Here is a 57,671-nt window from a genome sequence, read left to right on the forward strand (position 1 = left end):
CTCGCGAAGATCATTGGAAAGAGGTCGGGTCATCAGATGCTGGCCTCCACTCCAGCCAGCATCTTGAATCACAAAACCGACAAATCGGGAATCCCCTTCGATTCCATCAAGTCGTGAACCGCTCTAGGTGTTTGTTCTCCCGACACCCCCAAGATACCTTAAAGGCAAACCGGCGGCATCGGAGTCCGGTGTGCGCATGGTATTTTGACGAGACAACCATCTGCGCTACCTCGATAATAGGACAACCGCCGAAACAGCGGCCCGGAACGAGGTTTGCGGAAGATGACGTTGTTGATTTCAAACGCAGGCCGACTGTCAGCGCTGCTTGCCCTGTCCCTTGCGGCAGGCTGCTCATCGCTGGGCAGCACGGTCAACCCGGCGAAATATGACAGCATGTCATGCACCGAGCTCAACAATGCCGTTGGCGATATCGCACGCGACATCTCACAGACCGCCATCACCCGCGGCAAGGTCGCCAACACCAGCGTTCCGAAGTGGCTGCTCGTCGGCGCTCGCGTGAAGAGCGCAGTCGCCAATCGTGAGACAGCCAGGATCGAAAAGCTGAAGCAACAACAAGACGCGATTATCGCTATACGCGCCAGCAGGTGTTCGACGTCGTCGAGATAGCTGAGCTGCGTGGTTTCGCCCGACAAGTCAGATCAAGCGCGCCGGCGTATCCCTTCAGTCCTCGTCAACCAGCTGATCGACCGGTACGTCGAGTGCGCGCGATAGCCGTAGCCATAGTCCGACATCGCCACCTCGCTTGCCGTTCTCGATCGCCGACAGCATGTTTTGTGAAATGCCGACTTCCGCCGCCAGGGCCGTCTGAGTCTTGCTCCTCTTCCCCCGCCAGAAGGCAAGCGGCGATGCGGCATTGGCAAAGGCGAGCGCCTCATCGGCGGTGAAGCCAGGAGCCTCGCCGGCCCGATAGCTCGCCACCTCACGGGCACGCGCAGCCCGATCCTGCAGCGCATCGAGTTCTGCGCGCGGCAAGACCGCCATTTCGTCGCCCTTGGGTGTGGTGAAGTAGTGGATACTCATTGCCACGTCCTACTCGTAGATGGAGCCGCGCGGGCCGATCCTGCTGACGATGATCTCATCGTCCGACTGGGTGAAGATGATGCGGTAGTCTCCGACACGCAGCCGCATTTCATCTGAACCAACCAGTTTCTTGACGTTGTTGGCCATGGCTTCCGGCGTCTCGGCATAGACCGCGATCTTGTCGACTATGCGAGCGGCATCAGCCTTGTGCTTGCGCAGCGATTTGATTGCGGCAGCCAGGTAGACAACCCGCCTCACGGATCAATATCTCACATTGCAATAACTAGATCAACAAATAAATCTCATACTGAGATATCTTTGAATCTCAAGCACTCAACCTGAAGCGCGTGACATCGATCGCCGCGTTCATCAGCGTCTGCGTGTAGGCGGCCTGCGGATTGCTGAAGATCTCTTCGGTCGGGCCTTCCTCGACGATCTTGCCCTGTTTCATGACGATGATGTAGTCGGCCATGGCGCGTACGACCGCGAGGTCGTGGCTGATGAAGAGGTAGGACAGTTCGTGGTCGGCCTGCAGCTTGCGCAGCAGCTCGACGATCTGCTTCTGCACCGAGCGGTCGAGTGCGGAGGTCGGCTCGTCCAGCACCACCACTTTCGGTTTCAGGATCATGGCGCGGGCAATGGCGATGCGTTGGCGCTGGCCGCCGGAGAATTCGTGCGGATAGCGGTTGCGCGCATTGGGGTCGAGGCCGACCTCGAGCAGTGCCTCCACGGCGCGCTGGTCGCGCTGCTTGCCGGACAAGGAGGGCTCATGAACCAGAAGCCCTTCGGTGATGACCTGGCCGACGGTCATGCGCGGCGACAGCGAGCCGAACGGGTCCTGGAAGACCAGCTGCAATTCGCGCCTGAGCGGCCGCATCGCCTGGCGGTCGGCGGTTGAAATATCACGGTCGCCGAAGCGGATGACGCCGTCGCTCGGCAACAACCTCAGCAGTGCGCGGCCGAGCGTCGATTTTCCCGAGCCGGATTCGCCAACGATGCCGATCGTCTGGTTGCGTTTCAGCCGGATCGAAATGTGGTCGACGGCGCGTAGCAGCAGCGGCTCGCTGGCGAGGAAGCCGCCGCCGATCTTGAACGTCACCTCGACGTTCCTGCCTTCGAGCAGCACCGGCGCATTTGCCGACGGTGGCGCCTTGGTGCCGGTCGGTTCGGCGGCCAGAAGCATTTTCGTATAGGCATGCTGCGGATTGGCAAACAGCGCTTCGGCCTCGCCTTCCTCGACCACCTCACCATAGCGCATGACATAGACGCGGTCGGCAAAGCGCCGGACGATGCCGAGGTCGTGGGTGATGAAGACGATGGCCATGCCGAGCTTGCGCTGCAGTTCGGCGAGCAGCACCAGGATCTGTGCCTGGATGGTGACATCGAGCGCCGTCGTCGGTTCATCGGCGATCAAAATGTCGGGGTCGTTGGCGAGCGCCATGGCGATCATGACGCGCTGGCGCTGGCCGCCCGACATTTCGTGCGGATAGGATTTCATCCGCCGCTCGGGATCGGGGATATGCACCAGCCTGAGCAGCTTGAGCGCCTCCTCGCGCGCCGCGGCCGCGTTCAGCCCGCGGTGCTTGCGGATCGGCTCCATCAGCTGGTTGCCGATCGAATAAAGCGGATCGAGCGAGGTCATCGGCTCCTGGAAGATCATGCTGATCTTGGCGCCGCGGACCTTGTTGAGATCGGCCTTGCTCATGGTCAAAAGGTTGCGGCCGCGATAGTCCACATGGCCCGTCGCCTCGCCGTTGGACGCCAGCAGGCTCATCGCCGCCATCATCGTCTGGCTCTTGCCGGAGCCGGACTCGCCGACCACGGCAACCGTCTCGCCCGCATTGACGTGGATGTTGATGCCCTTGACCGCTTCGACGGCGCCGTCGAGCGTGCGGAAGCGGACGCGAAGGTCCTTGACGCTGAGGATCGTTTCGGGAGTTGCCATATCAACGGTTCCCATCTTTATCGATCCCCATCTTTATCGATCTCTCGGGTCGAGCGCATCGCGCAGGCCGTCGCCGACGAAATTCAGCGCGAACAGCGTGGAGACGAGGAAGAAGGCGGGGAACAGGAGCAGCCAGTTGGCGGTGCCGATGTTCTTGGCGCCGACCGAGATCAGCACGCCCCAGCTGGTCATCGGCTCCTGGACGCCAAGGCCGAGGAAGGACAGGAAGCTTTCCAGGATGATGACCTGCGGCACCAGCAGCGTCATGTAGATCACCACTGGTCCGAGCAGATTGGGGATGACATGGCGCAGCAGAATGCCGCGCTGGCCGACACCCATGGCTTCGGCCGCCTGGACATATTCCTGGCGGCGGATCGACAGCGCCTGGCCGCGCACGATGCGCGCCATGTCGAGCCACAGTACCGCCCCCACCGCCAGGAACATCAGCACGAAGTTGCGGCCGAAGAACACCACCAGCATGATGACGAAGAAGATGAAGGGCAAGGAATAGAGCACGTCGACGATGCGCATCATCACCTCGTCGATCTTGCCGCCGGAAAAGCCGGCCGCCGCCCCGTAGAGCACGCCGATGACGACGGCGACAACGCCGGCAAGCAGGCCGATGGCCAGCGAAATGCGCCCTGCCATCAGCGTGCGGGACAATAGGTCGCGGCCGGTATTGTCGGTGCCGAACAGGAAATATTGCTGCTTGACCGACGCCGTCATCGTCAATTCGAGCCCGTCGGCCGACTTGCTCTCTATCTTGGTATCGTCGAAGGCATCGGAGCGGTCGAGATAGCGGATGTTGCGATCGTCGATCGGTTTGGTCGAGGTGACGGTGACAGTGACGCGACTGCCGTCCAGTTTCCACTCCTTGATGTCGACGCGCATGCGCTTGATGGCATCCTTGAGCGCCGTCTCGATCATGTCGGGCTTCGGATAGGCAGAAAAGCTTGGTGGCGTGCGCACGTAGTCGGCGTAGATGGTGGTGTATTGATGCGGCACGAACCAGGGGCCGAAGATGCTGATGACGCCAATGAAGACCAGATAATAGAGGCTGAACATGGCGGCGCGGTTGGCTTTGAGGCGCGCCCATGCGTCTCCCCAGAGCGAGCGGCCGACGACGGCCGGCGGAGCGGCGGTGGCTGCGATATCAGTCATAGCGCACCCTCAGTCATAGCGCACCCTTGGGTCGACGACCGCGTACATGACGTCGACGATCAGGTTGAAGACGATGGTGAAGAGCGCGATCACCACCACGGTTCCCATCACCAGCGTGTAATCGCGGTTGAGCGCGGCATCGACGAAATAGCGGCCGACACCGGGAATGGAGAAAATGGTCTCGACGATGACCGAACCGGTGAGCAGCGCCGCAGCTGCCGGACCGGTGAAGGAAACGATCGGCAGGATGGCGCCGCGCAGCGCGTGCTTGACCACCACCGACCAGTCGGAAAGGCCGAGCGCACGCGCCGTTCGGATATGATGCGAACGCAAGCTCTCGATCATCGACCCGCGCATCAGGCGGGCAACGATGGCGATCTGCGGCAAAGCCAGCGTCAGCACCGGGCCGATCTTGTTGATCAATGCGCCATCACCCCAGCCGCCGATCGGCAACAGCTTCCAGGTCAATCCGAACAGCAGCTGAATCACAGGAGCGATGACGAAGGTGGGGATGGTGCTGCCGGCGGTCGCCAACGCAATCACCGTATAATCGCCAAGCTTGTTCTGGTTGAGCGCGGCGATGGTGCCGAGCACCGAACCAAGCAGCAGCGCCAGGATCAGCGCCGAGGTGCCGAGCTGGACTGAAATCGGCAAGCCCTTGGCGAACAGTTCGGTGACGGTGAAGTCAGGCAAATTGTAGCTCGGTCCGAAATTGCCGCGCAAAAGATTGCCGAGATAGTGGGCATATTGAAGCCAGAGCGGATCGTTGAGGCCGAACTGAGCTTCTAGATTGGCCCTGATCTCGGGACTGAGGCCCCGCTCCTGATTGAATGGGCCGCCCGGTGCGACTCGTATCAGGAAGAACGCCATGGTCACGATGACGAATAGCGTCGGTATGGCGGTCAAAAGCCGCCGGAAGATATATCGCAGCATCGGCGCCCCGCTTCGGCCAGAGCGACACTACGTCCCTACGGACGCATTGCCACGCTCCGGCGCCAAATCTTCGCACCGGGCTTGCCGAAAATCGACCACGACTTTCGGACCGATGCGATGACCGACCGGCCCGCCGCGCCCGGATGAGGCGCGGCGGTCCAGTCAGCGATGATTCAGTCCTTGGAGACGAAGCGGGACGGATGGATGTCCATCACATTGTCATCGAAGCCATGCAGCTTCGAGGAAACGATGTCGTGGAAGCTGTAGTAGAGAAGCGGAATGTTGCCGACGTCGTCGACAAGGATGCGCTCGGCCTCGGTGAGGTCCTTCATGCGCTCTTCTGGCTTGCCACCGGCAGCCGCGGCCTTGTCCATGGCCGCTTCATATGCCGGGCTGACGTAGCTCGAATAGTTGTTTCCGCTGGCCTTGCGTGTGATGCCGAGGAAGGTCTCGGGATCCTTGTAGTCGGCGATCCAGGCGGCACGCGCCACGTCGTAGTTGCCCTTCTGCTCAAGGAAGGAGTAGTGGGTCTTGGTATCGGTGTTGAGCAGCGTGATCTCGACGCCAAGCGGCTTCAACTGTTCCTGGATGGCAACCGCGGTGTTCTTGTGGTTCTCCGAGGTGTTGTAGCGGATTTCCATCTTCAGCGGATGCTCGGGCGTATAGCCGAGCTTCTCAAGTATCTTCTTGGCGGCGTCCTCGCGGTCGATCTGCGGCATGTCGGCGTATTTGGCCATTGCCGGCGTGTAGCCCGCGATGCCCGGAGGCACCATCGAATAGCCAGGCAGCATCGAGTTCTGCCAGACTTTCTCGGCGAGGAAGTCGCGATCGATCGCCATCGAGATGGCGTTGCGCAGTTCGACATTGTCCCACGGCGCCTTGTCGGTCTTGATCGCGTAATAGTAGGTGCCGAGATACGGTCCGACACGGACCTGATCGCCGAACTTGGTCTTGAGGTCAGCGAGCTGTTCGGTCGGCAGGTCGCCGTAGCTGTCGAGTTCGCCGGCCTCGAAGCGCTTCATCGCCGATGAGCGGTCTTCGGTCGGGATATAGTTGACGACGTCCATCTTGACGGTCGCGGCGTCCCAGAATTTCGGATTCTTGACCAGCTTCATGTGGTCGTTGGGAATCCACTCGGCCAGTGTATAGGCGCCGTTGGAAACGAGATTGCCCGCCTTGATCCAGTCGGCGCCGAGTTTGTCGATCGAGGCCTTGTTGACCGGATAGGTGGCCTGGTGGGTCAGCATCTCGAGGAAGTATGGCGTCGGCGCCTTCAGCGTCACTTCCAGCGTGTTGGCGTCGATCGCCTTGACGCCCATGTCCTCGGGCTTGCCTTTCTTGGTGTTGACTTCCTCGGCGTTCTTCACGGGATAGAGCATGGAAGCGTATTCGGCGGCGGTCGCCGGATCCTCCAGCCGACGGAAGGAGTAGACGAAATCGTCCGCCGTCACCGGGCTGCCATCCGACCACAAGCCGTCCTTGCGCAGCTTGAAGGTGTAGACGGTGCCGTCGTCGGATACGGTCCAGCTTTCGGCGGCGCCCGGAATGAGGTTCGTCTTCTGATCGTGCATGACCAGTCCCTGGAACAGGTCGCGTATGATATCGGCTTCGTAGACGGTCGAGGTCTTGTGCGGATCGACTGTCTCCGCTTCGGCGGCGCTGCCTCTGTTATAGACAGTCTCGGCAAGGGCCGGCGTGAGGAATGTGCCTGCAGCAAAGGTCATGGTCGTGGCGACCAGCGTCGCCTTCAGCATGTTTTTCAGCATGAAGTCTCTCCCTGTGGCGCTGCCCATCGGCTACGCCTTACGAGTGTTAACGCCCCGGGACCGATTTCTGGCCCCTTTGAGCGCGCCGCCGGTTCCCGTTCCGGCGGCTGGTGGCAGGAGACTAGACAGACGGAAATATTATTTCAACCGCCCGCTGCTTGACGTTGAGTGAGCAGTCTTGCGCTAAAATAGGAGCAGCTAAAATGAACATGCCTTTCAACTGGCTGCATCTTGCGGTTGCTTTATCGGTTTTCTGTTTTTGCAAGCGGAGTTTGGCATGCTCGGCAGTATGCTGCAGAACCAAAAACTCCCCCCTTCGTGGTGTCGTTTCCGGACGAACGCCTCGGGGACCTCGGCGATCGAATTTGCCATGCTGGCGCCGTTGTTCATCCTGCTTCTGCTCGGAATGGTTGCATATGGCATCTATTTCGGCGCCAGCCACTCGGTCCAGCAAATCGCGGCGGATGCGGCGCGAACCGCGATTGCGGGGCTGAACGCCACTGAACGCAAGACTCTGGTGACCAACTTCATCAACAACGATGTCAACGGTTATCCCTTCGTCGATGCCACGAAACTGACGGTCGATGCCAAGGACAGTGTCGCCGATGGCAGCCAGTTCGTGGTCTCGGTCAGCTACGACGCACGGAATTTGCCGATCTGGAATCTGTTTCCCAATCTGTCGATGCCGGGCATGACCATTCAACGTCAATCGACGATCCGGGTCGGGGGCATCTGATGCGTAGTGCCGTTGCTGGAATGTGGCAGATATGCCGGCGGCTGCTGCGCGAGAAGCGGGCCAATTTCGCTGTCATGACGGCGCTTAGCGCGCCCGTCGCGCTGGTGCTGACGGCGTTCGCCGTCGACCAGGGTGCGCTGTTCAACGAGCGCCGCGCAGCGCAGTCGATCGTCGACCTGGCGGCGATCACTGCCGCGGCCAATCTCGCCAACGTCGAAACGGCGGTGCTGACGACGCTGAAGGACAATGGCATCAGCTCGGTTGCCGTGCAGAAAGACGGGAAAAACGTCGCGCCGACAGCCACCAAGGCGGTGGTCCAGATTGTGCCGGGGCGCTACACCGGCTTGAGTTCGATCGCCGCCGGCAGCCGGTTCGAGGCAGGCAAGCTGCCCTACAATGCCGTGCAAGTGTTCCTGAAGAAGCAGGGCACGCTCTATTTCGGCACCTCGCTCATGGCCCCGCCGGTCATCGGCACGATGGCCACCGCAAACGCCCAGGCGCAGGCAAGCTTTTCGGTCGGCTCGAGGCTGCTCAGCGTCAATGGCGGCCTGCTCAACGCGCTCCTCAACGGGCTGGTGGGCGGCAACATCTCGCTCAGCGTGATGGACTATAATTCCCTGATCGCGGCCGACATCAACGTCCTTTCCTTTGTCGACGCGCTCGCGGTTCAGTTGCACATGACCGGGGTGTCCTATTCGGATGTGCTGGCTTCAAAGGCGAGCATCGGCCAGATCGCAACCGCCATGGCCAATGTCCCGGGGTTGGGCAACACGGCCAAGCTGGCCTTGCAGTCGGTGGCCTCGAAGGCCACCAGCACGGTCCAGATTCCACTCAGCCACCTTGTCGACCTCGGCTCGGTCGGCCGTCTGGGCCTCGGGCAAAAGCCGTCGGGCCTGGGTGTCGATACCAGCGCCATGGGAATGCTGACGGCCGCAGCCTCCCTTGCCAACGGCACCAACCAGGCCCAGCTCGACCTGGGCCTCACCGTGCCTGGCCTCACCGCCACGACGCTCAACGTTGCCATTGGCGAGCCGATGCAATCCTCGCCATGGCTGGCTGTCGGCGAGGCCGGTACCGTGGTGCGCACCGCGCAGACACGCATCAAGCTTCTGGCGTCGGTCACTGTCGGCAACAGCAATATCGGCGGCGGCACCACCCTGCTCTCCGTTACCTTGCCGCTGCATATCGAAATCGCCTATGCGGAGGCCAAGCTGACGGACATAAGCTGTCCGACGGGCCGTCCCGAGAGCATCAAGGTCACCATCGCCACGCGCCCCGGTGTCGTCGAGGCGCATCTCGCGGCCAGCAGTGCCGACGGTAATCCCGGCGCCTTCGCCGATTTCACCAAACCGCAATCCTTCTACAACACCGAAATCGCTGCGGTGAGGCTGCTGCTCGTCCCGCTCTTGTCGGTGAAGGGCTCTGCGGCGTTTGCGATGACCAACATGAACTCGACGGACCTCGTCTTCAACTACGGCGACATCACCGCCAAGACGATCAAGACCGTCTCAACGCAGAACCTGACGCAGTCGCTGACCACGTCGCTGGTCAAGAATCTGTCGCTGACAGCCAACGTGCTGAGCCTGCCGATCAACCTCAGCGCCCTGCTTGGAACGGTGAAGCCGGCGGTGGTGGCGCTGCTGAACAGCGTGACGGCGCCCGTCGACACGCTGGTCTACAATGTGCTTGCGGCGCTCGGTGTGAGCGTCGGCCAGGCCGATGTCCGGGTCACCGGCGCGACCTGCGGCCGCTCCGTTCTGGTGCAATAAAGCCCGACCTGTCGGTTAGCCGGCTCGTCCGACAAAGCTGCCCAGCGCCGGCAGCGACAGCCCCTCCTCCTGTAGGACCGCACCGCCACCCGGAGCTATCGTCACGACGGGCCCGAAATCCGGCGGCAGTGGCCAGTCGGCCGGCTCGTCGGCGAAATTGAAGACGCAGAGCAATGTCTCGCCTTCGCCCTGCCTGATGAAGGCAAGGACATCGCCCTCGGTTTCGAGAAAGCGGATCGAACCCTTGACCAGAGCCGGATGCGCCTTGCGCAAGGCCAGCATCGCCCGGTAGCCGGCAAGCACGGAATTTTCGTCGCCATTCTGGATGTCGACCGCTTGGGCGCGGTGGCTGGCCGGCACCGGCAACCAAGGTTTTGCCGGGGAAAAACCGGCATTGTCGGCGCCCGCCTCCCAAACCATGGGCGTGCGGCAACCGTCCCTGCCCTTGACCCCCGGCCAGAAACGGATGCCGACAGGATCGCGCAGATCCTCGAAGGTCAGCTCCGCCTCTTCCAGCCCAAGCTCTTCGCCCTGGTAGAGGCAGATCGAGCCGCGCAGGCAGGAGAGCAGCGCGATCGCGAATGCCGCCACCGCATTTGGATCGCCGCCCGGTCGCGTCCAGCGGCTGACATGGCGCACGACATCGTGGTTGGAGAACGCCCAGCACACCCAACCGTCGACAACGGCTGCCTCGAAGGCCTCGACGCAGCCGCGCACATGGGCGGGCGAGAATTGTGCCCCAAGCAGGTCGAAAGTGTAGCACATGTTGAGCTTGTCGCCGCCGGAGGTGTAGGCGGCGAGCGTCTGCAGCGAGCGGCCTTCGTCGCCGACTTCGCCGACACTGGCGCGGCCGCCATACTCGTCGAGCAAAGAGCGAAAGCGTCGGAGGAAATCGAGGTTCTCCGGTTGCGTCTTGTCGAACAGATGCTCCTGGAAGAGATAGGTGTTGGTTTCGCCATTGGTGCCGGCGACACTCGACGCCAAAGGCGGATTGCTGCGCAGCCAGCGATCATGGACATAGTAGTTGACCGTATCCAGGCGGAAGCCATCGACGCCGCGTTCGAGCCAGAACCGCACTGTCTCCAGCAGCGCATCTTGAACCTCCGGATTGTGGAAATTGAGATCCGGCTGCGAAGCGAGGAAATTGTGCATGTAATATTGCCGGCGGGTCGCATCCCACTCCCAGGCCGGGCCGCCGAAGACCGACAGCCAGTTGTTGGGAGCGTTGCCGTCGGGTTTGGTGTCGGCCCAGACGTACCAGTCAGCCTTGGGGTTGTCGCGGCTGGTACGGCTTTCGACGAACCATTCGTGCTTGTCGGAGGAGTGCGACAGCACCTGGTCGATGATCACCTTCAGGCCGAGCCGGTGCGCCTCGGCCACCAGCGCGTCGAAATCATCGAGCGTGCCGAACATCGGATCGACCGCTTGATAGTCCGAGACGTCGTAACCCATATCGGCCATTGGCGACTTGAAGAAGGGCGACAGCCAGACGGCGTCGACGCCCAGCGAGGCGACGTGCGCCAGCCGCGATGTGATGCCTGAGAGATCGCCGCTGCCGTCGCCGGTCGTGTCCTGGAACGAGCGCGGATAGATCTGGTAGATGACGCAGCCGCGCCAGCAGTCGACGCTCTGTTCAGGCCCCTGCTCGGTATTGCCGTCGGCCATTATTTGCTCTTCCTCGCGCGGTCCTTCGGGATCCGGCGTTCGATCATGAAACTGACACTTCGGCCGGACAGCGGGCGCGCAAGGTCGATCGCCTGCGTTTCGACAGCCGGCTGCCATTGGAACCCTTCCCGTACGGGCAGGGTGAAGACGCATTGACGGCGGTCGCCGTTGACGATGACGGCAAGGCGGCCTCCTTCCGTATCGCCGAGCAGCATGATGAGGCGATGGCGCGCGGCATCGTTCCAGTCGGCTTCGCCAAGCGGCGCGCCGGTCTCGGTCAACCAGGCGACATCGGGCACATCCGAACCGGCCGGCGGCTCCCCGGTGAGGAAGCGCGGGTCGGCAAGCGCTGAAACCGCGCGGCGGAGTGCCGCGAGCGCCGACACATGGGCTTCCAGCGCGAGATCGCGCCCGGCCCAGTCGAGCCAGGTGATGGCGTTGTCCTGCGCATAGGCGTTGTTGTTGCCCTTTTGCGTGCGGCCGAATTCGTCGCCCGCCGTCAGCATGATCGTGCCGCGCGAAGCAAACAAGGTGGTGAGCAGCGCGCGGCGGTCACCGGAACGGGCCTCAGCAATCGCCTTGTCGGAGGTCTCGCCCTCGACGCCATTGTTCCAGGACAGGTTCTCACTGTGGCCGTCGCGGTTCTTCTCGCCATTGGCCTGGTTGTGCTTGGCCTCATAGGCGACGATGTCGGCCAAGGTCATGCCGTCATGCGCGGCGATGAAATTCACCGTCCGGCTGGTGCTGAGCCCTTCTTTGGCGAAGATATCGGACGAGCCGGCGAGCCGTGTGGCCAGCGCACCGACGGCGCCAGCATCGCCGCGCCAGAAGCGCCTGACATCGTCACGGTAGCGGTCGTTCCATTCCAGATATGGCGGGCGGAAATTGCCGAGCTGGTAGCCGTTCGGACCGATGTCCCAGGGCTCGGCGATCAGCACCCTGTCGGCAAGGATGGGATCGCCAGCGATGGCTTGAAGCAAGGGCGCTTCCGGATCGAAAACGCCATCGACGCGGCCGAGAACCGGCGCCAGGTCGAAGCGGAAACCGTCGACGCCGGCATGGCGGGCGAAATGGCGAAGCGTGTCGAGCACCATCTCCCGAACGATAGGATGATCACAAGCGACCGTGTTGCCGGTGCCGGTGTCATTGACCAGCCGGTTGTCGGCTTCATGTCTGTAATAGGCCTGGTTGTCCAGCCCGCGCAGCGACAGCGTCGGGCCGAGTCGGTCGCTCTCGCCGGTGTGGTTGAAGACGAGATCGAGGATGATGCCGATACCAGCTTTGCGCAGCGCCGCCACCGTATCGCGCAATTCGGCGAGGCCACCGGGCGCCAGGCGCGGGTCAAGCGCCATGAAGGTGACGGGGTTGTAGCCCCAGGCATTGCTTAGGCCGAGCGGCGGCAGATGGCGCTCATCGATCCATGCCGTCACCGGCATCAGTTCGACGGCGGAGACACCGATCTTTTTCAAATGTTCGATGATGGCCGGATGGGCAAGGGCCGCAATGGTGCCGCGCTGGGCTTCCGGCACGTCCGGATGCAGCTTGGTGAAGGAGCGGACATTGAGTTCGTAGATCAGGCCGCCGGGCTGAAACAGCGACGGCTTGGCCGGCATCGGCTTCGGCAAAACCCGCGCAATGGTCTTCGGCATCAGAGCCGCGGTGTCGGCGCCTTCGTTGCGCCGTGCCGCAAGCCGCCAGTGGTGGGCATAGGGCCGGTCGATCTCGACGGCGTAGGGATCGGTGAGCAGCTTGTCGGGATCGAACCACAGCCCGCGCTCGGGCGCATAGTCGCCGTCGGCGCGAAAACCGTAGCGGGTGCCGGCAGCGAGGCCGGCGACGAACAGCGCATGCACGCCTTCGCCTTCCGGCTGGAGCTCAAGCCGGTCGATTTCGCGCGCGCCGGTTTCGTCGAAGATCGACACCCAGAGGCGTCGCGCCGACGACGACCATGCGGCGAAGCGGATGCCATCGCGGGTGGTAGTGGAGCCGAGTTGGGTCATGCAGTCTCCCCCTTCTCCCCTTGTGGGAGAAGGTGTCGCCGAAGGCGACGGATGAGGGGTGCTCCAGCTTGGCACCGACTGCGATCCGTCCAACACCCCTCAACCGTCTCGGCGCTGCGCGCCGATCCACCTTCTCCCACAAGGGGAGAAGGGAAAGCGCGCGCAGCCACTCTCAAGTAATCACGCTCGGCTTGTTGCGGCCGGTGTGGCTCTTGATCCCTGCAATATCATCGGCAGCCGCGATCAGGTCGGCAAGCGCCTCCTGCGTATCGAGATCGTGCCTCGCTCTGTCAGGCTCGTAGCGCTCGATATAGACGCGAAGCGTCGCGCCCGACGTGCCGGTGCCGGACAAACGAAACACGACGCGCGAGCCGCCTTCGAACAGGATACGGATGCCCTGGTTCTTGCTCACCGAACCGTCGACCGGATCGTGGTAGGCGAAGTCGTCGGCATTGGCGATCTTCAGGCCGCGCACGCTGGTGCCGGGCAGCGAAGCGAGCTTGGCGCGCAACTCGTCGACCAGAGCATTGGCGCGGTCGGTCTCGACCTCTTCATAATCATGGCGCGAATAGTAGTTGCGGCCGTAGGTCGCCCAATGTTCGGTGACCACCTGTTTGGCGCTTTCGCCGCGCACGGCCAGGATGTTGAGCCACAACAGCACCGCCCACAGCCCGTCCTTTTCGCGGACATGGTTGGAGCCGGTGCCGGCGCTTTCCTCGCCGCAGATCGTTGCCATGCCGGCATCGAGCAGATTGCCGAAGAACTTCCAGCCGGTTGGCGTCTCGTAGATGCCGATGCCGAGCTTTTCGGCGACACGGTCCGCCGCGCCGCTGGTCGGCATCGACCGGGCGATGCCTTTGAGGCCGTCCTTGTAGCCCGGCGCCAGCTGCGCATTGGCGGCGAGCATCGCCACCGAATCCGACGGGGTGACGAAAATGCCCTTGCCGATGATCAGATTGCGGTCGCCGTCGCCGTCGGAAGCGGCGCCGAAATCAGGCGCATCCGGTCCCATCATCTCGTCATAAAGGTGCTTGGCATGGACCAGGTTCGGATCGGGGTGATGGCCGCCGAAATCCGGCAGCGGCTTGTAGTTGCGGCACGTCCCGTTTTCCGCGCCAAGCCGGCGTTCGAGGATCTCCTTGGCATAGGGTCCGGTGACGGCATGCATGGCATCAAAACGCATGCGAAAGCCGTATTTGAAATTGGCGCGAATGGCGTCGAAGTCGAACAGGCTTTCCATCAGCTCGGCATAGTCGGTGACCGGATCGATCACCTCGACCGCCATGCCGCCGGCAGTCACGGTGCCGATCTTGTCGATGTCGATCTGGTCGATCTCGGCGATCTTGAAAGTCGAAATCGTCTTGGTCTTTTCGAAGATCGCGTCGGTCAGTTTTTCCGGCGCCGGGCCTCCATTGCCGGCATTGTACTTGATGCCGAAATCCTCATGCGGGCCGCCCGGATTGTGGCTGGCCGACAGGATGATGCCGCCGAAGGTCTTGTATTTGCGGATGACATGCGAGGCAGCCGGCGTCGACAATATACCACCCTGCCCGACCATCACCTTGCCGAAGCCGTTGGCCGCAGCCATGGCGATCGCCTTCTGGATGACTTCGCGGTTGTAGAAGCGGCCGTCGCCACCGATCACCAGCGTCTTGCCCTTGAAGCCGTCCAGCGCGTCGAAAATCGACTGGATGAAGTTCTCGGCATAGTGCTCCTGCTGGAAGACAGGCACCTTCTTGCGCAGGCCGGAGGTGCCGGGTTTCTGGTCAAGATAGGGTTTGGTGGGGACGGTCCGGATCATGCTTCAGGCAACCCTTTTCGAAAGCAACAGGCGGTAGAGTTCAACGTATTTGTCGGCGCTCTTGTCCCAGGAGACATCGGCCTTCATGCCCTGGCGCTGTATCTGTTCCCAGACGGCGGGATTTGAATGCGCGTCGACCAGCCGGCGGATGGCGTGCAGCATGGCGCCGCCATTGTTGGGCGCGAACTGGAAGCCGGTGGCGACACCTGCCGAGATCGCTGCCTCATTGGCGTCGATGATGGTGTCGGCAAGGCCGCCGGTACGGGCAACAACCGGCACGCAGCCATAGCGCAGGCCGTAGAGCTGGGTCAGCCCGCAAGGCTCGAAGCGCGAGGGGATGACGATGGCGTCGCAGCCACCCTGCATGGTGTGGGAAAGCCCCTCGTCATAGCCGACGACGACGCCGATGCGGCCGCGATGGCGGGCGGCGGCGGCAAGCAGCGCGCCTTCCAGCCCGGCATCGCCCGAGCCGAGGATCGCCAGCCGAGCGCCGGTGGCGACGACGCCGTCGACCACCGCCGCCAGTATGTCCATGCCCTTTTGCCAGGTCAGCCGGCTGATGACGCAGACGATCGGGCTGTCGTCGCGTTCGAGGCTGAAGCGATCCTCGACAACCGCCCGGTTGGGAAGGCGAGCCTTGAGCGTCTGCGCGGAATAGGCCGACACCAGATGCTTGTCGGTCTCTGGGTTCCAGATGTCGGTGTCGATGCCGTTGACGATGCCGTAGAGGTCCGAGGATCGCATGTTGATCAGGCCGTCGAGGCCCATGCCGAATTCCGGTGAGCGGATTTCCTGCGCATAGGTCGGGCTCACCGTGGTGATCGCCCAGGCCGCCTGCAGGCCGGCCTTGAGGAAGCCGACGCCGCCATAATATTCGACGCCATCGAGCGCCATCGCCACCGCCGGCAGGCCAAGCTCGCCAAAAATGCCGGCGCCGAACTGGCCCTGGAAGGCAAGGTTGTGCACGGTGATCAGCGACGGCACGCCGACCGCCTTGCCGTAACGCATATAGGCGAGCGTCATTGCCGACTGCCAGTCATGGGCGTGCACCAGATCCGGCTGGTAGCCTGATATGGCGCCGCCGGCGATGTCGCCGCCGACCTGGCTCAACGCCGCGAAGCGCCGCCAATTGTCGGGCCAGTCGGCGCCGGCCGCATTACCGTATGGCCCGCCGGGCCGGTCGTAGAGATGCGGCGCGTCGAGCACGAACAGATCGAGCCCGGCAATCTGCACGGCATGGACCGAAGCCTTGCCGCCCTGCAGCAGCGGGTACTGGTAGACGGCCTTCTTTTTCTTGAAGGCGCCCATCACCTGCGGAAAGCCCGGGATGAGCGTGCGCATGGTCACGCCTTTGGCGGCCAGTGCGATCGGCAGTGCGCCGGTCACGTCGGCAAGTCCGCCGGTCTTGATCAGCGGGAAGATTTCGGGCGTGACCGACAGAACCTGCATGCGTCTATCGTCCCTGTCTAACTCTTTGTTTTTCGCAATTCCCAAGGGAAAGCGCTACGCGCTTTTCCCGGGAAAACCGTTTCATACTTTTCCTGGAATTGCTTCACAGCTTCAGCTTGTCGATCATGTCCTGCGTGACCAGGCAGATGCCCTTTTCCGAGACGCGGAAACGTTTGGCGTCAAGGACGGGGTCTTCGCCAACCACCAGCCCTTCCGGTATCCTTACACCGTGGTCGATGACGACACGCTTCAACTTTGCGTTCCGGCCGACATGAACGTCGGGCAGCATGACGACTTCTTCCAGCGTCGAATAGGAGTTGATGCGCGCGCCGGTGAAGATCAGGCTGCGCTTCAGCGACGCGCCTGAGACGATGCAGTCGCCCGACACCAGCGAGGAGACGGCCGAACCGCGGCGGCCATCCTCGTCATGCACGAACTTTGCCGGCGGCTTCAATTCGGCATAGGTCCAGATCGGCCAGTCGCGGTCGTAGAGGTCGAGTTCGGGAGTAATATCGGTCAAGTCGATATTGGCTTCCCAATAGGCGTCGACGGTGCCGACATCGCGCCAATAGGCCTCGTTCTCGGCGGTCGAGCGCACGCAGGATTTGGCGAAGCGATGCGCGATCGCCTTACCGTGCTGGACGATGTAGGGGATGATGTCCTTGCCGAAGTCGCGGCTGGAACCTGGCTCGGCGGCATCGCGGCGCAGCTGTTCCATCAGGAACTTGGTCTTGAAGACATAAATGCCCATCGAGGCCAGCGCGAATTCCGGCTTGTCGGGAATGCCGGGCGGATCGGCGGGCTTTTCGACGAAGGCGATGATGTTGTCCTTACCGTCGACATGCATGACGCCGAAGCCGGTCGCTTCCATGCGCGGCACTTCGAGGCAGCCGACGGTGACATCGGCATTGGCATCGACGTGCTGACGCAGCATCAGCTCATAGTCCATCTTGTAGATGTGGTCGCCGGCAAGGATCACCATATATTCGGGGCCATAGGCCTCGATGATATCGATGTTCTGGTAGACGGCGTCGGCCGTGCCTTCATACCACTGCGTTTCCGAGACACGCTGGCTGGCCGGCAGGATATCAAAACTTTCGTTTCGCTCGGGGCGCAGGAAGTTCCAGCCGCGCTGCAGGTGGCGGATCAGCGAATGCGCCTTGTACTGGGTGGCGACACCGAGGCGGCGAATGCCGGAGTTGAGCGCATTGGACAGCGCGAAATCGATGATGCGCGTCTTGCCGCCGAAATAGACGGCCGGCTTGGCGCGGCGGTCGGTCAACTCCTTGAGCCGGCTGCCGCGGCCGCCGGCCAGCACATAGGCCATGGCATCGCGCGCCAGCGGCTGGGTTCTCTTCAAGTCTGCCATTTTTACCCTCCCAAATTACCAGTCTGGAGCATCGCTCAGTCCGCAACGAGTTGACGGACCTAGTCCGCAACGAGTTCAAGCATGATCGTCGACAGCGGCGGCAAAAGCATCGTCGCCGAAATGCCTCCTCCTTCCGCCCTGGCTTCGACCACGCCGCCATTACCCTTGCCCGAACCACCATAGTCCGAAGCGTCGGTGTTGATGATTTCGCGCCATTTGCCGACCTTGGGCAATGGCACGCGATAATTGTCGCGCGGCACCGGCGTGAAATTGGAAATGACGGCGATCGGGTTGCCGTCGGGCGCGCTGCGCAGCCAGGCGAAGACCGAGTTTTCCTTGTCGTCGACGATCAGCCAGGAAAAGCCGTCCGGCTCGCAGTCGCGCGCATGGAGCGCCGGGCGCGAGCGGTAGAGATAGTTGAGGTCGCGCACCGTGTGCCAGACGCCGCGATGCGGGCGGAAGTCGAGCAAGTTCCAGTCGAGCGCGCGCGCCTCGCTCCACTCGCGGCGCTGGGCGAATTCCTGGCCCATGAACAGCAGCTTCTTGCCGGGATAGCCCCACATGAAGGCGTAGAAGGCGCGCAGTGTCGCGAATTTCTGCCAGTCGTCGCCGGCCATCTTGCCGAGCAGCGTGCCTTTGCCGTGCACGACTTCGTCATGGGACAGCGGCAGCACGAAATTCTCGGAAAAGGCGTAGGTCAGGCCGAAGGTCAGGTCGTTGTGGTGGTGCTTGCGGAAGATCGGCTCCTTGGCGAAATACTCCAGCGTGTCGTGCATGAAGCCCATGTTCCACTTGAAGCCGAAGCCCAGTCCGCCTTCATGAACCGGTGCCGAGACCTTCGGCCATGAGGTCGATTCCTCGGCGATGGTCATGACGCCGGGATGATGGCCGTAGAGCTCCTTGTTCATCTTCTGCAGGAAGGAGACCGCCTCGAGGTTTTCGCGGCCGCCCTTCTCATTGGGGATCCATTCGCCGGCCTTGCGCGAATAATCGAGGTAGAGCATCGAGGCGACTGCATCGACGCGCAAACCGTCGACATGGTATTTCTCGGCCCAGAACAGCGCATTGTTGACCAGGAAGGACACCACCTCGCGGCGGCCGAAATTGTAGATCGCGGTGTTCCAGTCGGGGTGGAAACCCTTGCGCGGGTCGGCATGCTCATAGAGCGCTGTGCCGTCGAAATTGGCCAGGCCATGCGCGTCGACCGGGAAGTGCGCCGGCACCCAATCGAGGATGACGCCGACGCCGGCGCGGTGCGCGCCGTCGACGAAACGGGCAAAACCCTCGGGATCGCCGAAGCGCGCCGAGGGAGCATAAAGTCCGGTTGTCTGATAACCCCATGACGGGTCATAGGGATGTTCGGAGATCGGCAGGAATTCGATGTGGGTGAAGCCGGTTTCGACCGCATAGGGGATCAGCTGGTCGGCAAGCTCGTCCCATGACAGGAAGCTGCCGTCATCGTGCTGTTGCCACGACCCGGCATGGACCTCGTAGATCGAGATGGCTTCACGCCGAGGGTCTGCCTTGCGCCAGTAACTGCGATGCGCCTCGTCGCCCCATTCATGCGCCGGCGGCACCGCCGTCACCGAAGCGGTGGCCGGGCGCAGTTCGGATTTGAAGGCGAACGGATCGGCCTTGAGCGGCAGGCGCACGCCATCGGGGGCGATGATCTCGTATTTGTAGGGGTGGCCGGCGCCGATATCGGGAATGAACAGTTCCCAGATGCCGGTGTCGCGGCGGTCGCGCATTGTGTGCCGGCGGCCGTCCCATTCGTTGAAATCGCCGACCACCGAGACGCGGCGCGCATTGGGCGCCCAGACGGCGAAATGCACGCCGGAGGCGCCTTCATGGTCGATGAGATGGGCGCCGAGCTTGTCGAACAGCCTGAGGTGCGACCCTTGCGCGATGTAATAGTCGTCCATCGGGCCGAGCACCGGGCCGAAGGAATAGGGATCGGTCAGCCACCAGTCGCCGCCGGCATTTTTGGCGTGATAGCGCAGCGGCTGGCGTTTTTTGATCGACAGTTTGCCTTCAAAGAAACCGGCATCGTCGCGGCGTGAGAGTTCGCCGGCGTTCTTGCCGGTCAGCGTATAGGCGGTGACGAATTCGGCGTTGGGCACGAAGCAGCGGGCAACCAGGCCCTTGCCGGCATCATGCACGCCCAGGATTGCAAAAGGATCGCCATGCGTGCCGGCAACAATCGCCGCGACATCGCCGGTTGAGGCCAGCCCGTCCGGCCCGCTTGTCGCAGCGGTCACGCGTGGTTTCCTCATCAGGTAGCGTCCCTCCCAGGGATCTATTTTGTTTTGTTCATGTCGTGATCCCAAAACCGCTACGCACTTTTGGGCGACATTCACGAGGCCACATTGTTCGTGGCCTCATGCAATCATATCAGGCGGGCACGTTCCAGATTTCTTTCGCATATTGGCGGATTGTGCGATCGGAAGAGAACCAGCCGACGCGGGCGACGTTGCGGATTGCGCGTGCGTACCAGTCGGGACTGTTGCGCCAGACGGCGTCGACATCGCGCTGGGCGGCGGCATAGGCGTCAAAATCCGCCGCAACCATGAACCAGTCGGTGTTGTAGAGACCGTCGATCAGTTCGCGGTAGCGATCCGGCTGGTCGGGCGAGAACACGCCCGATGAGACGGCGGCGACAGCCTGCGCCAGTTCCGGCGATCCTTCGATGACGGCGCGCGGGTTGTAGCCATTGCTGCGCCGCTCGGCGACTTCGGCGGTGGTCAGGCCGAAGATGAAGATGTTGTCGTCGCCGACGCACTCCTTGATCTCGACATTGGCGCCGTCGAGCGTGCCGATGGTCAAGGCGCCATTCAGCGCGAACTTCATGTTGCCGGTGCCCGACGCTTCCATGCCGGCGGTCGAGATCTGCTCCGACAGGTCCGCGGCCGGCATCAGCACCTCGGCCAGGCTGACATTGTAGTTCGGTACGAACACCACTTTCAGCAGGCCGCGAACCGACGGGTCGCTGTTGATGACCTTGGCGACGTCGTTGGCCAGTTTGATGATCAGCTTGGCGTTGTGATAGCTGGGCGCCGCCTTGCCGCCGAAGAATTTGACGCGCGGCATCCAGTCCAGCTCGGGATGCGAGCGTATCTGGTCGTAGAGGGCGATGGCTTCCAGGATGTTGAGCAACTGGCGCTTGTATTCGTGGATGCGCTTGACCTGGATGTCGAACAGCGCCGACGGATCGACCCTGATGCCAAGCCGGTCGGCGACGAGATTGGCGAGCTTGACCTTGTTGGAGCGCTTGACGGCGGCGAACTTGTCGCGGAAGGCAGCGTCGCCGGCAAAGGCCTCAAGCCCCTTGATGGCGTCGATATCGTCAAGGAAGCGGTCGCCGATCGCTTCACGGGTGAGCGCGGTGAGGCCTGGATTGCACTGGATCAGCCAGCGCCGCGGCGTGATGCCGTTGGTCTTGTTGTTGATGCGGTCGGGGTAGAGCTTGTGGAGATCGGCAAACACCGTTTCCTTCATCAGCTCGGTATGCAGCGCCGACACGCCATTGATCGAGTGCGAACCGACGAAGGCGAGGTTGCCCATGCGCACGCGGCGGTCGCCGGCTTCCTGGATCAGCGAGATGCGGCTGATCTGCTCGCCCGAGAACTGGTTGGTGGCGCGTGCCTCGAGCAGCACCTGCGCATTGATGGCGTAGACGATCTGCATGTGGCGCGGCAGAAGCCGCTCGAACAGCGGCACCGGCCAGCTTTCCAACGCCTCTGGCAGCAGCGTGTGGTTGGTGTAGCCGAAGGTGCGCTTGGTGATGTCCCAGGCCTGGTCGAAATCCATGCCGTGGATGTCCATCAGCAGACGCAACAGCTCCGGCACGGCAATCGCCGGATGGGTGTCGTTGAGATGGATCGCCGCTTTGTCCGGCAGCGACACGAGATCGCCATACTGGCTGAGATGGCGCTGGAGGATGTCCTGGAGCGAGGCAGTGGAGAAGAAGTATTCCTGCCGGAGCCGCAGTTCCTGGCCGGCCTTGTGGGAATCGGCGGGATAGAGCACGCGCGACAGCGCATCGGCCTTGTTGCTTTCGGCCAGCGCGCCGATGTGGTCGCCGGCGTTGAACTTGTCGAGCAGGATCGGATCGATCGGCATGCCGGACCATAGCCGCAGCGTGTTGACGCGGTTGGCGCGCCAGCCGACCACCGGCGTGTCGTAGGCGACTGCCTGGACATGTTCGGTCGGCTTCCAGACGTGACGTTCGAGCCGTCCATCCTTGGAGGTGATCGATTCCACCGAACCGCCGAAGCCGACCTCGAAGGCGCGTTCGCGGCGTTCGAACTCCCAGGGATTGCCGTGGTCGAGCCAGGTTTCGGGCAGTTCGACCTGCCAGCCGTCATGGATTTCCTGGCGGAACATGCCGTTGGCGTAGCGGATGCCGTAGCCATGCGCCGGAATGTCGACGGTCGCCATGCTTTCCATGAAACAGGCGGCGAGCCGGCCGAGGCCGCCATTGCCGAGCGCCGCATCCGGTTCGAGCCCGGCGATGAGGTCGAGGTCGACGCCCAGCGACTTCAGCGCCTCGCGCATATTGTCCATCAGGCCGAGATTGGAGAAGGCGTCGCGCATCAGCCGGCCGATGAGGAATTCGAGCGACAGATAATAGACGCGCTTTTCCTGCTGGGCGTAGGCCTCCTGCGTCGCCTGCATCCAGTGATCGACGATGCGGTCGCGCACGACCTTGATCGAGGCGGTCAGCCAATCATATTGCGTAGCGACGTTGGTGCCCTTGCCGACCCTGTATTTGAGGGCCGACAGCACCTCGTGGGCAAGCGTCTTGGGATCGGGGATTTCGAGAACAGGGGCTTTGGCTGTCATTGTTCGCGTCATACTGCCTCTCGTGATCGTGCTGCGATCATACCGGCTTTCGCTGTCAGTCCCAGCCCATCCTAGTGCATTGCAACATACATTCAATCGATTTAGATCGGATAGCCGCCGGTTCCCCTGCGGCAATTTATCCGCTGCAAGGGATCAAGCTGCCAGTGCCGCCTCCGGCGGAACCTTGGCTCCAGTCATGAAAGCCACGGCATCGGACATCGTATATTGCTTGGGATCGATGACGGCGAGGCGACGCCCCAGCCGATGGATATGGATGCGGTCGGCGACTTCGAAGACATGCGGCATGTTGTGCGAGATCAGCACGATCGGCAGGCCGCGCCTCTTGACGTCGAGCATCAATTCCAGCACGCGGCGGCTCTCCTTGACGCCGAGGGCGGCGGTCGGCTCGTCCATGATCACCACACGGCTGCCGAAGGCGGCTGCGCGCGCCACAGCCACGCCCTGGCGCTGGCCGCCCGACAGCGTTTCCACCGACTGGTTGATGTTCTGGATGGTCATCAGCCCGAGCTCGGTGAGCTTGTCGCGGGCGATCCGCTGCATCGCCGAACGGTCGAGCCTGCGCAGCCACTGCCCGACAAAACCCGGTTTGCGCAACTCGCGACCAAGAAACATGTTGTCCGCAATCGACAATGCCGGCGACAGAGCGAGGTTCTGGTAGACCGTCTCGATCCCGGCCAGGCGCGCCTCGATCGGCGAGCGGAAATGGACCACTTTGCCGTTGAGCTCGATGGTGCCGGAATCTGGGATGACGGCGCCGCACAGCGCCTTGACCAGCGTCGACTTGCCGGCGCCGTTATCACCGATGACAGCGAGGATTTCGCCCGGCATCAGGTCGAAATCGGCATTGTCGAGCGCCACCACCCTGCCGTAACGCTTGTTAAGCGCCCTGGCCTGCAGAACCGGAGTGCCGCTCATGCCGAAATCCTCCTGATCCACTGGTCGATGGTGACGGCAACGATGATCAGCACGCCCACGGCGAAATCCTGCCACAGCAGTTCGAGGCCAGAAAGCGCGAGCCCGTTGCGGAAGACGCCGACGATCAAGGCGCCGATCAGCGTTCCGACGATCGAGCCGCGGCCGCCGAACAGTGAGGTGCCACCGATCACGACAGCGGTGATGGAGTCGAGATTGGCGGTCTGGCCGGCCTGCGGGCTTACGCCGCCGATGCGCCCGATCAGCACCCAGGCGGCGATCGCGCAGATGAAACCGGCAAGCCCGTACACGGCGATCAGGGTCCGGTTGGTGTTGATACCGGCCAGCCTTGCTGCATCCGGATCGTCACCAGTGGCATAAATGTGCCGCCCCAAGGCCGTTCTGTTCAGCACGTACCAGATGATGAACGCCAGGATCAGCATGACCAGCGACCCGTAGGTCAGCACCCAGCCTTTCAGAAACATCCAGTCGAGCCCAAGCGTTTTTGAGAAGAAATCATATGGTTTGAAGATCGTACCTGTCCATTGCAGGAAGGGCGCCGACGCCTCCATGTCCTGCTGGCGAATGGTTTCGCTCTGGGAATACCAGACGTTCAGCGCGCCAAAAATGCTCCAGGTGCCAAGCGTGACAATGAAGGGCGGCAGGCGCAGCATCGTCACGATAAGACCGTTGATGACGCCGCACGCCGTGCCGCAGAGCAGCCCGAGCGGAAAGGCGATCAACACGGGGACGCCATAGACCACCGCAGTCCGCCCCATCACCACCGAGCAGAGGATCATGATGGCGCCGACGGACAGGTCGATACCGGCGGTAAGGATGATCAGCGTCTGGGCCACACCGAGCACGGCGATGATCGTCACCTGCTGCAGCACCAGCGAGAAGTTGAACGGGGCAAAGAACTTGCTCGGCGCCGCGATCGAGAAGATGACCACACCCAGCAGCAGAACGATAAACGGAATGGATGTGGGAAACTGGTGAAGGAAAGCCTGGACGCGGCGGATCACGCCGGCATCCGATTCATCAAAACTGGCCAAGGCTTCCGTGGCGCCTTGCAGCCCGCGTTCGGCAGTGGCCGAACCCGCGGTATCATCACTCATCAGGCAATCCTCCCCGACGCCTCACCGTCAGGGGGCGCCAGCAGCGCCCCCTTCGGTGTGGACAATAGTATTGGTTTAACGATGTTGAAAGACACTCAACCCCAGCAGAGCTTCAGGCCTTCCTCGACCGAGATCGACGTCACACCTTCAGCCGGCTTGGCTGTGATGAGCTGCGCGCCGGTGTCGAGGAAACCCATCTTCGGATCGATATCGGGAATCTTGCCGGAGACGATCGCGTCCAGCGCCATGGCCGCCATCTTCAGCGGATATTGCTGGCTGGTTGCGCCGATTACGCCTGCCTCAACATTCTTCACGCCGGGGCAGCCGCCGTCGATCGAAACGATCATCACGCTGCCATCATCCTTGCCCACTGCCTTCAGCGCTTCCCAAGCGCCGGCGGCGGCCGGCTCATTGATCGTGTACACCACATTCACGTCCGGGCACTTCTGCAGCGCATTCTCCATCGCGGTGCGGCCTTTTTCCTGGTCGCCCTGGCTGATTTCGTGATCGCAGATGCGCTTGTCGTCTTCGTCGCCGTATTTGTTCGGATCCTTCACGTCGATACCGAAGCCCTGCATGAAGCCCTGGTCACGCAGAAAGTCGACAGTCGGCTGGTTGGTCGCGAGATCGAGGAAGACGATCTTGGCGTCTGCCGCCTTGTCGCCCAGCGTCTTGGCGGCCCACTGACCGATCAGCATGCCGGCCTTGCGGTTGTCGGTTGCAAAGGTCGCGTCGGCTGCGTCCATCGGATCGAGCGGTGTATCGAGCACGATCACCTTGAGACCTGCATCGCGCGCCTTCTTGATGGTCGGCACGATCGCCTTCGAGTCGCTCGGCACGATGGCAAAGCCCTTGGCGCCGGCCGAGATCAGGTTCTCGATCGCCGCCACCTGGCCGTCATTGTCGCCATCGAACTTGCCGGCGGCGGTGATCAGCGTAACGCCAAGTTCCTTGGCCTTGGCCTGAGCGCCCTCGCGCATCTTGACAAAGAACGGATTGGTTTCGGTCTTGGTGATCAGGCCGACGGTATCGGCCGCATATGAGGCGCTTGCCATAGCGCCATAAAAGGCAAGGCCGGCAAAAGCCGCCTTCATGATAGTCCATTTACCCATGACTTCCTCCCAGTAGAACCACCTTCAGCGCCGGCCAACCGGCGCCTGGCGCCCACTGAAGTTCTCCCAGTGTGGACGCAACGTCAAATGACACCAGCGAGAGGCGCCTGTCAATAATTAAATCACTCTTATTTATTATTGACAGTATTGCGTCGTTCACACATTCTGCCGCAAAAGCAGCGAGAATAAACCAAGGGAAGGAACAAGGGTGGAGACCGGCATTGCGAGGCACGGTTCGCCCGAGGCGGCCGCCAGCCGTCTCCACCGTGGCACCAACCAGAGCGGCATGCGCGACCACAATGAGCGGCTGGTGCTGTCGCTGGTGCGCCAGCATGGCAGCCTAGCCAAATCAGACATTGCGCGCATGACCGGGCTTTCGGCGCAGACCGTCTCGGTTATCATGCGCGAACTGGAGGAAGACAGCCTGCTGCTGCGCCAGGCGCCGTTGCGCGGCAAGATCGGCCAGCCTTCCATCCCGATGGCGCTCAACCCCGAAGGCGCCTTCTTCATCGGCCTCAAGATCGGCCGCCGCAGTGCCGAACTGGTGCTGATCGATTTCCTTGGGCATGTGCGCTCGATGCTGCAGCACTCCTATCGTTATCCGGCGCCGCGCGAGACGGTGGAGTTCGTCACCGAAGGCATGAAGACGATGCGCGCCGAACTGACACCGGCGCAGGACAAGCGCATTGCCGGGCTCGGCATCGCCATGCCGTTCGAACTGTGGAACTGGGTGGACACCGCCGGTGCGCCGCGCGACATCATGGACGAGTGGCGCCATCGCGACATCCGCGCCGACATCCAGTCGCAATGCGAATTCCCGGTTTATCTGCAGAACGACGCGACGTCAGCCTGCGGCGCCGAACTGGTGTTCGGCCAGACCGGCGGCGCGCGTGACTTCGTCTATTTCTATATCGGCGCCTTTGCCGGCGGCGGCATCGTGCTCAACGGCCGACTGTTTGGTGGACCAACGGGCAATGCCGGGGCGCTGGGCTCGATGCCGGTGCCGGGGCCGGACGGCAAGCCGACGCAGCTCATCGACGTCGCCTCGATCGCCATGCTGGAAAAGGCGCTTAACGCACGCGGCGTCGAGGCTTCGCATCTGTGGACGTCGCCTGAGGATTGGGGCGAGATCGGCCACGAGCTCGACGACTGGATCACCAATGCCGCTCGGGCGCTCGCCTACGCCATTGTCGCGGCGTCCTCGGTGATCGATTTCGAGGCGGCGGTCATCGACGGCTGGATGCCGCTCGCGGTGCGGCGCCGGCTCGTGGATGCGATCAAAGAGGCCATCAGTTCGATCGATGGCGAAGGCCTGAAGCTGCCGCTGGTGCGTGAAGGCACGGTCGGTATCCATGCCCGCGCGCTCGGCGGCGCCAGCCTGCCGCTGTCCGAACGCTTCCTCATCGGTTCGACCACGATTTCCAGGAGCACCTGAATGCTGATCGGTATTCCGTCGCTGCTCGGTCCGGAGCTTCTGGCGACCTTGCGCGCCATGGGCCATGGCGACGAGATCGCGCTTGTCGACGGCAACTACCCGGCCGAGGAGCAGGCAAACCGACTGGTGCGGGCCGACGGTCATCATCTCATGCCGGTGCTCGACGCCATATTGAGCGTGCTGCCGGTGGACGACTTTGTGCCGGAAGCGCTGTTTCGTGCCTCGGTCAGGGGCGATCCCTCGGTTGCCGATCCGGTCCACCGTGAAATCGAGGCGATCTGCACCAGGCGCGCGCCGGGCCGCAAGGTGGTTGCGCTGGCCGGCGCCGACTTCTATGCACGCGTCCGGTCGGCGTATGCGATCGTCGCGACCAGCGAACCGAGGCTCTATGCCAACATCATCATCCGCAAAGGCGTGATCTATCCGCCGGAAAGCCCGAAATCATGATCCTCTGCTGCGGCGAAGCCCTGATCGACATGCTGCCGCGCACCACCACGCAGGGCGAGCCGGCCTTTGCGCCCTATGTCGGCGGCGCGGTGTTCAACACGGCGATCGCGCTTGGCCGCCTCGGCGCGCCGGCCGGCTTCTTTTCCGGCCTGTCGTCGGATCTGTTCGGCGGCCAGTTCCGCGAGGCGCTGGGCGCAAGCAAGGTCAGTTCCACCTATGCCCACACCTCCCCTCGACCCACCACGCTCGCGTTCGTACGGCTGACCAACGGCCAGGCGACCTACACTTTCTATGACGAGAACACCGCCGGGCGCATGCTGACGACAGAGGATCTGCCGGAACTCGGCGCCGAGATCGAAGCCATGCTGTTCGGCGCCATCAGCCTGATTTCGGATCCGGCGGGCGCGGCTTACGAGGAATTCATGAAGCGCGAGCACCAGCGCCGCGTCATGATGCTCGATCCCAACATCCGGCCGAACTTCATCCCCGACAAGGCCAAGCATCTCCGCCGCATCCGCTCGATGATGGCGATGGCCGATATCGTCAAACTGTCGGATGAGGATCTGCACTGGTTCGGCGAGGCCGGCTCGCATGAGGACGTCATCCGCAACTGGCTGGACCGCGGGCCAAAGCTGATCGTCGTCACCCATGGCAGCGAAGGCGCCGTCGGCTACAGCCGCGAGCATAAGGTCACAGTGATGCCGCAGAAGGTGGAGGTGGTCGACACGGTCGGCGCCGGCGACACTTTCAATGCCGGCATTCTTGCCTCGTTGCACGAACAGGGTCTGCTCACCAAGGCTGATATCGGCGGCCTTTCCGAGGACGCAATCCGCCAGGCGCTGGCGCTCGGCGCCAAGGCGGCGGCAGTGACCGTGTCGCGGGCCGGCGCCAATCCGCCCTGGCGGCATGAAATCGCCTGATCGACGCGCCTTCCGGCCAGTAGCCGCCACGAGAGCCGATCACTTTATGTTTCCGCGAGCCGGAAAGGCGCGATAAATTAGCCGCGTCACGTCCCGGAAAGCCCGGATTTCCGGCATCTTGCTGCAGTGCGGCAAAAACCTGTGGTAACAGGCTGCGACACCTCGGCCACCGGCCGCCTGGCCCGGCCGGCTTTCTCGACCGGCCCAACTCTGGTACCAGCGGGCCGGTTAAGTTGTTGTTTCTGCGCGTATCGTTATCTCCCGGACCGCGCGCATTACCGTTTTGAGGCCGACATGCAGTTCATCGATCTTGGCGCGCAGCGCGAACGTATCCGCGACCGGCTGAAGGCCGCCATCGACAATGTCGTCGAGGAAGGCCGCTACATCCTCGGGCCGCAGGTCACCGAATTCGAAAACAAGCTCGCCGCCTATATCGGCACCAAGCATGTCGTGGCCTGTGCCAACGGCACCGACGCGCTGCTTTTGCCGCTGTTTGCCGCCGGCATCGGTCCGGGCGACGCGGTGTTCGTGCCGAGCTTCACCTTCGCCGCAACGGCGGAAGTGGTGGCGTTGGCAAAGGCCGAACCGGTGTTCGTCGATGTCGACGCCGAGACCTACAACATCGATATCGCCAGCCTCGAGGCGGCGATCGCGATGATCAAGAAGGAAGGCCGGCTGAAGCCGAAGGCGATCATTCCGGTCGATTTGTTCGGGCTCGCCGCCGACTACGAGGCGATCATGGCAATTGCCAAGCGCGAAGGGCTGCTGGTGATCGAGGATGCGGCGCAGTCTATCGGCGGCTCGGCTGACGGCAAGATGTGCGGCGCCTTCGGCCATGTCGGCTCGACCAGCTTCTATCCGGCGAAGCCTCTGGGCTGCTACGGCGATGGCGGCGCCATGTTCACCAATGACGACGCTCTGGCCGACCAGCTTCGCTCGTTTGCCTTCCACGGCAAGGGCGAGACGCAGTACGACAATGTCCGCGTCGGCATCAATTCACGCCTCGACACGATCCAGGCGGCGATCCTGATCGAGAAGCTCGCCATCCTCGAAGACGAGATGGTCGCCCGCCAGGTGGTTGCAGACCGTTACGCAGCGGGCCTCGGCGACATCGTCAAGGCGTCGCGCAATCTGGGCGGTGGCCGCTCGGCCTGGGCGCAGTATGCCATCGAGACGCCGAAGCGCGACGGCTTGCGGGCGCATCTGACCGAAAAGAAGATCCCGTCGGTGATCTACTATGTGAAGCCGCTGCACGAGCAGGTCGCTTACAAGAACTATCCGCGCACGCCGACGGGCCTTACGGTTTCGGAAGAGCTGCCGAAGCGGATCCTGTGCCTGCCGATGCATCCCTATCTCAGCGAAGCCGACCAGGACCGCATCATCGAAACGATCCGCAATTATATTGGGTCGAACTCGGCGCACGTGGCGGCGGCTTAACACTGCAGGGTCAGCGCGAAGCACCCCCCTCTGCCCTGCCGGGCATCTCCCCCTCAAGGGGGGAGATTGGCAGCTTCTTGCACCTCGCTCATTCCTGCGACGAAGATTGGCGAAAGCCGAGATGACATCCAATCTCCCCCCTTGAGGGGGAGATGTCCGGCAGGACAGAGGGGGGCCGTGAAGGATCTCAGCCCCGGCAGGCTTCAAGCCGCTTCCGCCGCTTTCCCGCTGGCAATAAAATGCGGGTTGGCGAAATCTTCGTCGTCGCTCTGCTTGCGCTTGCCATAGGCCAGCGGCTCACCGTCCAGCGTGCGCGTCATGCCGCCGGCGGCGCGCAACACGGCGTCACCGGCAGCCGTGTCCCATTCCATGGTGCGGCCGAAGCGCGGGTAGATGTCGGCTTCGGCGGCGGCGAGCAGGCAGAACTTCAGCGATGAGCCGACCGAGACGATCTCGGCGGCGCCTAGGTCCCTGATGAAGGCTTCGGTCTCCGGCGTGTTGTGCGAGCGGCTGGCAACGACGGCCAGCGGCGTCACCGCCGTCCTGACCGAAATCCGCCGGCGGCCGACAATGCGGAAATCGTCGTCGACTTCGATTGCTTCCGCCCTGCCCGGCCGTCCCGAAAAGAAGCGACCGCTGCAGGGTGCGAAGACGACGCCGACTTCCGGCACGCCGTGGCGGATGAGCGCGATGTTGACGGTGAAATCAGTCCTGCGGTTGACGAACTCCTTGGTGCCGTCGAGCGGATCGATCAGGAAGAAGGCGCCATCGAGATCGGGCGGCACGATGCCGGCGGCGACCTCTTCCTCGGCGACGCAGGGGATGTCGGGAAAGGCCGTACGCAGGCCGGCAAGGATGATCGTCTCGCTCTCGCGGTCGGCTTCCGTCACCGGCGAGGAGTCTGACTTGCTGTCGACCGCGCAGCCGACCTTGAAGACTCGCATCACCTCGCGCCCGGCTTCGAGCGCCAGGCGCTCGAACAGGCCAAGCATCACCTCGTCGTCAGATGCCGCCGCCGGCTTCGTATTGGTCTTCAGCAATGTCGCGCTCGTTCAGCCAGTGTTCCAGAGCCTCTACCATCTCCTCAGCCGTCTTGCCGAGTGTCTTAAGATGGATTTCCGGTTTTTCCGGGGCTTCATACGGTGAATCGACGCCGGTGAAGTTTTTGATCTCGCCATTCAGCGCCCGCGCGTAAAGGCCTTTGGGGTCGCGCCTTGCGCATTCTTCGAACGGTGTATCGACGAACACTTCGACGAATTCACCGTCGGCCATCAACTCCCTGGCCATGCGCCGCTCGGCGCTGAACGGCGAGATGAAGGAGACAATGACGATCAGCCCGGCATCGGCCATCAGCTTGGCGACTTCGGCGACGCGGCGGATGTTTTCGACGCGGTCTGCATCGGTGAAGCCGAGATCGCGGTTGAGGCCGTGGCGGACATTGTCGCCATCCAGAATGTAGGTGTGGCGCCCGGAGGCGAACAGCTTCTTCTCGAGCAGGTTGGCGATGGTCGACTTGCCCGAGCCGGAAAGCCCGGTGAACCAGAACACGGCCGGGCGCTGGCCCTTCAGGTCGGAGCGGCCGCGCTTGCCGACATCGAGCGACTGCCAGTGGATGTTTTCGGCGCGACGCAGCGTATGCAGGATCATGCCAGCGCCGACGGTGGCGTTGGTGATGCGGTCGATCAGGATGAAGGCGCCGGTGGTGCGGTTGTCGGCGAAGGTGTCGAAGGCGATCGGCGCCCGGGTCGAGATGTTGCAAATGCCGACTTCGTTCATGTCGAGCGACTTTGCCGCCTCGCGGGCGAAATCGTTGACGTTGACGCGGTATTTCAGGTCGGTGACCGTTGCGCTCGTCTGGTCGGTCTCGGTGCGCAGGATGTAGGAGCGGCCCGGCAACAGCGCTGCCTCGTCGAACCAGACGATGTTGGCGGCGAACTGATCGGCGACCTGCGGCCGTGCCGCAGGCGACACCAGCATGTTGCCTCTGGAGACCTCGACCTCGTCATCGAGCACAAGGGTGATGGCCTGGCCGGCGACGGCCTGGGTGAGATCGCCGCCGTGCGCGACGATGCGCTTTACCCGCGAGGCCTTGCCGGATTTGGCGACGACCACCTCGTCGCCCTGCGCGACCTGGCCGGAGGCGATCGTGCCGGCAAAGCCGCGGAAGTCGAGATTGGGCCGGTTGACATACTGCACCGGAAACCGGAACGGCAGTTCGACCGCGGCCTCGTCAACCGAGACGGTTTCGAGATGCTCGATCAGAGTCGGGCCTGAATACCACGCCGTCTTGTCGGAGCGGCTGGTGACATTGTCGCCGTAGCGGGCCGACATCGGGATCGGGGCGATCGTCTGGAAGCCGAGCTCGTGCGAGAACTGGCGGTAATCCTCGACGATGCGGTCGAACACCGCCTGGTCGAAATCGACGAGGTCGATCTTGTTGACGGCAAGCACGATGTGGCGAATGCCGAGCAGCGAGGCGATGATCGAATGGCGCCTGGTCTGGCGCAGCACGCCCTGGCGCGCATCGATCAGCACGATGGCGAGATCGGCGGTCGAAGCGCCGGTCGCCATGTTGCGGGTGTATTGTTCGTGGCCAGGTGTGTCGGCGACGATGAATTTGCGCTTTGGCGTGGCAAAGAAGCGATAGGCGACGTCGATGGTGATGCCCTGCTCGCGCTCGGCCTCGAGGCCGTCGACCAAAAGCGCGAAGTCGATGTCGTCGCCGGTGGTGCCGTGCTTGCGGGAATCGCGTTCGAGTGCCGCGAGCTGATCCTCGAAGATCTGCTTGGTGTCGGACAGAAGGCGGCCGATCAGCGTCGACTTGCCGTCGTCGACCGAGCCACAGGTGAGGAAGCGCAGCAGCGACTTCTTCTCCTGCGCCGCCATGTATTCACGGATGCCATCGGTGGGGGCGAGGCTCTTGGCCAGGATGTGGCGCATGCTCAGAAATACCCCTCGCGCTTCTTTTTTTCCATGGAGCCGGCTTCATCACGGTCGATGAGGCGGCCCTGGCGCTCGGAGGTGCGCGCCGTCAGCATCTCGCCGACAATGGCTTCGAGTGTGTCGGCGTCGGATTCAATGGCGCCGGTCAGCGGATAGCAGCCGAGCGTGCGGAAGCGCACCAGGCGGCTCTCCACCGTCTCTCCGGGGCGCAATTGCATGCGGTCGTCATCCTTCATGATCAGCATGCCGTCGCGTTCGACTACCGGCCGCTCCTTGGCGAAGTAGAGCGGAACGATCGGGATGTTTTCCTGCAGAATGTATTGCCAGATGTCGAGCTCGGTCCAGTTCGACAGCGGAAAGACGCGGATCGATTCACCCGGCGCGATGCGGGTGTTGAAGATCTTCCACATTTCCGGCCGCTGGTTCTTCGGGTCCCAGACATGCTGGGCGTTGCGGAAGGAAAAGATGCGCTCCTTGGCGCGCGACTTCTCCTCATCGCGCCGCGCACCGCCAAAGGCGGCGTCAAAGCCGTATTTGTCGAGCGCCTGGCGCAGCGCCACCGTCTTCATCACATGGGTGTGGGTGTTCGAGCCGTGGTCGAAGGGGTTGATGCCGTCGCGCACACCGTCTTCGTTGACGTGGACCAGGAGGTCGAAGCCGAGTTTCTGCGCCATCTGGTCGCGAAAGGCGATCATCTCGCGGAACTTCCAGGTGGTGTCGACATGCAGGAAGGGGAAAGGCGGCTTGGCCGGGTAAAAGGCCTTCATCGCCAGATGCATCAGCACGGAGGAATCCTTGCCGACGGAATAGAGCATCACCGGCTTGGAGAAGGAGGCAGCAACCTCACGGAAGATGTGGATGGATTCGGCCTCGAGCCGCTGCAGGTGCGTAAGTGCAATGTTCATGGACTGTGAGCGTTCTCTCGTGCCATCCAGACCTTGCATCAGATGGATCGGGCGTCCTTCTCAGCCACCCGGTTCAAGCTTCTCTGCTGGACATTATTTGGTTCGTGCCGGCGTTTTAGCAGATCGCCACCTGATATAACAACGCTGGAAAGGCCGGCGGCTAGGCCGATCGGGAACGAATTTTCCATGAAAAACCCAAAATCCGGAAAATCCTGCCCAGTGTGCCGATAGCCCTCGAAGGCCGGGAAAAATCTTGCCTGAACCCAGGGAAAGCGGCCGGTCCGGTGGATACTTCCGCTGTGCGATGCGGCCACGCCACCGATTTCGACGGCTGCAAGATCGCGCCGCACTATCGAAAACCGGACCCAGCCGCTATACCGGCTCCTGAACCCGCGCCGGGCGGAATGCTGCAAAAGCCCCGCCAAAACACCGTCCGTCGCCAAGCGACCCCAGCGCATTGTGAACCAGAGCATTGACCCCGATTTCCACCATCAAGCAGCACGTCTCGCCCGCACGGATCAACATCACCTTCTCCATCCTCTGCTTCTTTTGCCCGCCTGTGCTGGGATCGACGGTCAGCTTTGTGTTCAATGGCGGCGGCCTGTGGTCGGTGTTTCTGCTTGCGCTGAAAAGACGGCGTTTCAACATCGACCGGCCGATGGTCGCGATGACGGTGGCGATCTATGCCTATTGCGCAGCCAGCGTCCTCGCCTCCATCGTCAACAATTCGATCGCCAGGGATGCGCCGCATCTGGCAGGGCTGATCACCTTCCTGTTTTTCCCCGTCTCATACGCGACGTGGAGCATTACCGAGAAAACCACGCTGACGCGCATCGTCGTGCTGGCGAGCGCCGCCGCTTGTTTTGGCGCCCTGCTGCTGGCGATCATGCAATATTACTGGCTGGGCATGCGGGCCGAAGGCGGCGCCGGCAATGCGATCGTGTTCGCGACCGTCGCCTGTCTCAGCGTGATGATGTGCCTGGCAGGCGCCCTGGCGGGCATCGAAAAGAACAAGGCCCTGCTCGCCTGCGCCACACTGGCCGGTGCGGTCGCCATTCTCTATTCGGGGTCGCGGATCATCTGGCTGGCGATGCTGGTGGCCGGCATCGCCGTCCTGCTGATCAACCGTCGCAAGCTCAACAACAGAAACGCCATTCGCCTTTTGCTGATTGCGGGCGCGACCGGCATCGTCATCGCTGTCGTCGGCCTCCCCATCATTTCCGAGCGCGCGGCCTTCCTGTTCAGCGACTGGGATGCGCTCGCCACGAAGGGTGACCACACAACCGCGCTCGGCTTGCGCGCAGCACTTTGGCAGATCGGCCTCCGCGCCTTCCTTGACATGCCGATTTTCGGTCACGGCATTGCTGCAAGCCGTGACCTGATAAAGGATGGATTCCACAATCAGTTCAACATGCCGTCCGTGGGCTTCAGCCATTTCCACAATGGCTTCCTCACCGCATTGGTGCAGGCGGGGCTGCTTGGCGCCATAGCCTTGGCGGCTATTTTCGTCGTTGCCGCAAGAAATGCGGCCGTCGTGCTGCGCACCAGCACCGATACGATCGAGCGGTTTGGCGCCACGATGATTGTCGTTACCGTGATCACCTATCTCATCGGCGGCCTGACCGGCATCCTGGTCGGCCACGACATCCTCGATTCGACGTTGATGGTGTTCCTTGTGTCCGGGACCTATCTTGCATCGGGCCGGCAACAGGCGTTGCCGGAACCGGCCTCGACGCCGCAGGCAAGCCAGCCGTGAAAGTGCTGGTCACAGGCGCGACGGGTTTCATCGGCAGGCAGGTCGTCAACCAGCTTGGCGAAGCCGGGTTCGAAGTACGCATGGCATCGCGTCGCCCACAACAGGTCGATCCCGCGAGCGATGCCGTGCTGTTGCCGGACTTCGACGCGCCGGCCCAGGCATTCCAGGCGCTGATGCGAGATGTCACCCATGTCGTCCACTGTGCGGCTCTCAACAATGACCGCAAGGCAAGCGAGGCCGACTTCCTGGCCGCCAACGCGACACTGACCGCACAGCTGGCGCACGCGGCCGCCTGGCGGACAAGCGGGCGTTTCATCTATCTGTCATCGATCCGGGCGGTTGCCGGTCCCCGTTTCAGCGGAATGATCAGCGAGGTGACACCCCCTGCCCCGCAATGCGCCTATGGGCGCTCGAAACGCGAAGGCGAGATCAGGACGCTGGAAGCCTATGCGTCCAGGCCCACCGACGCCACGGCGCTGCGCCTGCCGCCGGTTTATGGCGAAGGCATGAAGGGAAACCTGGCGACGCTGATGCGTCTGGCCGACACCACGATCCCGCTGCCAGTTTCCGCCTTGCCCGGCGTGCGTTCGCTGATGTCGTCCGAAACCGCGGCGGCGACGGTGCTGCACCTGCTGCATCGTTCGCAGCCGCTTGCCCCCGTCTATGTCGCCTGCGACGCCCCCCCTCTACCGATCGGCGCGATCATCGGTGCTTTCCGGCGGGGTTTCGGGCGGCCACGAAGGCTGTTTGCCATCCCCGCCAGCCTGCTGCGGGCTGCTGCGACCGCGCTCGGCAAAGGCAGTTTGTGGGAGAACATGACGGCGACGCAGATATGCGATCCGTCCCTGCTGGTTTCCGAAGGCTGGGTGCCGCAAGCCGACGCGCTGGAGCGTCTGGTCGAAACAGCACGGCGCAGCCGGTCGGGCGCAGCTTAGCCCTGCCAGCCTAGAAAATCGTGCCTGTGAGAATGCGGATATCGAGGCCGATCGAGGCCGTCCTCAGATATTCGGCATCGGTCTCAGCGCAGAGCTTCGGATCCGACATGTCGATGCCTTTCATCTGCGCAAGCCCGGTAATGCCCGGAAGCGCCGCAAGCACACCCAATTGCCTGCGGCGTTCGATCAATTCCGTTTGGGTGGGCAGGCACGGCCGTGGCCCGACCAGGCTCATCTCGCCCACCAGCACATTCCACAGCTGCGGCAGCTCGTCGATCTTGAATTTTCGCAACACCGCGCCGGCGGCAGTGACGGAATTTGCCGGCGCCTGATGCGAGGGCAGAGACGGCGTTCCGACAACCATCGTTCGCAGCTTATGGCAGGCAAACAGCACGCCATTCTGGCCGACCCGGGTTTGCGAAAACAATGCGGGTCCAGGCGACGATAGCCTGATTGCCAGCATGGCAAGCAGGATAAAAGGCGACGCCAACGGCAAGAGAACCGCCGCCACGACGAGGTCGAAAGCTCGCTTGGGTCCCCTCATGGCCATCCCAGCATGCTCTAGATCCGCCGCCAGATGAAGGCCAGATAGAGCCCAAGCGTACCAGCCAGCGTCTGCCGGTAGACGCCGCTTTTCCGGAGAAGACGCAGGCGTCGCAAGACGCCGCCCTTGCGCGCCCTGATGAACAGGCCGAGGCAAGCGGCGGCATCCTTGGTGAGGATGTCGCGGTTGACAGCCAAACCGCTCAGATTGTGATCGGTCCAGACGGCGAACTCGCCCTTGAACAGACGTCCCAGCCGCGACAGCCGTGCCTTCCACGACACGTTGGCGCCGACCAGGTTTGCCTCATGCTGGCGGTAGCGCACCAGCGGCCGCGGGTCATAGCGGACAATGCCGCCTGCAGCGGTGACGATCAGATAGGTCCACCAGTCATGGCTGACGAACTCGGTCCTTGCCGATGCCTTTGCCAGCAGTTTTCGCGCCGCGCGGTTGATCATCATGGTGTTGCCGCCGGCAATGCTTTGCACAAGCGCATTGCGAAACGACGGCGGCTTTAGGAACAGCGGCGAATACCCTTGCGCCGCGCCGGTTTCGGACATGGTCGCGGTCCTCGAGCAAAACAGCAGCGGTGTTTCGGCATCGTGCGCCTGCATCCAGGCAATAGCGCTCTCCAGCCTGTCCGGCTCCCAGATGTCGTCCTGGTCGCAGAAGGCGTAGTAGTCGGCATCGATGCGCGGATCGATGATCATCGAGCGGAAGTTGGCGGCAAAGCCCTGGCGAGGGCCGTCCGACAGGGTCAACCGACCCTTGGACCAGCGGCTCTGCCAGGCGCCGATGATGGCAGAAGTGCCATCCGTCGAGCCGTCGTCGGAGACCCAGAGGTCGACAAGAGGATACGACTGCGCAAGCAGCGATGCGAGCTGCTCGTCAAGGAAAGTCGCGCCATCCTTCGTGCCCAGCAGCACGGCCACGCGCTGATCTTGTCTGCTCACTGGTTCAGAATCATCTGCAAACGCCTGGGACCGGCCATCGGATTGGTTTCAATAGCCAATAGCGCTCGATCAGGACAGGCTTTTTGTTTCCGCAATTCCTCAGGGAAAGCGCTGCGCGCTTTTCCCGGGAAAACCGCTCACACTTTTCCTGGAATTGCTTTAGCCCGCTTGTCCGACTGTTTTCGCAACGGTTTCCCGGCGTGCTTCACCTTGAGGCTTGTCCGCCTGATGAAGTCCGGCCATGACGGCGAGCGCGGCGGCCTTGTCCTGATCTCGCATGGCCGCCTGCAGCGATGTCAGCGCGGCCTGGACCTTGGGCCATCCCACGACATCGGTTCTGAGGCCAAAGATCTTGGGGATATCGAGCGCGACAATCTCCTCATTGCCGCCATGCAGCACCTCGTGAAGCTTCTCGCCCGGCCTGATCCCGGTGAACCGGATCGGAATGTCGGTGTAGGGGCTTTTGCCGGCCATGCGGATCATGGTTTCGGCGACTTCGAGGATCGGCACCGGCTTGCCCATGTCGAGCATGTAGATGGCGTAATCGTCCTTGCCCTGGCGCCGCTCGGCATCGGCCGCCGACATGATGACGAGGTCGACGGCTTCGGCCACCGTCATGAAGTAGCGGGTCATGCGGCGATCGGTGATGGTAACCGGACCGCCGGCCTCGATCTGCGCCTGGAAGATGGTGGCGACCGAGCCGTTGGAGCCGAAGACATTGCCGAACCGCACGGCGATGAACTTGGTGCCGGAGCGACGGCCATTGGGTTCGGTGGTGTGCGTTTCGTGCAGCGAAGAGACGATCTGCTCGGCGGCGCGTTTTGTCATGCCGAGCACCGAGGTCGGATCGACCGCCTTGTCGCTGGAAATCAGCAGGAACTGCGGCACGCCGCATTTGGCGGCAACCTCGGCGCAGACGAGGGTACCCAGAATGTTGGTCTGGATCGCCGATTCCCAGTTTTCCTCGAGCAGCGGCACATGTTTGAGCGCGGCGGCGTGGAAGATGATGTCGGGCTTGAAATCGCTGACGACGCGGGTGATCTGGCGCCGGTCGGTGACATCGACGATGCGGCTCTTGAGCCGGTCATGATCCTTCTCGTCGACCTGCTGGTCGAGCTGGAAAATCCCGAACTCCGAGATATCGGCGACCAGAACCGCCTCGGCGCCGAGTTCCAGCGACCGCTTGACCAGGATGCGGCCGATTGAGCCGGCGCCGCCGGTCACCAGGACGCGTTTGCCGCCGACGAAGCCGCCGATCCGCTCAATATCAGAAGGAACCGTGGAGCGACGAAGGATGGTTTCCATCTCGACGGCGTCGAGGACCAGCTTACCGCCCTGCCCGAGCTCCGAGACGCCGGAGAACTGGACGACGGCGATGCCGCTGTGGCGGGCGACACGGACCAGCTCCGAATACTCCTCGATCTCGCGTTCGGTGCCATTGCCAAAAATCAGCATGTCGAGGCTTTTGGTGCCTCTTGCATACTCTTCGAGGACCTCGACCAGGCGGGGCCGCACGCCCACCACCGGGACGCCCTGGATCTGCGTGCCCAGCGGCGCGCCGTTCTCGATGGCCATGATGCCGGCGATGGAATATTCGGCCGGCTGGGCCGTGCGCGTGAACCGGATGATAACGTCTGCTTCGCCGAGCCTGCCGACGAACAGCGCCTGCTTGATCGCCACGTTGTTTGCGTTGCGACTCAGGATGCGCCAGCTCGCGCCATCGCGCAGGAAGCGGTAGTAAAGCCGGGGCGCCGATATGATGGTGAAGGAGACGAGGAAAAAGACGATGAACTGGCGCTCGTTGAGCCCGGTCACCGGCTGAAACGATCGAACCGCCAGCGAGACGACATAGAGCGTGACGGTCAGGATCGCGCAGCTCTTCAGGATGTTGAAGAAGTCCGGCGTGGAGGCGAAACGCCACACGGTGTTGTAGAGGCCGCAATAGCGAAACAGGAGATGGCCTAGCACGACGATGAGCGTCCAGCAGGCGAGACCCGGATAAGACAGCGGATCGAACGACAGCCTCGACTGCGACAAAACAAGACTGAACGCCACCGCAACCAGGACCATGACAAGATCCTGGACCATGATGATGGCGCGCCGCATCTTCGGCCGAAGTCCGGACACGACTTCTACATAGGATGTCATTGGGTAGTACTGAACTCCAGGCGCAAGGACATGGACACTAACGTGGCACGAGAGCGACGGAAACCCGTCACCGATCACCAGTTTAGAATGCCAATCCCCAGCCCCGCCGCTTTGTATCGCATAGCGTGGAGTCACGGTCATCGCCAGATATTTTTTTGGAAATGCCCTCAGCTGGCCGTCAATCTCGCCGGTCAGATGGGAGGCGTGCGCCAAGATCCAGACGCGTTTTCTCAAAGCGAGCGTCACCGATCAGATTGTTCCACTCATAGGGGTCGGCGCTCAAATCATAGAGTTCTTCGGACAAATCGGAGTAGCGGGTGTAGCGCCAGCGGCTTGACCGCACGGAATGATTGCCGCGCAACCATGTCATGATGGCGCAATGGTCTTCCATCTCACCGCCCCGCGCCAAAGGCATGAGTGAACGGCCGTCAATGTCCGCCGGTGGCTCGAGCCCGCAAAGATCCAGAAGCGTGGGGAACAGGTCGACCAGACTGACCGGCTGTTCGACGCGAGCCGACGTCGCCATGCCTCGTGGCGGCAACAGAATGAAAGGGACGCGCGTTGCCTCCTCCCACAGCACGAATTTTCGCCAGTGCAGCTTTTCGCCAAGGTGGAATCCGTTGTCTCCCCAAAGGACCACGATCGTATTGTCGGCGGCGGGCGAAGCATCCAAGGCGGCAAGCACGCGTCCGATCTGGCTGTCGCAGTAGGAGATGGCGCCGAGATAGCCCTGTACGGCGTTGCGCCATTGCCCATGCTTCAACACGGTTTCGTGATCCGGCGGCGAGAGAGCCCAAGCCTTTGCGATGGCGGGAACGTCGTCGAGGTCATCATTTTTGACAAAGGGCAGGCTGACCTTGTCGAGAGGATAAAGATCGAGGAATCGCTCCGGAACGTACCAGGGCAAATGCGGCTTGTAGAAACCCGTCGCGCAAAAGAACGGCTGCTGGTGCGGTTTTTCGAGGAAGGCGCAAACCGCGTCGGCGGTCTTGAAATCGGGCATCTCCGGCTCGCGGGCTGGCTCGATGGCGCCCCAGTCGAAGTGATGATTCATCGACGCTACATTCTGGAAATCATCAAAATCAAACATGCGGTTGAGCGGCCGATGCAGCGGCATCGGCTCGGCGGCGGTCGTATGGAATTCGTCCCACATGGCTGGGCGGTTCTCGATGTCGCTCCATCTTGCCGACAGCGTCCTGTTGCGCCCCGCATCGGCGTAGTCGAAGCTGCCATGGAACACTTTCCCCGCACCCATGCAGAAATACCCGGCCTCGCGCAGGTGCTCGAGCAGCGTGACCTTGCGCAGCGGCGCCTCCCAGAATGGCTCGTTCTGGTAGACACCCGTTGTCGTCGGCAGACATCCGGTGAACACGGACATCCGGCTGGCATTGCAATAAGGCGCCGTGCAGTAGGCCCGCAGGAACGTCGTTCCACGCGATGCGAGCTGGTCGATTGCAGGCGTCTTGACGTCCGGATGGCGGCCCAATGGCGCAATCCAGGAATTGAGGTCGTCAGCCACGATGAAGAGGATGTTGGGTCGCTCCATTAGCCTTCTACCGCCCTGCTCTGATCCATGGTCGGCCAGTCGGAAACCGAAAGCCCCGAAAGTCTGGAGAATTCGGCGGTGTCATCGTAAAAAATCTCGCGCAAATAGGTTACATCCTCCGGCCGAAGTTCGTTCTCGCATCGTCTCCCCAGATGATCGGTTCGCGCAGCAAGCGGAGGAAACGGTTGGATGGAGAGGAAACGGGAAACGGCATCCAGCGTAGCTTGATGATCCCTCAGCAGATCAAGTGAACGCAGGAGCAGAACGTTCTCCCTTGGGAACAAGGCAAACAGCCGGCGTAGCTGGCGTGCGTAAAAGCCCCGTTCGACATAGCTATACACACGCCACGCCGGATCGGTCTGATCCAGCCCCTTGAGCCGCCAGCGGCCTTGTCGGATCGCCAGGTGAAAAGGCAGATGCTCCGATCGGTTGCCCGTCTCCATGCGCCATTGCGACCAGGCTCGCTCGATCGGATCGCGAAAAATGAAGACCAGTTTCATTCCGGGATTGTATCGCTTTATCCTTTCCAACGATGGCGGCCAGAAGAGATATATCGGGGTCACGTCAAATCCGATGCCTCTCCCGGCATCTTCGGAAAAAAAGCTTCCCAACTTGCGATAATCCGGCGCTGACCAGTCCTGCGTCTCGTCGTCAAAGAAATGCATCTCCTTGACGGACGGCGTCGCCAGCTGCGGGTGTTGCCTGAGATAGCCGAACAGGCTGGTGGTGCCGGATTTCTGCACGCCACCAACAATGAAGCCCAACACAGGCTGGTCCAATGCATCTCTCATGCCAAGGCTACTTCTTTGTCACGACTGTATCTCCCACACCGACCCCTGTCCTGGATCTCCCCGTCGACGGGCTGGCAGGACATGTCAATCCTCCAGAATCCTAACCGCTGCCAAAAAGGAAACGCATCTTGTCGCAGCTCCAACGCGACAAGATGCGTTGCTAAATATGCGTCGGCATGGCTATGAAGGGCGACTTTGGCTGTCCCATCGCCATAGGGTATGATGCAATACAACAAAAGACTGCGACACTGGAAACGATGATTGCGGCACTAAACGGCGCTGTCGACGATATCTCAAAGGCCATGAGGCTGCATCGGGTGTGGGTTGCGCTTGCCCGGGAAGACATCGGCGATCAGCACAGACGCACGACGCTCGGCCCCCTTTGGCTGCTGGTCAACTATGTTGCGTTGATGGGCACATTCGTTTTCGTGTTCCAGCCCGCCGGCAATGACGCTGCGGGCTATTCTGCCTATGTCGCCATCGGGCTTCTGGTGTGGTTCTATTTGACGGAAATCATTTCCCTGAGCGTGTCGCTCTTTCAGCGCGAAGAAAGTTTCATAGAAGGCACGACGCTGCCGTTGTTTGTGTATGTGATGCGCATGGCGCTGCAGTCTATTATCCGCGCGGGCTATGCAATCGCGGGTTGTATTGTCATTTTGCTCCTGAGCGGCTCGGCGCTCAATGCTGCATGGCTGTGGTCGCTCGCGGGGCTCTTCATGATCCTGCTGGCCACCCCGGCCGTTATCACAGTCTTCGCCTTTCTCGGCGCTTTCTTTCCAGACAGCGAGTTCATTGTCGGCAACATGATGCGGGTCGGTATGTTTTTCACGCCAGTGTTCTGGGTATACAACGGGCAAGACGGCGTTCAAAAATACGCCTACCACTGGAACCCGTTCACCTATTTCCTGGAGATCGTGCGAGTGCCGATCATCAGCGGCGAATTGCCCATGCACGCTTTCGCTGTAACCGGCATCATATCACTCGCTGTATGGGCGATTGCATTGCTGCTGCTGGGCCGATATCGCAAGCAAGTCGTCTTCTTAATTTGAGTTTTCGATGGTTTCCATCAAGCTGCATAATATTAGTCTGGTCTACAGACTGCACGAGAAGGTGACGCTTTCCGCGCCAGATCGGCGCGTGGCCGGGCCAGGCGGCAGAATTGAAGGCTCAGGCAGAAAGCAATTCGTGCAGGCTCTCGACGGCATCAGTTTCGAACTCAAGGCGGGCGACCGATTGGGCCTGGTCGGCCCAAACGGCGCCGGCAAGACCACCCTTCTCAAGGTGCTCTACGGGATCTACGAGCCATCCGGGGGGAGCATTGCCATCGAAGGCAAGGTCGATGCCCTGTTCAACATCAACATCGGCTTTCGTCGCGAGGCCACGGGACGCAGGAACATCGTGTTGCGTGGATTGATCAGCGGATGGACGGAATCCGAGATCGAGGAAAAAATGGAGGAGATCATTGCCTTCAGCGAGTTGGGCGACTTCATCGACCTGCCGTTCAAGTCCTACAGCCAGGGCATGGCCGCGCGGCTGGCATTTTCGATGGCAACGTCGCTGGACCCTGAGATCCTGCTGATGGATGAATGGATCGGCGCCGGTGACGCCTCATTTCAGGACAAGGCCAAAAGGCGCATGGATGAGCTCGCGGAAAAGGCAGGCATCATCGTTCTGGCGAGCCACAATGAGAGCCTTATCGAAAGCGTATGCACAAAAAAACTGACGCTCAAAAGCGGTCAAGTGGAATCCCTCACGACGAAGCCAATCAAACGCTCTCGAACTGAAAAAACTGTTTTGTCGCGACCAAGATAAATTTTACCGACAGGCCTCCATAAGCTGGACCGGAGGTGGCGCGCGGGTGCGCCACATTATAGTCACAACATGTCGCGACATGATGGCGCGCTGACCATTTCCAGATTGAGGCGGCCTTCAGACACATGTTGACACGGCTACAGCTTCCAAAACCAGCGTAGGGTACAGGCAAGGCTCATGATCGCAGAAGCCAACCCTGTGGCTTGCCCACCCATGGACGGAATTATGGTGATTGCCGCGACGACAAAGAAGGGTCCAAAGGCAAAGCGAGAAGGCCAGGGCGAGCGCACCTGCTTGATGGTTCTTGGCATGCATCGGTCCGGTACCAGCGCGTTGGCCGGCGTGCTTCAACTGCTGGGTGTTGCCCTACCAAAGAATTTGATTCCCGCCGACGAAAGCAACCGGACAGGTTATTGGGAACCATTGCATCTGGCCCTGCTGAACGAACAGCTCTTGCTCGAACTCGGTAGCCGCTGGGACGACTGGAGGCCGGTCCGGGTCGAGGAACTGTCGGCAAGCCGGCTCAGATTCTACCGCGACGAGATCGCTCGCCTACTCGATGGCGAATATGGCGGCATGCCAATGGTTGTACTCAAGGAGCCGCGGATTTCGCGCATTGTACCAGTCTATCAAGAACTGCTTACATCGCTCAGGTACAAGACCGATTATGTAATGATCACACGCAATCCGCTGTCGGTCGCCAAATCGCTGGCGAAGCGCGATGGAATGGATCCGGGGTTCGCCTCCCTCGTTTGGCTGAACTACGTTCTGGCCTCCGAGAGAAGTACTAGGAATTCACCTCGTGTCTTCTTGTCGTACGAATCGATGGTTCGAGATTTCGGACCTGCCCTGGAGAAGATCTCACAACGATTTTCCATCGAATGGCCGCGCAAGATTAGCTCTGTCGAGAAAGAAATTGCAGCTTATCTGTCGACTGAGCACCAGCACCATCTGGCTGGCGTCGACTTGCTCATGGCTAATGATGGCGTGCCGGATCTGGCCAAGCGAGCCTATGTCGCCATGCTCGACCTCGAGGAAGACGCGTCTTCGCCAGCAGCGACCGCCGAACTTGATGCTATCTATGACGAATTTGAGGACCGTTGGCTGCCGGCTGGCCAAGTCATGTTTGCCGAGTTGCGGGCGCGTGAGGCCAAGGCGCGCCTCGCGCCGGCAACCGATTACGCCGCTACAGAGTTAAGACTGGTCGGCAATGTCCGGGCGCTGATGTCTCAAGTAGATCAACTCGGCACGGAGCGCGACGCATTGAAATCAAAGATCGTGACGATGGTTGAGCACCAGAGCCGAATGGAAGTGCAGGCAGTTGAGGTTGGGACAAAAGCGGATCGACTGCGATTGGAGATCGCCGACAAGTCAAGAGAGTTGGCCACGAGGATCAGTGAGATCGCGAGCTTGAATGCCGAACTCTCAACGCGCTCGGTGCAGCTCACAGATTCGAGGCAAGAAATCGCAAAGCATGTCAGCCAGATATCAGCTCTCCAAGCGCATTTAGGATCGCTCACCGAGAAGTACGACAATCAAGGCCTTGACGTTTCGAATCTGAGGGGCCAATTGGCGGCCGTGACGGAGAGTCTTCAGACGGCGGTGCATGAGCTAACGCTTATGCAAGAGAGCAAGTCTTGGAAAATTGCGAGAGCATTGTCAAAGCTTGCTTCGCCAATCCGAAACATTCGCGGCGATACACGGGGCACGGATAAGTGAGCGCAAAACAGAAGACATCAGCCGATATCTACGTTTTCGATGTTGACCCGAACTCGGACACAGCCGCGGCAAATGTGTTGCGGTTAGTCGGCAGGGATAAGGATGTCCTCGAAATCGGCGCCGGACCGGGTTCGATCGCAAAGCCCCTGATCGCGCTGAATGGCTGTAGGGTTACCGCACTCGAGTATGATCCGAACTGTATTCCGATCCTGAAGGGCTTTTGCGTCGACGCGGTCCAGGGCGATCTCAACACGCCGGGATGGGGCGAGGTCTTCGGTGAGCGGCGCTTCGACATCGTCGTCATCGCGGATGTGCTTGAGCATCTGGTCAATCCCTGGGAGACCTTGAGGGAGGTCACCCGCTATCTGCGGCCTGGGGGGAGCGTGGTCTCGTCGATCCCCAACGCCAATCATGCCGCGATGATAGCGATGATCCTTGACGACAATGTCGACTACCGGGACTGGGGCCTTCTCGATCGCACGCATATCCGCTTCTTTGGCGCCAGGAACCTTCAGCAACTCTTCCGCCAAGCCGGTCTGAAGATCGTCGACGCGCTCTTTGTCGTGCGGACGCCCGAGATGACAGAGTTCGCCGAGAATTGGAGGAAAACGCCCGAAAAAGTCCGGGCCGCCCTGGAACTCGGCGGCTATTCGCAGGTCTATCAGACGGTCGTGAAGGCAGAACTGGCGAACTCGCCGCAGAATGAGTTTGTCCTGCTCGATCGCGCGCCCGCGAAAATCGGCAAGCCTGCTTCGAATTTGCCGTTTGTCCCGCCGGCACACTATTCGCCACACCAGCGGCCGACGTTCAGAATGATGGTTGGGCGCATGCTCGGCCCAACCGGCCGCCGGGTCGTAAAGTCGATCCTGAGCATGCGATAATGGCGCTGCGTTACGTTGCCTACTATCTGCCGCAGTTCCATCCGTTCCCCGAGAACGATGAATGGTGGGGTAAAGGGTTCACCGAATGGACCAACGTCGCGAAGGCGGAGCCGCTCTACGATGGCCATAATCAGCCGCGCTATCCGACCGATTTCGGCTATTACGACCTGCGCGTGCTGGACACCATGCGCGATCAGGCAGAGGTCGCCAGGGCGCACGGGATCGACGCTTTCTGCTTTCACTACTATTGGTTCGACGGCCACCGGCTGATGGAGAAGCCGGTCGATGCTTTCCTGGCCGACAAGAGCATCGACATAGGCTTCTGCCTGTGCTGGGCGAACGAAAACTGGACCCGCCGATGGGACGCCGCCGAGCATGAGGTTCTGATCGCTCAGACCTATGGCCCGGATTGGGAGTTGCGCTTCATCGAAAGCCTCTTTCCCTATTTCAAGGATCCTCGCTATCTGCGGGTCGACGGCAAGCCGCTGCTGGTCGTCTACCGGCCACAGCATCTTCCTGACGCCAAGGCCGCAGGCAGGCGCTGGCGCGAGCATTGTCGCAAGATGGGTATCGGCGAAATTCACATCGTGAACGCGCTCGTTCACGGCAATAACGACTACGAGCAATATGAATTCGACGCAGGCGTGGAGTTCCCGCCGCACAACATGAAATTTCATGGCGTGAATGACATTGTGCCGACATACGAGAAATACAGCGGCTACGCTGTGGAATATGCCAATGTGGCGCGGGATTTCCTGTCTCGCGATCACAGTCAGAAGCGAATCTATCGTACCGTCTTCCCCGATTGGGACAATACGGCCCGCGTAAAGAATCGCGCGCTGATCGTTCTTGGCTCCACAGTTGCAAATTTCGAGCGCTGGCTACGGGGGGCGAGTTCACTGACGCGCGCCAATCGCGCGGAAGGCGATCAACTGGTCTTCATCAATGCTTGGAACGAGTGGGCCGAGGGGTGCTATCTTGAGCCTGACCGGGTGCACGGCCGGGGTTTCCTGGAGGCGACGCTTCGCGTGAAGGACGGCACGTCGGTGGTCGACGATATTTACGACGTTGCGCCGGAACGCGTGCGGTTCGAACTCAGGCAGCAATTGGCGGCGATCCCGGAGGAAGCCAGGGACGCCGAAATCGCAAAGCTCCGTGGCGCGAAAATCCGGGAGGTCGCCGACCTCGATGGCAAGGTGACTTTGCTCAAGCAGGAAGCCAGCCGCTTGCAGTCCGGGAGTGAACCTGCTCCTGCGGCGCATCGCGAAATCGCGGAAACTGCGGCGAGAGGCGCTCATGAGGCGCCGGGCGCCCGCGCGGCCGAGGAACCCCGGTCGAAGCTGACGACGACCAGCGCGGCAGTTCTGACGATGCCTGAACCCGGTTCGATCAAGGTGCCTCTGAAGTTCCGGGTGGCGCACCGGCTTTACGACAGGCCAATGATGTTCAAGGCAGCCCGCTTTGCCTATCGTGCCGCGAAACGTTTGGTTAATCCGTCCGCCGCAGGTGAGCCGGCGCAAAAAAAAAACGATGTAGTCGCTGATCTCCTGGACCAGGCTGCGGTTGCCTCTAGTCGTTACCGATTGACAGAACAGGATGTCCGAGAGGTTTCGCTCGAATCCATTGGCAGGGTGGCGTCGAGCAAACAAGAAATGCTCACCTCGAACGAGGATTGCGTTTGGACCGCGTTTTCTCCCTGCAACGTCGAGGCGGAACTAACTCCGCGGCTGCATGTCGCGAAAGGCGTGGTCAATGGCGACGAATTCGCTCGCATGCTGAAGGGGGTTCCCTATGAAGCAGCGCCATTGCGGTTCGGTCGGTTTCACAATTGTGTGGCGCATCCGATCGCCGTGGCTCTCGTCACGCAGAACAACCAGGTCATCGCCGAAACGATGCGCATCTACCGCTATTTCAGGCCGAGGGACATAGACCTTCAATATTTGGTCGAAGACGATGCGGGCGCGCATCTGAAGGCCAAAACAGCGACCGAGATCGATGCGGACGTGATCATTCCCATGCATCGCTCCCAAGCGTTTGGCCATGTAGTCTTTGATGTAATCCCACAATTGTTGGCGTTTCGCGATGAGATCATTGCTGAGCGGTTGCGGGTTGTCCTGTCGACCAAAGCACCAAAATGGTTGATCAAGATGCTGTCGGTCTGGGGCTTCCTTCCACACCACTTTCTTATCCTCGACGCGGCCAACACCGCAGCCTACAGGTTCCGTTCGGCCATCGTCTCTAACGCTCTGACCACGTTCACCACGTTCTTCCCGCATCCGGAAACAGCCGATCTGATGTCGCGAACGCTCGTGTCTCCCCCGACGGTTCAAGACTATCCCGCCAGGCGGATATATCTCGGACGTTCAAGCGCAACCGCAAATTCCGGCAGGACGATAACCAATGAAGCCGAGCTTCGGGCTGCGCTGGTCAAGCGTGGTTTCAAGGTCATCGATCCGGCCGCGCTGGCCTATTCGGACCAGATCGACCTTTTCACCGATGCCGAAATTATCGTCGGAGCGCATGGGTCCGCCTTTGCCAACTTGATGTGGTCGAAGGTGGGAACGGTGGTTTTCGACTTGATGCCCGACGCCTGGATCAATTTCTGGGGTGCCGGCGGCGGAGTAGTCGAATTATGGATCAGCCGTATCTGCGCCCTGAAGAAGTTCCACTACAACGTCATATTATGTGACTCTAATGGCTCCTCCGAAGCGTGGCAGGCAAAGACCTATGCCATGCAGTCCAAAGTCGACGTACAAATGGTTATGGACCACATCGATCAGGCGATAAATGAGCCCAGCAAGGCCTCTCGATGATTAGTCAGCGCGATTTTGACTACGCCTTGGCCTTGTCGCTGTTCACGCACCTGCCAATCAACCTCATCCGGACTTGCCTTGAGAAACTTCGACCGGTGATGAAGACCGACGGTAGGCTCTTCGCGACTTTTTTTGTGTGTGATGATGGCCTGCCATTGTGGCGCCCTATCTCACATCCGAGAGGCGGCATAACCACTTACGGTGACGCGGACCCGTATCACTATAAGGTCGCCGACATTGAGTTTATGGCGGGATCGACAGGCTGGCACATCGAAAGAGAGGTTCGTTTCGATCATCCTCGAAGCCAACGTTGCTTCACGCTGGCCAGGGCGTGAAGCACGCCGTATCTGTATTCTGCAACTGCCGCAGTTCCATCTCTGTGGGTTTGATACGCCGACGCCCGCCGTCGGACCGCCCAGTCGTAGAGTTGCTGATCGATCTCGGTCAACGTCGCCAACAGTTCCAGGGTCGATGACGGCAGTTCTTCTCGCATCGTTCGGATCGGCGCCGCGTTGATCCGGAAAACGTCCGGCGATGTATCGCCAAGCGCGGCGAAAATTGCGGCGTTGTCGGCCTCGAAATTCTCCACCAGCCCAATGTAATCGAAGCGAGCAAGGTTGGCTTTGGCCCGATCGAGAATCTCGTCCGGCGGCAACCCGCTTGGTGCGATATCAGCCTTGCCGACCAACGAGGCGCCCCAGCCCGATGCCAGTTGGCATGCTTGATGATTCCACATGTGCGAAGCGAACTTGGAGCTTGCGGTTTCTCCTGCTCGAAAGAACGTTTCAGCATCGTTGTCATGTGCCAACGTATTAACTTCATCCTCATCTCTCGTCCTGCCACGGCAGTAGCTGTAAAATGAAAGCAGCCGTTCGACGGGATCCCGGAGGAAGGTGAAGCTGTAGCGTCCCGGCATGAAGCGTTCAGCGTAATCGAAACCGAAATGGCCGGATACCATCATCAAGGGTTCGAGTTGTTCCGGTGTGCGGCTGACATAGTCGCCGTGCATGCAGCAATTTGCTCGACCGTACAGCTCGAATGCCTTTGCAAGCACGGACGATCCGGCGGTCTTCTGAATATGAAGGAATAGAGCAGGTAGCATGCAGGCATCCCGTCCGGATAACGGAAAAGTGAAAACCTACTTGCTGTGACAGCGTCGCAGAGTCAATCGGCTGTCGCGATCTTTCCACCTATCGGAGCGGGCGCGCGGCGGCAAACGAGATCAACCCGGCACCTGGTCGACCATAGTCCTTCCACATCAGGCGAACGGTCGGTGCCTTGCCGCGATATTGAGCGCCGTTTCACGAACGATTTTGACCGACTTCCAATAGTCGTCATACTCATCCCGACTGTCAGCCCTGAATGTCTTCAAGATCTCATCGTAGGCGTCCCGCAGAACCGTGCTCTCGGGGTTGAGATTTGTAACGACGACTAACCCGGTCGGCGCGCAGTCCGTAACAGTCACAGATAGATCGGGACGATACTTCAGCAGGGTGGGGACCATCTTCCATACGTCACCTGCCCACCACCCCGGAAAGTTGTTGTCAGTAGGTTCGATCGCCGTTTTCATATCCCTGATGGTCATCTTGTAGCCGGGAGGGAGACAATCATGCATGAGAATGATTGAGTCTTTCGCACACTCTCGTTCGGTGTTGATGAAATCGCGCAAGAGGAACTCGAACAGATGCATGCCATCTAGAAAAGCCAAATCTACAGGCTTCCCCAGAACCTTACTCGGACGCGTTTCCTTGAAAAAGCCGTCGCTGGTCTGCTGATAGAGAAAACAGCGGGGCTTGCGACCAATAATGTTCTTTGCACAGACAAAGTAGGGATCGACCGCTACCGTTTCACACTTGGCCAGCTCAAGAGTGTTTCCAAACTGGACGCCAACTTCGAAATAGGATCGTGGCGTTAGGACTGTATGAATATTGGCGATCGTTTCCAGGTAATTTTTGCCGACGACGCGTGGTCCGTGGTTGGCGTCTTTCATTCGCAAGCACTCCAAGGCGGATCATTGTAACTTGTGCAGGTCGCCGCTCGTATCGTCGCGGTCTGACACTGCAATGAGATGGTTCGTGCTAACGGGCCGTCAACCGCTCAACTACCTCGTGACTCGCCTCCCGCCACTCCGGCGCCTGCCATCCGAACGCGCCTTCAAACTTCGCGCTCGACAGCCGCGAATTCGCTGGACGCTTTGCCTTGGTCGGATAGTCGCTGGTCGCAATGTCGCGCACCCGCGCTGTAGGCCCGCCGTACCGCGCGCTCGTGTCGAGTATGTGACGGGCAAAGCCGCTCCAGCTGGTCTCGCCGGTGCCGGCCAGATGATAGATGCCGTAGCCGTCAAACGCCTCGTCGTCTCGCAACATCGCCGCCGCATGCAGGATTGCATCGGCGATATCAAGTGCGGAGGTTGGATTTCCCCATTGGTCGGCGACGACAGCGATCTCGTCGCGGTCGCCGGCCAGCCTCAGCATGGTCTTGACGAAATTCCTGCCGAACGGGCTGTAGACCCAGGCGGTGCGCAGGATCAGGTGGCGCGGATTGGCGGCCGCAACCGCCAGTTCGCCGGCAAGCTTGGAGGCGCCGTAGACGCCGAGCGGCGCGGTCGCGTCGGTCTCGACATAGGCGCCGTCCTTCGAACCGTCGAAGACATAGTCGGTCGAAAGATGGATGACGGGCACGCCGAGCTGTGCCGCCGCTTCGGCGACCTTGCCGGCGCCGACGGCGTTCACCGCAAAGGCAAGGTCGGGCTCGTCCTCGGCCTGGTCGACCGCAGTGTAGGCGGCAGCCGACACCACGATATCCGGCCGTGCGGCCGCGAGCGCTTGGAACACCGTGTCGGGCTGCGTGAGGTCGAGCGCCGGCCGGCCGACGGCGACGACCTCGATGCCATCGCGCGCCTTCCCGGCCTCCAGCAGGCTGGTGGCGACCTGACCGTCGCGTCCGGTGACAACCAGCCTCACGCGGCGCCCTTCCTGCCTTCAACCTGGCCCCGGGACTGGACTTGGCCTAGCCGCTCGCCGGCGTAGCGCTGCTCGCGGATCGGCCCCCACCACCATTTGTTATCGAGGAACCAGTCGACCGTCCTTGCCAGGCCGCTGTCGAAACTCTCCGCCGGCGCCCAGCCGAGATCCCGGCTGATCTTGGAGGCATCGATAGCATAGCGGCGGTCGTGGCCGGGGCGATCGGTGACGAAGCTGATCAGATCGCGGTAGCGCCTGCCGCGGCTGCGCGGACGCCTGATGTCGAGCAGGCCGCAGATCGTCTCGACGACGCCAAGATTGGTGCGTTCGGAATTGCCGCCGACATTGTAGCTCTCGCCCGGCTGGCCCTTGGTGGCGACCAGCTCCAGGGCGCGGGCATGATCCTCGACGAACAGCCAGTCACGCACATTGGCGCCGGCGCCGTAGACCGGCAGCGGCTTTTCGTCGAGCGCGTTGAGGATCACCAGAGGGATCAGCTTTTCGGGAAAGTGATAGGGCCCGTAATTGTTCGAGCAGTTGGAGAGCACGACCGGCAGGCCGTAGGTCTCGTGCCAGGCCCGCACCAGATGGTCGGACGCCGCCTTCGAGGCGGAATAGGGCGAGGACGGCGCGTAAGGCGTTTCCTCGACGAACATGCCGCCGTCGAAGGGCAGATCGCCGAACACCTCGTCGGTCGAGACATGGTGGAAGCGGAAGCGGGCTTTCCTGTCCTCGCCAAGGCCGCGCCAATATTCGAGCGCCGAATTCAGCACCCGGTAGGTGCCGACGATGTTGGTCTCGATAAAGGCGCCGGGTCCGTCGATCGAGCGGTCGACATGGCTTTCGGCGGCGAGATTCATGACGATGTCGATCTCGTCGCGTTGAAGGATGTCGAGAACCGCGCGCTCGTCACAGATGTCGGCCTGCGCAAACTTATAATTGTGCGCATTCTCGATCGTGCGCAGCGAGGCGAGATTGCCGGCATAGGTGAGCTTGTCGAGATTGGTCACATGGTAGGCCGGATTGGCGCACAAATGCCGGCACACCGCCGAGCCAATGAAGCCGGCACCGCCTGTCACCAGAAAATTCATGGCGCTCTCCTTACATCGTCGCGCGTCATGCGAACACCTCGGCAGTGGCAAGCGTCGGCGCCTTGAGGTCCTTGGCCGAGAGCTCGAAGGCGCCGGCTGGCGACGGCCAATCGATGCCGATGTCGGGATCGTCGAAACGGATCGAGCGGTCATGCGCCGGCGAATAGGTGTCGGTGACCTTATACAGAACCTCGGTGTCCGGCACGAGCGTGACGAAGCCGTGCGCGAAACCCTTCGGCACCAGGATCTGATTGCCTTTCTCGGCCGATATTTCGAGCGCCACCCACTTGCCGAAGGTTTTCGAGCTGCGGCGAATGTCAACCGCGACGTCGAGGATCCTGCCTCTGATCACACGCAGCAGCTTGTCCTGCGCGCGCGGCGCAAGCTGATAGTGGAGACCGCGCAAGACGCCCGCTGCCGCCGAATAGGAGTGATTGTCCTGGACGAAACGCAGATCGATGCCGGCCTCGGCAAAGCGCTCGGCATTCCAGGTCTCGATGAAATAGCCGCGCGCATCGCCGTGCCGCTTCGGCACGATCTCCAGCACGCCGTCGAGACCGAGCTGCCTGACGTCCACTCTAATTCTCCGTCAGTTCGGCGACACGCCGGCGCAGATAGGCGGCGTATTCATTCTTGCCCAGGCGCGTGGCGCGCTCAAGCACCTTGTCGGCGGTCAGCCAGCCCTGCTCGAAAGCGATTTCTTCAGGACAGGCAACCTTGATGCCCTGGCGGTGCTCGATGGTGCGCACGAAGGAAGAGGCTTCATGCAGACTGTCATGCGTACCGGTGTCGAGCCAGGCATAGCCACGGCCGAGCTGATGCACATGCAGCTGCCCACGCTCGAGATAGACGTTGTTGACCGACGTGATCTCGAGTTCTCCGCGCGCCGAGGGCTTGATCGTCGAAGCGATGTCGACGACCTCGTTATCGTAGAAATAGAGGCCGGTGACCGCCCAGTTGGACTTCGGCTTTTCCGGCTTTTCCTCGATCGTCAAAGCGGTGCCGCTGAGCTTGTCGAACGACACCACGCCATAGCGCTGCGGATCCTCGACATGGTAGGCGAACACCGAAGCGCCGCTTTCACGCTGCGCAGCCGCACGGCAGAGCTGCGACAGGCCCTCGCCGAAATAGATGTTGTCGCCGAGGATCATCGACACATTGTCCTTGCCGATGAAGTCGCGGCCGATGACGAAAGCTTCGGCAAGCCCGTTGGGCTGCGGCTGTTCGGCATAGGACAATTCGAGCCCGAATTCCGAACCGTCACCCAGCAACTCGCGAAAAACCGGCAAGTCGCGTGGTGTTGAAATGATCAGAATCTGTCGGATCCCCGCGAGCATCAAGACGCTCAACGGATAATAGATCATCGGCTTGTCGTATATCGGCAGAATTTGCTTAGAGATCGCTAATGTTAGGGGATAAAGACGCGTCCCGCTGCCTCCCGCAAGGATGATACCTTTCAACAAGCTCTCCTTGAATTGCCAGGCCCCCGCCCGAAATCAAGTTGACCGTGCTTAGGTTTCGCGCTCAGGCTTGTCAATTCAATCTCGGTCGTGGATCAGCACCGAATTGACCCGCATCTGCCACCTCGCGGCAATTTGCCCGACTGGCCACAAGCTGTTGACCGACCGGCCGCAGGCTGGCGATGCAATGAGCGTGGCAATCTGGCAAACCGGCTTCGCGCCGTCCTGGTGACGCGTGTCAACAAAAAGCCGGCGGGCTCGCACCCGCCGGCTCATTTGCGTTCAAGCGATTTTCAGGGTTGCTTGGGCAGCAGCGACCATACTGCCGGCACCAGGCTGGCGGCGAGCGCCACCTTGATCAGGTCGCCGAGGATGAACGGCAGGACACCGAACTGCCAGGACTTTTCCACGCCGATGAGGGTGGCCAGCCAGGCAAAGCCCATGGCCATCATGACGATTTCAGCGACCAGCATGGCGTTGAACAGCTTGATCGGGTGGCGATCCCAGCCGCGATCGGCGGCCCAGCCAACAATGGCCGCCATGACGACGAAGCCGGCGAGATAGCCACCGGTGCCGCCGATCATGTAGGCGATGCCGATGCCCTTTTCAGGCGTGCTCTGGAAGACCGGGAGGCCCATGGCGCCTTCGGCCATGTAGAGGAGCAAGGTAGCGACGCCAAGCCGCAGGCCAAATGCGGTGGCGATCAGCAGGACGGCCAGCGTCTGCATCGAGATGTCGACCGGCCCAAGCACGACTTTCGTCTTGGCCGACAGGGTCAAAAGCAGCGTTCCGGCGATCGCCAGCAAAAGCTGGGTTGCCAGACGCAGCGCGCCCTCCTGCGGCAAAGCGAGAGAAACAAGCGGACGCATCGTCGTTGCAAGTGCCATGGTCTTCCCCAATCCGGATTGCCGCAGATCGCGGCCTCGCTTTTTCCTATATTGGCTTCCGTGCTATGCGGCAATCGCTTTTGCCGTTCCCTTGACCGGAGCTCAACGACACCGCCATGGCGCTCAAATTCGACACCAGCTTCGATCCGGCCTATGGCCAAGGCGTCACCGTTGCGCCGGACGTCTTGCGCATCACCGCCAAAAATCCCAGCCCGTTCACCTTTCACGGCACCAACAGCTACGTCATCGGCCGCGACACACTGGCGGTGATCGACCCGGGCCCCGACGACGAGGCGCATTTGCAGACGTTGCTGAATGTGATCGCAAACCGGCCGGTGAGCCACATTTTCGTCAGCCACACGCATCGCGACCATTCTCCGCTGGCCGCCCGGCTGAAAGCGCACACCGGTGCCGCCGTGCTGGCCGAAGGCCCGCACCGCCCGGCGCGGCCGTTGCGGATCGGCGAGATCAATCCGCTCGACGCCAGCGCCGACACGGCTTTCCTCCCGGATGTCGCATTGCCCGACGATGCGCTGGTCGAGGGCGACGGCTGGGCGATCCGGACCGTGCTGACGCCGGGCCACACCGCCAACCATGCAGCATTTGCTCTTGAAAACACCGGCATCGTGTTTCCAGCCGACCATGTGATGGCGTGGGCGACCTCGATCGTGGCGCCGCCGGACGGCGCGATGGCCGACTATATGGCCTCGCTCGACAAGCTGATCGCGCGCGGTGACCGCCTGCTGCTGCCCGGCCATGGCGGCCCGGTCAACACGCCGCGCAGCTTCATGCGCGGCTTGAAAACCCACCGCAAGATGCGCGAACGGGCGATCCTGGAGCGGATCAGGAGCGGCGACCGGACCATCCAGGACATGGTCAAGGCGATCTACAGGGACACCGACCCGCGGCTGCATGGTGCCGCCGGCTTGTCGGTGCTTGCCCATCTCGAAGACCTGGTGGCGCGCGGCCTGGTCAGCACCGACGGCGATCCTGCCATCGACGGTGTTTTTGTGCCGGTTGCGTAGAGACTACTCAGCCGGCGCCGCGCCCACCTGGCCCGCAACCTCCTGGTCGAGCTCAGCGAGGAAGCCGACGATGCGCGCGGCATTGTCGCCGAGGTCGTAGCGGCCGTAACGCGAGGCCGAGCGCATGTCGACGACGATTGTGTCGCCATCATTGCTGATGCGGATCGCGACGTCGGCGGGCAGACCGACGATGAAGCTCCGGGCCACCGCTGATATCGTCACCTCGTCTTGACCGTCGGTCACCGGGTATGGCGCGGTAAGCGGCCAGTCGCGGCGGTCGAGCACGGTTTCGACAGCGTCGACGACGGTTTCGAACGGCAGATTGTAGCTGCGCCCGGTGACGAGCGGATAGGCGTCGGCCTGCAGGCGCGCTTCGCCCGGGGTTGGCGGCGCGAGCACGTTCATATCCTTGGTGCGGTCGCTGGCATCGAGCACCGGCGGATTGTCGAGATCCGTCGAGATGTCCTTGAGCGGCGGCGTGGTCGCCGCCCAATAGGCGGCGATGCCATAGGGCGTCAGCACCAGCAGCGCCAGCAAGGCGCCGACCGAGAGGTCGCGGCCGCCGCGGTCGCCGAAATGCCACAACCTGGACAGAGCGAGGCCGGCAAACAGCAAAGCGAAAG

The 57,671-nt window shown here is 61.6% G+C and carries 47 protein-coding genes and 1 pseudogene (1 of these 48 running past the window's edge); 15 read left to right on the forward strand and 33 right to left on the reverse strand.

Going from position 1 to position 57,671, the window contains the following annotated elements:
• Positions 1-288: 288 nt before the first annotated feature.
• Positions 289-627, forward strand: a complete 339-nt coding sequence (locus tag H0241_RS13900; RefSeq protein ID WP_235984279.1) for a hypothetical protein — start codon at positions 289-291, stop codon at positions 625-627.
• A 54-nt stretch (positions 628-681) separates the two neighbouring features.
• On the opposite strand, the gene H0241_RS13905 is transcribed toward H0241_RS13900, so the two are convergent.
• The 6 genes and pseudogenes from H0241_RS13905 to H0241_RS13930 form a co-directional block, all read right to left on the reverse strand.
• Complete coding sequence (locus H0241_RS13905; RefSeq protein WP_181058241.1) at positions 682-1,041, reverse strand: helix-turn-helix transcriptional regulator; 360 nt, start codon at positions 1,039-1,041, stop codon at positions 682-684.
• 9 nt (positions 1,042-1,050) lie between these two features.
• On the reverse strand, positions 1,051-1,299 hold the full coding sequence (locus H0241_RS13910) for a type II toxin-antitoxin system RelE family toxin (RefSeq protein WP_181058242.1): 249 nt from the start codon (positions 1,297-1,299) through the stop codon (positions 1,051-1,053).
• A 67-nt stretch (positions 1,300-1,366) separates the two neighbouring features.
• Positions 1,367-2,986 (reverse strand): ABC transporter ATP-binding protein, encoded by a 1,620-nt coding sequence (locus H0241_RS13915; protein WP_181058243.1) that lies wholly within the window; start codon positions 2,984-2,986, stop codon positions 1,367-1,369.
• A 33-nt stretch (positions 2,987-3,019) separates the two neighbouring features.
• Positions 3,020-4,147: an ABC transporter permease gene (locus tag H0241_RS13920; protein WP_181058244.1), complete on the reverse strand. Its 1,128-nt coding sequence runs from the start codon at positions 4,145-4,147 to the stop codon at positions 3,020-3,022.
• A 9-nt stretch (positions 4,148-4,156) separates the two neighbouring features.
• Entirely contained in the window at positions 4,157-5,080 is a 924-nt protein-coding gene (locus H0241_RS13925; protein WP_181058245.1) for an ABC transporter permease subunit, read from the reverse strand.
• A 425-nt stretch (positions 5,081-5,505) separates the two neighbouring features.
• Positions 5,506-6,873, reverse strand: a pseudogene (locus tag H0241_RS13930) (peptide ABC transporter substrate-binding protein); the annotation flags it as partial.
• 250 nt (positions 6,874-7,123) lie between these two features.
• Here H0241_RS13930 and H0241_RS13935 point away from each other — a divergent pair.
• Together H0241_RS13935 and H0241_RS13940 are read left to right on the forward strand one after the other, a co-directional pair.
• Positions 7,124-7,582: a TadE/TadG family type IV pilus assembly protein gene (locus tag H0241_RS13935; RefSeq protein WP_407941744.1), complete on the forward strand. Its 459-nt coding sequence runs from the start codon at positions 7,124-7,126 to the stop codon at positions 7,580-7,582.
• Positions 7,582-9,351 carry a pilus assembly protein TadG-related protein gene (locus H0241_RS13940; protein ID WP_181058246.1) on the forward strand — a complete coding sequence of 590 codons (1,770 nt, stop codon included), beginning with the start codon at positions 7,582-7,584 and terminating at the stop codon, positions 9,349-9,351. Before H0241_RS13935 ends, H0241_RS13940 begins: the two co-directional genes overlap by 1 nt.
• A gap of 15 nt (positions 9,352-9,366) precedes the next feature.
• Here the strand turns inward: H0241_RS13940 and bglA are convergent, their stop codons facing one another.
• From bglA to H0241_RS13990, 10 genes are all read right to left on the reverse strand, one after another.
• A complete protein-coding gene (gene bglA / locus H0241_RS13945) occupies positions 9,367-11,016 on the reverse strand; it encodes a beta-galactosidase BglA (protein ID WP_181058247.1) in 1,650 nt (549 codons plus the stop codon).
• Positions 11,016-13,016, reverse strand: a complete 2,001-nt coding sequence (glgX, locus tag H0241_RS13950) for a glycogen debranching protein GlgX (RefSeq protein WP_181058248.1) — start codon at positions 13,014-13,016, stop codon at positions 11,016-11,018. The genes bglA and glgX overlap by 1 nt, the downstream gene beginning before the upstream one ends.
• Positions 13,017-13,188: 172 nt before the next feature.
• Positions 13,189-14,817, reverse strand: coding sequence for an alpha-D-glucose phosphate-specific phosphoglucomutase (locus tag H0241_RS13955; protein ID WP_181058249.1), 1,629 nt, complete (start codon positions 14,815-14,817; stop codon positions 13,189-13,191).
• Between the two features lie 3 nt (positions 14,818-14,820).
• Positions 14,821-16,266, reverse strand: a complete 1,446-nt coding sequence (gene glgA / locus H0241_RS13960; RefSeq protein WP_181058250.1) for a glycogen synthase GlgA — start codon at positions 16,264-16,266, stop codon at positions 14,821-14,823.
• A gap of 103 nt (positions 16,267-16,369) precedes the next feature.
• A complete protein-coding gene (gene glgC / locus H0241_RS13965; protein WP_023670729.1) occupies positions 16,370-17,635 on the reverse strand; it encodes a glucose-1-phosphate adenylyltransferase in 1,266 nt (421 codons plus the stop codon).
• Positions 17,636-17,694: 59 nt separating this feature from the next.
• Positions 17,695-19,908 (reverse strand): 1,4-alpha-glucan branching protein GlgB, encoded by a 2,214-nt coding sequence (gene glgB, locus H0241_RS13970; RefSeq protein WP_181058251.1) that lies wholly within the window; start codon positions 19,906-19,908, stop codon positions 17,695-17,697.
• A 118-nt stretch (positions 19,909-20,026) separates the two neighbouring features.
• Positions 20,027-22,489 carry a glycogen/starch/alpha-glucan phosphorylase gene (locus H0241_RS13975; protein ID WP_181058252.1) on the reverse strand — a complete coding sequence of 821 codons (2,463 nt, stop codon included), beginning with the start codon at positions 22,487-22,489 and terminating at the stop codon, positions 20,027-20,029.
• A gap of 141 nt (positions 22,490-22,630) precedes the next feature.
• The gene (locus H0241_RS13980; protein ID WP_181058253.1) at positions 22,631-23,413 is read right to left on the reverse strand and encodes an ATP-binding cassette domain-containing protein; all 783 of its coding nucleotides are present in this window, start codon (positions 23,411-23,413) and stop codon (positions 22,631-22,633) included.
• On the reverse strand, positions 23,410-24,528 hold the full coding sequence (locus H0241_RS13985; RefSeq protein ID WP_181058254.1) for an ABC transporter permease: 1,119 nt from the start codon (positions 24,526-24,528) through the stop codon (positions 23,410-23,412). The genes H0241_RS13980 and H0241_RS13985 overlap by 4 nt, the downstream gene beginning before the upstream one ends.
• A gap of 95 nt (positions 24,529-24,623) precedes the next feature.
• Positions 24,624-25,640, reverse strand: coding sequence for a sugar ABC transporter substrate-binding protein (locus tag H0241_RS13990; protein WP_181058255.1), 1,017 nt, complete (start codon positions 25,638-25,640; stop codon positions 24,624-24,626).
• 208 nt (positions 25,641-25,848) lie between these two features.
• Between H0241_RS13990 and H0241_RS13995 the strand changes: the two genes are divergently transcribed.
• From H0241_RS13995 to H0241_RS14010, 4 genes are all read left to right on the forward strand, one after another.
• A complete protein-coding gene (locus H0241_RS13995; protein ID WP_181058256.1) occupies positions 25,849-27,075 on the forward strand; it encodes an ROK family transcriptional regulator in 1,227 nt (408 codons plus the stop codon).
• Positions 27,076-27,522, forward strand: coding sequence for an RbsD/FucU family protein (locus tag H0241_RS14000; RefSeq protein ID WP_181058257.1), 447 nt, complete (start codon positions 27,076-27,078; stop codon positions 27,520-27,522).
• Positions 27,519-28,442, forward strand: a complete 924-nt coding sequence (locus H0241_RS14005; protein ID WP_181058258.1) for a carbohydrate kinase family protein — start codon at positions 27,519-27,521, stop codon at positions 28,440-28,442. Before H0241_RS14000 ends, H0241_RS14005 begins: the two co-directional genes overlap by 4 nt.
• A 294-nt stretch (positions 28,443-28,736) precedes the next feature.
• On the forward strand, positions 28,737-29,879 hold the full coding sequence (locus H0241_RS14010; protein ID WP_181058259.1) for a DegT/DnrJ/EryC1/StrS family aminotransferase: 1,143 nt from the start codon (positions 28,737-28,739) through the stop codon (positions 29,877-29,879).
• A gap of 203 nt (positions 29,880-30,082) precedes the next feature.
• On the opposite strand, the gene cysQ is transcribed toward H0241_RS14010, so the two are convergent.
• Genes cysQ through H0241_RS14030 form a run of 4 tightly spaced genes read right to left on the reverse strand, consistent with a single transcriptional unit; the run spans position 30,083 to position 34,200 of the window.
• Entirely contained in the window at positions 30,083-30,871 is a 789-nt protein-coding gene (cysQ, locus tag H0241_RS14015) for a 3'(2'),5'-bisphosphate nucleotidase CysQ (RefSeq protein WP_181058517.1), read from the reverse strand.
• Positions 30,872-30,881: 10 nt separating this feature from the next.
• A complete protein-coding gene (cysN, locus tag H0241_RS14020; RefSeq protein ID WP_181058260.1) occupies positions 30,882-32,819 on the reverse strand; it encodes a sulfate adenylyltransferase subunit CysN in 1,938 nt (645 codons plus the stop codon).
• Positions 32,820-32,821: 2 nt separating this feature from the next.
• Entirely contained in the window at positions 32,822-33,727 is a 906-nt protein-coding gene (cysD, locus tag H0241_RS14025) for a sulfate adenylyltransferase subunit CysD (protein WP_181058261.1), read from the reverse strand.
• Between the two features lie 38 nt (positions 33,728-33,765).
• Positions 33,766-34,200 carry a hypothetical protein gene (locus H0241_RS14030; protein WP_181058262.1) on the reverse strand — a complete coding sequence of 145 codons (435 nt, stop codon included), beginning with the start codon at positions 34,198-34,200 and terminating at the stop codon, positions 33,766-33,768.
• Here H0241_RS14030 and H0241_RS14035 point away from each other — a divergent pair.
• A complete protein-coding gene (locus tag H0241_RS14035; RefSeq protein ID WP_181058263.1) occupies positions 34,200-35,483 on the forward strand; it encodes an O-antigen ligase family protein in 1,284 nt (427 codons plus the stop codon). The genes H0241_RS14030 and H0241_RS14035 overlap by 1 nt on opposite strands.
• Positions 35,480-36,418, forward strand: a complete 939-nt coding sequence (locus H0241_RS14040) for an NAD-dependent epimerase/dehydratase family protein (RefSeq protein ID WP_181058264.1) — start codon at positions 35,480-35,482, stop codon at positions 36,416-36,418. Before H0241_RS14035 ends, H0241_RS14040 begins: the two co-directional genes overlap by 4 nt.
• Before the next feature lie 10 nt (positions 36,419-36,428).
• Here the strand turns inward: H0241_RS14040 and H0241_RS14045 are convergent, their stop codons facing one another.
• The 5 genes from H0241_RS14045 to H0241_RS14065 form a co-directional block, all read right to left on the reverse strand.
• Complete coding sequence (locus H0241_RS14045; protein ID WP_181058265.1) at positions 36,429-36,962, reverse strand: sugar transferase; 534 nt, start codon at positions 36,960-36,962, stop codon at positions 36,429-36,431.
• 17 nt (positions 36,963-36,979) lie between these two features.
• The gene (locus tag H0241_RS14050; RefSeq protein ID WP_181058266.1) at positions 36,980-37,912 is read right to left on the reverse strand and encodes a glycosyltransferase family 2 protein; all 933 of its coding nucleotides are present in this window, start codon (positions 37,910-37,912) and stop codon (positions 36,980-36,982) included.
• Between the two features lie 159 nt (positions 37,913-38,071).
• A complete protein-coding gene (locus tag H0241_RS14055) occupies positions 38,072-40,060 on the reverse strand; it encodes a nucleoside-diphosphate sugar epimerase/dehydratase (RefSeq protein ID WP_181058267.1) in 1,989 nt (662 codons plus the stop codon).
• 178 nt (positions 40,061-40,238) lie between these two features.
• Positions 40,239-41,606, reverse strand: coding sequence for a sulfatase (locus tag H0241_RS14060; RefSeq protein ID WP_181058268.1), 1,368 nt, complete (start codon positions 41,604-41,606; stop codon positions 40,239-40,241).
• Positions 41,606-42,385 (reverse strand): sulfotransferase family protein, encoded by a 780-nt coding sequence (locus H0241_RS14065; RefSeq protein WP_181058269.1) that lies wholly within the window; start codon positions 42,383-42,385, stop codon positions 41,606-41,608. The genes H0241_RS14060 and H0241_RS14065 overlap by 1 nt, the downstream gene beginning before the upstream one ends.
• A 188-nt stretch (positions 42,386-42,573) precedes the next feature.
• Here H0241_RS14065 and H0241_RS14070 point away from each other — a divergent pair, with 188 nt between their 5' ends.
• From H0241_RS14070 to H0241_RS14090, 5 genes are all read left to right on the forward strand, one after another.
• Positions 42,574-43,446 carry an ABC transporter permease gene (locus tag H0241_RS14070; protein ID WP_235984280.1) on the forward strand — a complete coding sequence of 291 codons (873 nt, stop codon included), beginning with the start codon at positions 42,574-42,576 and terminating at the stop codon, positions 43,444-43,446.
• A 7-nt stretch (positions 43,447-43,453) separates the two neighbouring features.
• Entirely contained in the window at positions 43,454-44,209 is a 756-nt protein-coding gene (locus tag H0241_RS14075) for an ABC transporter ATP-binding protein (RefSeq protein WP_181058270.1), read from the forward strand.
• A gap of 177 nt (positions 44,210-44,386) precedes the next feature.
• The gene (locus H0241_RS14080; protein ID WP_181058271.1) at positions 44,387-45,928 is read left to right on the forward strand and encodes a sulfotransferase family protein; all 1,542 of its coding nucleotides are present in this window, start codon (positions 44,387-44,389) and stop codon (positions 45,926-45,928) included.
• Positions 45,925-46,809: a class I SAM-dependent methyltransferase gene (locus H0241_RS14085; RefSeq protein WP_181058272.1), complete on the forward strand. Its 885-nt coding sequence runs from the start codon at positions 45,925-45,927 to the stop codon at positions 46,807-46,809. Before H0241_RS14080 ends, H0241_RS14085 begins: the two co-directional genes overlap by 4 nt.
• On the forward strand, positions 46,809-49,622 hold the full coding sequence (locus tag H0241_RS14090) for a glycoside hydrolase family 99-like domain-containing protein (RefSeq protein WP_181058273.1): 2,814 nt from the start codon (positions 46,809-46,811) through the stop codon (positions 49,620-49,622). Before H0241_RS14085 ends, H0241_RS14090 begins: the two co-directional genes overlap by 1 nt.
• Before the next feature lie 292 nt (positions 49,623-49,914).
• On the opposite strand, the gene H0241_RS14095 is transcribed toward H0241_RS14090, so the two are convergent.
• From H0241_RS14095 to H0241_RS14125, 7 genes are all read right to left on the reverse strand, one after another.
• Complete coding sequence (locus H0241_RS14095; RefSeq protein WP_181058274.1) at positions 49,915-50,724, reverse strand: sulfotransferase family 2 domain-containing protein; 810 nt, start codon at positions 50,722-50,724, stop codon at positions 49,915-49,917.
• Between the two features lie 156 nt (positions 50,725-50,880).
• A complete protein-coding gene (locus tag H0241_RS14100) occupies positions 50,881-51,612 on the reverse strand; it encodes a class I SAM-dependent methyltransferase (protein ID WP_181058275.1) in 732 nt (243 codons plus the stop codon).
• An 88-nt stretch (positions 51,613-51,700) separates the two neighbouring features.
• On the reverse strand, positions 51,701-52,585 hold the full coding sequence (rfbD, locus tag H0241_RS14105) for a dTDP-4-dehydrorhamnose reductase (RefSeq protein WP_181058276.1): 885 nt from the start codon (positions 52,583-52,585) through the stop codon (positions 51,701-51,703).
• Positions 52,582-53,676 carry a dTDP-glucose 4,6-dehydratase gene (gene rfbB / locus H0241_RS14110; protein ID WP_181058277.1) on the reverse strand — a complete coding sequence of 365 codons (1,095 nt, stop codon included), beginning with the start codon at positions 53,674-53,676 and terminating at the stop codon, positions 52,582-52,584. The genes rfbD and rfbB overlap by 4 nt, the downstream gene beginning before the upstream one ends.
• A gap of 25 nt (positions 53,677-53,701) precedes the next feature.
• Entirely contained in the window at positions 53,702-54,253 is a 552-nt protein-coding gene (rfbC, locus tag H0241_RS14115) for a dTDP-4-dehydrorhamnose 3,5-epimerase (protein WP_181058278.1), read from the reverse strand.
• Position 54,254: 1 nt separating this feature from the next.
• Positions 54,255-55,136 carry a glucose-1-phosphate thymidylyltransferase RfbA gene (rfbA, locus tag H0241_RS14120; RefSeq protein WP_181058279.1) on the reverse strand — a complete coding sequence of 294 codons (882 nt, stop codon included), beginning with the start codon at positions 55,134-55,136 and terminating at the stop codon, positions 54,255-54,257.
• 293 nt (positions 55,137-55,429) lie between these two features.
• A complete protein-coding gene (locus H0241_RS14125; protein WP_181058280.1) occupies positions 55,430-56,023 on the reverse strand; it encodes a biotin transporter BioY in 594 nt (197 codons plus the stop codon).
• Between the two features lie 116 nt (positions 56,024-56,139).
• Here H0241_RS14125 and H0241_RS14130 point away from each other — a divergent pair, with 116 nt between their 5' ends.
• Entirely contained in the window at positions 56,140-57,048 is a 909-nt protein-coding gene (locus H0241_RS14130; protein ID WP_181058281.1) for an MBL fold metallo-hydrolase, read from the forward strand.
• A 3-nt stretch (positions 57,049-57,051) separates the two neighbouring features.
• Here H0241_RS14130 and H0241_RS14135 read toward each other — a convergent pair whose 3' ends face one another.
• A protein-coding gene (locus tag H0241_RS14135) for a DUF1499 domain-containing protein (protein WP_181058282.1) crosses the window boundary here: on the reverse strand, positions 57,052-57,671 show its 3' portion. The gene runs 163 nt beyond the window's last position; 620 of the gene's 783 nt are visible here — the last part of the coding sequence; its start codon lies beyond the right edge, outside the window — the gene reads right to left on this strand; the stop codon is at positions 57,052-57,054.

Source organism: Mesorhizobium neociceri (assembly GCF_013520985.1).
GTDB classification, from domain to species: Bacteria; Pseudomonadota; Alphaproteobacteria; order Rhizobiales; family Rhizobiaceae; genus Mesorhizobium; species Mesorhizobium neociceri.

Excerpts from the sequence above, each read along its gene's own strand:
- H0241_RS13905 (WP_181058241.1), bottom strand. The coding sequence starts at position 1,041 with ATGAGTATCCACTACTTCACCACACCCAAGGGCGACGAAATGGCGGTC.
- H0241_RS13915 (WP_181058243.1), bottom strand. The coding sequence starts at position 2,986 with ATGGCAACTCCCGAAACGATCCTCAGCGTCAAGGACCTTCGCGTCCGC.
- H0241_RS13920 (WP_181058244.1), bottom strand. The coding sequence starts at position 4,147 with ATGACTGATATCGCAGCCACCGCCGCTCCGCCGGCCGTCGTCGGCCGC.
- H0241_RS13925 (WP_181058245.1), bottom strand. The coding sequence starts at position 5,080 with ATGCTGCGATATATCTTCCGGCGGCTTTTGACCGCCATACCGACGCTA.
- H0241_RS13935 (WP_407941744.1), top strand. The coding sequence starts at position 7,124 with ATGCTCGGCAGTATGCTGCAGAACCAAAAACTCCCCCCTTCGTGGTGT.
- H0241_RS13940 (WP_181058246.1), top strand. The coding sequence starts at position 7,582 with ATGCGTAGTGCCGTTGCTGGAATGTGGCAGATATGCCGGCGGCTGCTG.
- bglA (WP_181058247.1), bottom strand. The coding sequence starts at position 11,016 with ATGGCCGACGGCAATACCGAGCAGGGGCCTGAACAGAGCGTCGACTGC.
- glgX (WP_181058248.1), bottom strand. The coding sequence starts at position 13,016 with ATGACCCAACTCGGCTCCACTACCACCCGCGATGGCATCCGCTTCGCC.
- H0241_RS13955 (WP_181058249.1), bottom strand. The coding sequence starts at position 14,817 with ATGATCCGGACCGTCCCCACCAAACCCTATCTTGACCAGAAACCCGGC.
- glgA (WP_181058250.1), bottom strand. The coding sequence starts at position 16,266 with ATGCAGGTTCTGTCGGTCACGCCCGAAATCTTCCCGCTGATCAAGACC.
- glgC (WP_023670729.1), bottom strand. The coding sequence starts at position 17,635 with ATGGCAGACTTGAAGAGAACCCAGCCGCTGGCGCGCGATGCCATGGCC.
- glgB (WP_181058251.1), bottom strand. The coding sequence starts at position 19,908 with ATGAGGAAACCACGCGTGACCGCTGCGACAAGCGGGCCGGACGGGCTG.
- H0241_RS13975 (WP_181058252.1), bottom strand. The coding sequence starts at position 22,489 with ATGACGCGAACAATGACAGCCAAAGCCCCTGTTCTCGAAATCCCCGAT.
- H0241_RS13980 (WP_181058253.1), bottom strand. The coding sequence starts at position 23,413 with ATGAGCGGCACTCCGGTTCTGCAGGCCAGGGCGCTTAACAAGCGTTAC.
- H0241_RS13985 (WP_181058254.1), bottom strand. The coding sequence starts at position 24,528 with ATGAGTGATGATACCGCGGGTTCGGCCACTGCCGAACGCGGGCTGCAA.
- H0241_RS13990 (WP_181058255.1), bottom strand. The coding sequence starts at position 25,640 with ATGGGTAAATGGACTATCATGAAGGCGGCTTTTGCCGGCCTTGCCTTT.
- H0241_RS14000 (WP_181058257.1), top strand. The coding sequence starts at position 27,076 with ATGCTGATCGGTATTCCGTCGCTGCTCGGTCCGGAGCTTCTGGCGACC.
- H0241_RS14005 (WP_181058258.1), top strand. The coding sequence starts at position 27,519 with ATGATCCTCTGCTGCGGCGAAGCCCTGATCGACATGCTGCCGCGCACC.
- H0241_RS14010 (WP_181058259.1), top strand. The coding sequence starts at position 28,737 with ATGCAGTTCATCGATCTTGGCGCGCAGCGCGAACGTATCCGCGACCGG.
- cysQ (WP_181058517.1), bottom strand. The coding sequence starts at position 30,871 with ATGCTTGGCCTGTTCGAGCGCCTGGCGCTCGAAGCCGGGCGCGAGGTG.
- cysN (WP_181058260.1), bottom strand. The coding sequence starts at position 32,819 with ATGCGCCACATCCTGGCCAAGAGCCTCGCCCCCACCGATGGCATCCGT.
- cysD (WP_181058261.1), bottom strand. The coding sequence starts at position 33,727 with ATGAACATTGCACTTACGCACCTGCAGCGGCTCGAGGCCGAATCCATC.
- H0241_RS14030 (WP_181058262.1), bottom strand. The coding sequence starts at position 34,200 with ATGCTCTGGTTCACAATGCGCTGGGGTCGCTTGGCGACGGACGGTGTT.
- H0241_RS14045 (WP_181058265.1), bottom strand. The coding sequence starts at position 36,962 with ATGAGGGGACCCAAGCGAGCTTTCGACCTCGTCGTGGCGGCGGTTCTC.
- H0241_RS14055 (WP_181058267.1), bottom strand. The coding sequence starts at position 40,060 with ATGACATCCTATGTAGAAGTCGTGTCCGGACTTCGGCCGAAGATGCGG.
- H0241_RS14060 (WP_181058268.1), bottom strand. The coding sequence starts at position 41,606 with ATGGAGCGACCCAACATCCTCTTCATCGTGGCTGACGACCTCAATTCC.
- H0241_RS14070 (WP_235984280.1), top strand. The coding sequence starts at position 42,574 with ATGGCTATGAAGGGCGACTTTGGCTGTCCCATCGCCATAGGGTATGAT.
- H0241_RS14075 (WP_181058270.1), top strand. The coding sequence starts at position 43,454 with ATGGTTTCCATCAAGCTGCATAATATTAGTCTGGTCTACAGACTGCAC.
- H0241_RS14080 (WP_181058271.1), top strand. The coding sequence starts at position 44,387 with ATGATCGCAGAAGCCAACCCTGTGGCTTGCCCACCCATGGACGGAATT.
- H0241_RS14090 (WP_181058273.1), top strand. The coding sequence starts at position 46,809 with ATGGCGCTGCGTTACGTTGCCTACTATCTGCCGCAGTTCCATCCGTTC.
- H0241_RS14095 (WP_181058274.1), bottom strand. The coding sequence starts at position 50,724 with ATGCTACCTGCTCTATTCCTTCATATTCAGAAGACCGCCGGATCGTCC.
- H0241_RS14100 (WP_181058275.1), bottom strand. The coding sequence starts at position 51,612 with ATGAAAGACGCCAACCACGGACCACGCGTCGTCGGCAAAAATTACCTG.
- rfbB (WP_181058277.1), bottom strand. The coding sequence starts at position 53,676 with ATGAATTTTCTGGTGACAGGCGGTGCCGGCTTCATTGGCTCGGCGGTG.
- H0241_RS14125 (WP_181058280.1), bottom strand. The coding sequence starts at position 56,023 with ATGGCACTTGCAACGACGATGCGTCCGCTTGTTTCTCTCGCTTTGCCG.
- H0241_RS14130 (WP_181058281.1), top strand. The coding sequence starts at position 56,140 with ATGGCGCTCAAATTCGACACCAGCTTCGATCCGGCCTATGGCCAAGGC.